General features: G+C 66.5%; 37 protein-coding genes (1 of these 37 running past the window's edge). 18 read left to right on the top strand and 19 right to left on the bottom strand.

The window, feature by feature from the left end; translation table 11 throughout:
• Positions 1-79 precede the first annotated feature (79 nt).
• The 6 genes from tnpC to ACY34H_RS24240 all read right to left on the bottom strand — a co-directional run bounded on the left by tnpC (position 80) and on the right by ACY34H_RS24240 (position 6,122).
• Positions 80-1,660 (bottom strand): IS66 family transposase, encoded by a 1,581-nt coding sequence (tnpC, locus tag ACY34H_RS24265; RefSeq protein ID WP_464976079.1) that lies wholly within the window; start codon positions 1,658-1,660, stop codon positions 80-82.
• A gap of 30 nt (positions 1,661-1,690) precedes the next feature.
• Positions 1,691-2,038 (bottom strand): IS66 family insertion sequence element accessory protein TnpB, encoded by a 348-nt coding sequence (tnpB, locus tag ACY34H_RS24260; RefSeq protein WP_464976078.1) that lies wholly within the window; start codon positions 2,036-2,038, stop codon positions 1,691-1,693.
• Positions 2,035-2,394 carry an IS66-like element accessory protein TnpA gene (tnpA, locus tag ACY34H_RS24255; RefSeq protein ID WP_464976077.1) on the bottom strand — a complete coding sequence of 120 codons (360 nt, stop codon included), beginning with the start codon at positions 2,392-2,394 and terminating at the stop codon, positions 2,035-2,037. Before tnpA ends, tnpB begins: the two co-directional genes overlap by 4 nt.
• 558 nt (positions 2,395-2,952) lie before the next feature.
• A complete protein-coding gene (locus ACY34H_RS24250) occupies positions 2,953-3,891 on the bottom strand; it encodes a PDR/VanB family oxidoreductase (protein ID WP_464980034.1) in 939 nt (312 codons plus the stop codon).
• Positions 3,888-4,949 carry a Rieske 2Fe-2S domain-containing protein gene (locus ACY34H_RS24245; RefSeq protein ID WP_464980033.1) on the bottom strand — a complete coding sequence of 354 codons (1,062 nt, stop codon included), beginning with the start codon at positions 4,947-4,949 and terminating at the stop codon, positions 3,888-3,890. Before ACY34H_RS24245 ends, ACY34H_RS24250 begins: the two co-directional genes overlap by 4 nt.
• A gap of 12 nt (positions 4,950-4,961) precedes the next feature.
• Positions 4,962-6,122, bottom strand: coding sequence for an ABC transporter substrate-binding protein (locus tag ACY34H_RS24240; RefSeq protein WP_464980032.1), 1,161 nt, complete (start codon positions 6,120-6,122; stop codon positions 4,962-4,964).
• A 124-nt stretch (positions 6,123-6,246) separates the two neighbouring features.
• Here ACY34H_RS24240 and ACY34H_RS24235 point away from each other — a divergent pair, with 124 nt between their 5' ends.
• The 8 genes from ACY34H_RS24235 (at position 6,247) to ACY34H_RS24200 (ending at position 13,553) form a co-directional block, all read left to right on the top strand.
• The gene (locus tag ACY34H_RS24235) at positions 6,247-7,149 is read left to right on the top strand and encodes a LysR family transcriptional regulator (protein WP_464980031.1); all 903 of its coding nucleotides are present in this window, start codon (positions 6,247-6,249) and stop codon (positions 7,147-7,149) included.
• A gap of 141 nt (positions 7,150-7,290) precedes the next feature.
• Entirely contained in the window at positions 7,291-8,463 is a 1,173-nt protein-coding gene (locus ACY34H_RS24230; RefSeq protein ID WP_464980030.1) for an alpha/beta hydrolase family protein, read from the top strand.
• Between the two features lie 80 nt (positions 8,464-8,543).
• A complete protein-coding gene (locus ACY34H_RS24225; protein WP_464980029.1) occupies positions 8,544-9,491 on the top strand; it encodes a VOC family protein in 948 nt (315 codons plus the stop codon).
• Positions 9,491-9,850, top strand: coding sequence for a Rieske (2Fe-2S) protein (locus tag ACY34H_RS24220; protein WP_464980028.1), 360 nt, complete (start codon positions 9,491-9,493; stop codon positions 9,848-9,850). Before ACY34H_RS24225 ends, ACY34H_RS24220 begins: the two co-directional genes overlap by 1 nt.
• Positions 9,847-10,977: an FAD-dependent oxidoreductase gene (locus ACY34H_RS24215; RefSeq protein WP_464980027.1), complete on the top strand. Its 1,131-nt coding sequence runs from the start codon at positions 9,847-9,849 to the stop codon at positions 10,975-10,977. Before ACY34H_RS24220 ends, ACY34H_RS24215 begins: the two co-directional genes overlap by 4 nt.
• Positions 10,978-10,985: 8 nt before the next feature.
• A complete protein-coding gene (locus ACY34H_RS24210) occupies positions 10,986-11,579 on the top strand; it encodes a cupin domain-containing protein (protein WP_464980026.1) in 594 nt (197 codons plus the stop codon).
• Complete coding sequence (locus ACY34H_RS24205) at positions 11,576-12,565, top strand: fumarylacetoacetate hydrolase family protein (protein WP_464980025.1); 990 nt, start codon at positions 11,576-11,578, stop codon at positions 12,563-12,565. Before ACY34H_RS24210 ends, ACY34H_RS24205 begins: the two co-directional genes overlap by 4 nt.
• A gap of 10 nt (positions 12,566-12,575) precedes the next feature.
• On the top strand, positions 12,576-13,553 hold the full coding sequence (locus ACY34H_RS24200) for an NAD-dependent epimerase/dehydratase family protein (protein ID WP_464980024.1): 978 nt from the start codon (positions 12,576-12,578) through the stop codon (positions 13,551-13,553).
• Between the two features lie 3 nt (positions 13,554-13,556).
• Here the strand turns inward: ACY34H_RS24200 and ACY34H_RS24195 are convergent, their stop codons facing one another.
• Entirely contained in the window at positions 13,557-13,991 is a 435-nt protein-coding gene (locus ACY34H_RS24195) for a winged helix-turn-helix domain-containing protein (protein ID WP_464980023.1), read from the bottom strand.
• Positions 13,992-14,198: 207 nt separating this feature from the next.
• Here ACY34H_RS24195 and ACY34H_RS24190 point away from each other — a divergent pair, with 207 nt between their 5' ends.
• Positions 14,199-17,198 (top strand): sensor histidine kinase, encoded by a 3,000-nt coding sequence (locus ACY34H_RS24190; RefSeq protein ID WP_464980022.1) that lies wholly within the window; start codon positions 14,199-14,201, stop codon positions 17,196-17,198.
• A 78-nt stretch (positions 17,199-17,276) separates the two neighbouring features.
• Complete coding sequence (locus ACY34H_RS24185; RefSeq protein ID WP_464980021.1) at positions 17,277-17,918, top strand: response regulator transcription factor; 642 nt, start codon at positions 17,277-17,279, stop codon at positions 17,916-17,918.
• Between the two features lie 40 nt (positions 17,919-17,958).
• Here the strand turns inward: ACY34H_RS24185 and ACY34H_RS24180 are convergent, their stop codons facing one another.
• The 4 genes from ACY34H_RS24180 to ACY34H_RS24165 form a co-directional block, all read right to left on the bottom strand.
• Positions 17,959-18,663 (bottom strand): M15 family metallopeptidase, encoded by a 705-nt coding sequence (locus tag ACY34H_RS24180; protein WP_464980020.1) that lies wholly within the window; start codon positions 18,661-18,663, stop codon positions 17,959-17,961.
• Between the two features lie 103 nt (positions 18,664-18,766).
• Positions 18,767-19,786, bottom strand: a complete 1,020-nt coding sequence (locus ACY34H_RS24175; protein WP_464980019.1) for a proline iminopeptidase-family hydrolase — start codon at positions 19,784-19,786, stop codon at positions 18,767-18,769.
• Positions 19,787-19,857: 71 nt separating this feature from the next.
• On the bottom strand, positions 19,858-20,526 hold the full coding sequence (locus ACY34H_RS24170; protein WP_464980018.1) for an isochorismatase family protein: 669 nt from the start codon (positions 20,524-20,526) through the stop codon (positions 19,858-19,860).
• 43 nt (positions 20,527-20,569) lie between these two features.
• A complete protein-coding gene (locus ACY34H_RS24165; protein ID WP_464980017.1) occupies positions 20,570-21,496 on the bottom strand; it encodes an alpha/beta fold hydrolase in 927 nt (308 codons plus the stop codon).
• A 420-nt stretch (positions 21,497-21,916) separates the two neighbouring features.
• On the opposite strand from ACY34H_RS24165, the gene ACY34H_RS24160 reads away from it, so the two are divergent.
• Genes ACY34H_RS24160 through ACY34H_RS24145 form a run of 4 tightly spaced genes read left to right on the top strand, consistent with a single transcriptional unit; the run spans position 21,917 to position 28,463 of the window.
• A complete protein-coding gene (locus ACY34H_RS24160; protein WP_464980016.1) occupies positions 21,917-23,590 on the top strand; it encodes a DUF1302 domain-containing protein in 1,674 nt (557 codons plus the stop codon).
• A 21-nt stretch (positions 23,591-23,611) separates the two neighbouring features.
• The gene (locus tag ACY34H_RS24155) at positions 23,612-24,958 is read left to right on the top strand and encodes a DUF1329 domain-containing protein (RefSeq protein ID WP_464980015.1); all 1,347 of its coding nucleotides are present in this window, start codon (positions 23,612-23,614) and stop codon (positions 24,956-24,958) included.
• Complete coding sequence (locus ACY34H_RS24150) at positions 24,919-26,025, top strand: WD40/YVTN/BNR-like repeat-containing protein (protein WP_464980014.1); 1,107 nt, start codon at positions 24,919-24,921, stop codon at positions 26,023-26,025. Before ACY34H_RS24155 ends, ACY34H_RS24150 begins: the two co-directional genes overlap by 40 nt.
• Positions 26,022-28,463 carry an efflux RND transporter permease subunit gene (locus ACY34H_RS24145; protein ID WP_464980013.1) on the top strand — a complete coding sequence of 814 codons (2,442 nt, stop codon included), beginning with the start codon at positions 26,022-26,024 and terminating at the stop codon, positions 28,461-28,463. Before ACY34H_RS24150 ends, ACY34H_RS24145 begins: the two co-directional genes overlap by 4 nt.
• 7 nt (positions 28,464-28,470) lie before the next feature.
• On the opposite strand, the gene ACY34H_RS24140 is transcribed toward ACY34H_RS24145, so the two are convergent.
• Positions 28,471-29,472, bottom strand: coding sequence for a LysR family transcriptional regulator (locus ACY34H_RS24140; protein WP_464980012.1), 1,002 nt, complete (start codon positions 29,470-29,472; stop codon positions 28,471-28,473).
• 168 nt (positions 29,473-29,640) lie between these two features.
• On the opposite strand from ACY34H_RS24140, the gene ACY34H_RS24135 reads away from it, so the two are divergent.
• Positions 29,641-30,450 carry a cyclase family protein gene (locus ACY34H_RS24135; protein WP_464980011.1) on the top strand — a complete coding sequence of 270 codons (810 nt, stop codon included), beginning with the start codon at positions 29,641-29,643 and terminating at the stop codon, positions 30,448-30,450.
• Between the two features lie 331 nt (positions 30,451-30,781).
• Positions 30,782-33,004, top strand: coding sequence for a family 1 glycosylhydrolase (locus tag ACY34H_RS24130; protein ID WP_464980010.1), 2,223 nt, complete (start codon positions 30,782-30,784; stop codon positions 33,002-33,004).
• 28 nt (positions 33,005-33,032) lie between these two features.
• On the opposite strand, the gene ACY34H_RS24125 is transcribed toward ACY34H_RS24130, so the two are convergent.
• The 4 genes from ACY34H_RS24125 to ACY34H_RS24110 all read right to left on the bottom strand — a co-directional run bounded on the left by ACY34H_RS24125 (position 33,033) and on the right by ACY34H_RS24110 (position 40,973).
• Positions 33,033-34,202: an MBL fold metallo-hydrolase gene (locus ACY34H_RS24125; protein ID WP_464980009.1), complete on the bottom strand. Its 1,170-nt coding sequence runs from the start codon at positions 34,200-34,202 to the stop codon at positions 33,033-33,035.
• The gene (locus ACY34H_RS24120) at positions 34,199-36,223 is read right to left on the bottom strand and encodes a S8 family peptidase (RefSeq protein ID WP_464980008.1); all 2,025 of its coding nucleotides are present in this window, start codon (positions 36,221-36,223) and stop codon (positions 34,199-34,201) included. The genes ACY34H_RS24125 and ACY34H_RS24120 overlap by 4 nt, the downstream gene beginning before the upstream one ends.
• A 203-nt stretch (positions 36,224-36,426) precedes the next feature.
• A complete protein-coding gene (locus tag ACY34H_RS24115) occupies positions 36,427-38,016 on the bottom strand; it encodes a family 43 glycosylhydrolase (protein ID WP_464980007.1) in 1,590 nt (529 codons plus the stop codon).
• A gap of 32 nt (positions 38,017-38,048) precedes the next feature.
• Positions 38,049-40,973 (bottom strand): TonB-dependent receptor, encoded by a 2,925-nt coding sequence (locus ACY34H_RS24110; RefSeq protein WP_464980006.1) that lies wholly within the window; start codon positions 40,971-40,973, stop codon positions 38,049-38,051.
• A gap of 440 nt (positions 40,974-41,413) precedes the next feature.
• Here ACY34H_RS24110 and ACY34H_RS24105 point away from each other — a divergent pair, with 440 nt between their 5' ends.
• Positions 41,414-42,211: an FRG domain-containing protein gene (locus ACY34H_RS24105; RefSeq protein WP_464980005.1), complete on the top strand. Its 798-nt coding sequence runs from the start codon at positions 41,414-41,416 to the stop codon at positions 42,209-42,211.
• A 36-nt stretch (positions 42,212-42,247) separates the two neighbouring features.
• Here the strand turns inward: ACY34H_RS24105 and ACY34H_RS24100 are convergent, their stop codons facing one another.
• On the bottom strand, positions 42,248-42,943 hold the full coding sequence (locus ACY34H_RS24100) for an aquaporin (protein ID WP_464980004.1): 696 nt from the start codon (positions 42,941-42,943) through the stop codon (positions 42,248-42,250).
• A gap of 290 nt (positions 42,944-43,233) precedes the next feature.
• On the opposite strand from ACY34H_RS24100, the gene ACY34H_RS24095 reads away from it, so the two are divergent.
• Positions 43,234-43,788, top strand: coding sequence for a type II secretion system protein (locus ACY34H_RS24095; protein WP_464980003.1), 555 nt, complete (start codon positions 43,234-43,236; stop codon positions 43,786-43,788).
• A 191-nt stretch (positions 43,789-43,979) separates the two neighbouring features.
• Here the strand turns inward: ACY34H_RS24095 and ACY34H_RS24090 are convergent, their stop codons facing one another.
• A complete protein-coding gene (locus tag ACY34H_RS24090) occupies positions 43,980-46,991 on the bottom strand; it encodes a TonB-dependent receptor (protein WP_464980002.1) in 3,012 nt (1,003 codons plus the stop codon).
• Positions 46,992-47,219: 228 nt separating this feature from the next.
• Positions 47,220-47,637 carry the 3' portion of a glycoside hydrolase family 31 protein gene (locus tag ACY34H_RS24085; RefSeq protein ID WP_464980001.1) on the bottom strand. Its footprint extends 1,910 nt past the window's final position, so the window shows 418 of its 2,328 coding nt (coding positions 1,911-2,328); its start codon lies beyond the right edge, outside the window — the gene reads right to left on this strand; it ends in the stop codon at positions 47,220-47,222.

Raw genomic sequence — 47,637 nt, 5'->3', positions numbered from 1 at the left:
GTAAGCGTCTGTTCAGCACCGTCTTGAGCCGTCAGATGGAAAGCGAGATGATGTTTGCCACACCGCTGGGAAGCGGAGTTCAGCCGGCCAGTTTGGCGGCACAGTTCCAGGGCAGGAAGTCGTCGACGCGGTTCACAGGATGATCGGCGATATGCGTCAGCACGTGGCGCAACCAGGCTTCGGGGTCGATGCCGTTCAGCCTGGCCGTTCCGATCAGCCCATACATGGCAGCGGCGCGTTCGCCACCGCTGTCGGCGCCGGCAAATAGGAAGTTGCGCCGGCCCAGCGCGACGCCGCGCAGCGCGCGTTCGGCGGCCGAGTTGTCGATTTCGATGCGGCCATCGTCGGCATAGCGGATCAGTGCCGGCCACAGCTTGAGGGCATACAGGATCGCTGCCGCCGTATCGGATTTACGCGACAGCGTAGCGAGCGTGGCGTGCAGCCAGCGCTCCAGGTCGTCGAGCAGCGGTTTCGCTTGCTGCTGGCGGGTGACACGACGTTCGTCGGGCGGCTTGCCGCGGATGGATTCTTCGATGGCATACAGCTCGCCGATCCGGCGCAGCGCTTCGGTGGTCAGCGGTGTCGGGCGCGCCGCATGCAGGTCGTAAAACTTACGTCGCGCGTGTGCCCAGCATGCTGCTTCGATCACGCGGCCAGTGTCGTAGACCGCATTGAAGCCGGCGTAAGCGTCGGCCTGCAGCACGCCGTTGAAGTTGGCCAGGTGCGCCTGCGGATGTTCGCCTTTGCGGTCGGGTGAGTATGCAAACCATACTGCCGGTGGCGTGTCGTCACCGCCGGCGCGGTCGTCGCGCACGTAAGTCCACAAGCGTGCCGTGCGCGTTTTGCCGTTGCCTGGCGCCAGTACCGGTAGTGGCGTATCGTCGGCATGCAGTTTAGTGCCGGCAAAAACATAGCGGCGCAGGGCATCGATCAGGGGACGCAGCAGCATGCTGGCGGCACCGATCCAGTTGGCCAGTAGACTGCGCTCAAGCTCCACGCCTTCACGGCCGTAGATCACGCTTTGGCGATACAGCGGCAGGTGGTCGGCATACTTCGCTACCAGCACATGGGCCAGCAGTCCAGGACCGGCGATGCCGCGCTCGATCGGCCGGCTTGCTGCCTGTGCTTGCACGATCGTATCGCAGCAGGCACAGGCCAGCTTGGGACGTACGTGGCGGATCACGCGGAAACTGGCCGGCACGTACTCCAGTTGCTCCGAGACGTCTTCACCCAGATACTTCAGGTGGCCGCCGCAGTCCGGGCAGGCATCATTGCCCGGTGAGTGCACATGCTCTTCGCGTGGCAGATGTGGTGGCAGCGGCTTGCGTTCGGCTTTCTTGCGAGGCGCTACCTCTGCAGGCGCCTGGGCCTCGGCGACCGCTTCTTCCGCTTCCAGGTCTTCCAGCTGCAGTTCCAGTTGCTCTATCTGCTGGTCCAGCTTTTCAGAGCTGCGGCCAAACTGCATGCGCTTGAGCTTGGCCAGGACCAGCTTCAGGTGCTCGATCTCGGCGTCCCGCCTCGACAGTTCAGCGGTCAAATGCGCCAAGCGCGCTTCGCTCTGTTCTGCGTATGTTTCAATCCGTGCAGCACGCGCTTCGCTGGCCAGCAGCATGGCCTTCAAGGCAGCGATATCGTCGGGCAGGTCAGCGGCGTTGAGCATGCGACCAAGTTTACGCTGACGATAGCAAGTTTACAAGGCCGACTCCGGTCGCCAAGTCCGTTCTGGCCGGCGCCAGTCGATCCCTTCAAGCAGCATCGAGAGTTGGGCCTGTGTCAGCGTGACGGTACCGCTCGTGGCCTGTGGCCAGATGAAGCGGCCCTTCTCGAGGCGCTTGCACAGCAGGCACAGGCCATCGCCAGTCCACCACAGCACTTTAATGAGATCGCCGCGCCGGCCGCGGAAAACAAACACATGGCCGCTGTACGGATCTTCCTCCAAGGCAGTCTGCACTTTTGAGGCCAAACCGTTGAAGCCGGAACGCATATCGGTCACGCCGGCCGCGAGCCAGATACGTGTTCCTGCGGGCAGGCCGATCATCGGCGTAGCCCTTCCAGGACCACTGCCAGCGTTGCTGGATCGGGCCGACCTTCGATCCGCATCGTCGCATTGCCCAGCCGGATTTCGATCACGCCTTCGCAGCGCTGATCGCTCACACCAAGCCGTGGCGGTATCACTGGCGCCAATGTCACCGCAACCAGCCCCGGTTGATCGAACAGGCCGGCGCGCAATTGGCGCCGCCATTTGAACACCATATTCGAATTCAACTGATGCTGCAGAGCCAGCTGTGCAACCGACACACCGGGTTCGCACGCCTGTTGCGCCAACTTCCGCTTGAACTCCAGTGGGTAGTTCGTACTGCGTCGGCGCCTGCCGGGTTTGACCTCACTCTCCAAGATAGTCTCCACCAAAATTTAGTGGGGACTATCTTGGCAACTGGTGCTATTCAGTGTCTAGACGGTGCAGGCTGTACGCTTACCCTAATTTGGGCTGCAATAGTCTATCTCTGTCTTGTTTCAGCGATGCCGGCCTGAATCTCATCTAAAAGAAAGTCTAATTTGATCCAAGTGCAGGTAACCACGGTCTAAAACAAACTATACCTCCAGTTGGCGGTCCAACCTTTAGACCATTTTAGAAAGGACCGAGTCATGGGTTATGGACGGAGTGGGTGGGTAACTCTTCGCCGTCGGCACTGCGAACGTTCTTCCGTGGCTGCACGAATTCCTCGCGGCCCCGGCCGTCGATGTGCCGAACAACATCGGAACGCACAACTGCTCGCAGACAACCTGCACGGCATGCAGATACCGAATTTGCAACTAACCGAACGTGATCAGGACGGCTCGACCTCGCAGTGCGACGATGGAGCATAGGCCAGGCAGCCAGCCGGTGTCGCTGGCTGCACCGCGCGTCTGGCTATCCACTGAGCGCCCCGGAGCCGGGCGCGGCAGGGCGGCTCAAAGCTCGATCTCCAGTACCGGCGTCACCGCCCGCGACACGCAGGGCAGGAAGCATCCGGCCCGTTCCGCCGTGGTCAGGTAGCTGTCCCGATGATCGGCTTCGCCCCCGCGTACCCGCGTCATGCAGGTGCCGCACACGCCCACTTCGCACGAGGAGTCGATGTCGACGCCGGCTTCCTGCAGGCAGGCGAGGGCGGACCGGCCGGCCGGCACCGGGATCTCGCGGGCGCTTTGCAGCAGCCGCAGCACGAATGGACGGTCTCCGGCGGACGGCCCGGCGGCGCCGAACGATTCGGTATGTACGGCGCCCGGGCCGAACCGCGCCACGGCCCGCGTGGTCACGGCATCCATGAACGCCGCCGGCCCGCAGGCGTAGACGTGCGTGCCGTCCGCCGCCGCAGCGAGCAGCGCGTCGATCCTGAAGCCAGTATCGTCGGGACCCAGCGCGCAATGCACGCTGCAGAATGACCCGAGCGGGGCAGATTCCAGTTCGTCCGCGAACGGCACCAGTTCCGCCGCGCGGGCAAACACGGCCAGCCGGAAGGGCCGCCCGCGGCGCGCCAGCGCATGCGCCATCGACAGCACCGGCGTGATGCCGATGCCACCTGCGAACAGCAGGTGCGCCGCCGCGCCGGGTACCAGCGAGAACGCATTGCGCGGCGCGCCGATCTCGACGTGCGTGCCTTCGGTTGCGGCGTCATGCAGCCACGCCGAACCGCCGCGCGACAGCGGCTCGCGCTTGACGGCGATCCGGTAGCGCTGCGCCGAAGGCGTGGCGCAGCACAGAGAGTACTGCCGCGTGACGCCGTTCGGCAGCGTCACGTCCAGGTGCGCGCCCGGTTCGTACGGCGGCAGGGCACCGCCATCCGCCGCCGCCAGTTCGAGGATCTTCACCTCGGCCGTGGCGTTCACGATACTGCGGATGACGGCTTTCATTGCGCCATGCCTTCGGCATTGCGGTCCTCGAGGAGCGCGATCACCCGCCGCGCGCGGTTGGCGCCCGCGTCCACGTGGATGTCCACCATCGGCGGCTGGCCGAAGCGCTGCATGTTGTTCCACTGCGCTTCGATGATCTCGCGGTCTTCCTCGAAGGTGTCGGCGGTCTGCCTGTGTACCGTGTCCAGGTTGTCCGGCTGGTCGGGGTGGCTGGACGCGGCCATCGTCCAGAAATAATGCGACGTCGTCGCCGTTTCCGGCGTGATGCCATGGAAGCCGCGCATGTGGAAGCCGCCCCGGCCAGGGTTGTCGATGGACTCCGAACCGGCATCGACCGCCCCGGTAAAGATCTGCAGGTGGCTGACGTGGAAGTCGATTTCCTGCCAGCGGTCGATCAGGCCCTTGAACGGCCACGCCGCGGTGTACGTGGCCGGCGGCTGCGAGCTTTTCATCTGGCGCACCACGCGCACGTGTTCGCCGTCGGCGGCCACGTTGGTCGGCGCTTCCATGTGCACGCGCGCATTGCCGCCGATGGTTTTGGTGTGCACATAGCCCACGTGGCTCAGGTCCAGCAAGTTATCGTGGATCAGCTGGTAGGGCGCCTGGTAGTGGAACGCGCCGCCCTTGAAGCGGTAGCGGGGATCGGCATGCGCCGGCACGCGCGGCGGTTCGCAGTCCGGCTGGCCACCGGCTTTTCCGTCCACTTCGCCGGCCATCCAGATCCAGATCACCTGGTCGACCACCCGCACCGGGTAGGGCGCCACCCGCGCCTTGGTCGGGATCTTGCCCTGGCCCGGCACGTCGATGCACTGGCCGTCCGCCGCGAACAGCAGGCCGTGGTAGCCGCAGCGCAGCGCGCCGTCCTCGACGCGGCCGCAGGAAAGCGGCAGGGCACGGTGGCAGCAGCGGTCTTCGAGCGCCGCGATATTGCCCGCCGCGTCGCGGAACAGCACGACCGGGCGGCCGAGGAAGGTGCGGCCGAGCGGCGCATCCTTCACTTCCCTGTCGAAGCCGGCCACGTACCAGCGGTTGAGGGGGAAAGTTGGGGAATCAGTCATGTCGGTCTCCTGTTAGTTCTTGACGGGGTCCTTGACCGCGTCGTAGCGGTCGATTTCACTGGCGACGAAGGCGCCGCCCTGCTTGTCGATGCGGCGGATGTAGATCGTCTGCACGATGTCGTTGGTGACGGCGTCGATGGTCACGGTGCCGCGCGGGCTGGCCGCGCTATAGCCCTTCACGGCTTTCATGAAGGCCGGGCCGTCGGTCTTCCCGCCGGTTTTCGCCAGCGTGGCGGCGATCAGCGCCATCCCGTCGTAGCCGGACGCCGCCAGGAAATTCGGCTCGAACCTGCCGTTCACCGTTTTCGCGAACTCGGCGCGGAAGCGGGCGTTGTCGGCGCCCGGGCGCGAATACGAGTAGAAGCCCGCCGTGTAGATGCCCGCCAGGCCTTCGCCGCCCTGCGCCAGCACGTCCTGGTCGGCCCAGCCTTCGCCGCCCAGGAAGCGGATGCCGGCCTTGTCCAGGCCCTTGTCCTTCCATGCCTTCATGAACGACACCATCGGCTGGCCGTTCGGCAGGAACACGTGCACCGCATCCGGCCTGGCATCCTTGATCCGCTGTATGTAGGCGCTGTAGTCGACGGTCGCGAGGGGCGCGCGCACCGAGCCGACGATCGCGCCGCCCGCTCCCTTGAATGTCCTGTCGAACCATTCCTCGCCATCGAGCCCCGGCGCATAGTCGGCCACGAGCGAGTACACCCTGCGCGAACCGGTCTTGTGCGCCCACTGCGCCAGCGGCACGACCGACTGGGCGATCGTGTAGGAAGTGCGGGTGACATACGGCGAGCGCTTCGTGATGCCCGAGGCGGCCGCGTTCATGACCACCAGCGGGCGCTTGGCCCGGTCGGCCACGCTGGCGGCGGCCATCGCGTTAGGCGTGAAGACGAAGCCGGCGAGGATGTCGGCCTTGTCGCGGCTGACCAGTTCCGTGGCCAGGCGCTTGGCCACGTCGGCCTGGGGGCCGGTGTCGTCGCGGTACAGCACTTCGATTTTCCGGCCGCCGGCGCTGGCGCCGTGCAGCCGCATCCAGGTGTCGATGCCGGCTTTCATCTGGGCGCCGCTGTGCGCCGCCGGGCCGGAGAGGGAAGTGATGACGCCGATGCGGACCGGCTCGGCGGCGATGGATATGAGGGAACAGGACAGCAGCGCGCTGCCGACAACGAGGTTGCGCAAGATCGTCTCCTTTGATGGTCGCGGGCCTTGGCCGGCCCGTCTGCAACGATCATCACGCAATTCCGTGTATCTGAAAATATAATCTATTGCATAATCTGAATTCGAAAATGTAATAGAGGTGAGCGTGAAGGCATTCGACATGAACCTGCTGCCGGTCGCGCTGGCGGTGTTTGAAGAGAAGAGCGTGAGCGGCGCCGCGCGCCGCCTGGGCATGAGCCAGCCGGCCGTCAGCGTGGCCTTGAACAAGCTGCGCACGGCGCTCGGCGACCCGCTGTTCGTGCGCACCACGCAGGGCATGCAGGCGACGCCGCGTGCGCTGGACCTGATCGCGCCCACCCGCGACATCCTGCAGCGGCTGGAGACGGACGTGCTGGCGCGCCGCGATTTCCAGCCGGCTGCCACGCGCAGGCGCTTCACGCTGGCCCTGTCGGACATCGGCGAAATGACCTTTTTACCGAAGCTGCTCGACCGGCTGCAGCGCGACGCGCCCGATGCCTCGATCAGCTCCGTCAGCATGCCGCCGGACGAGCTGGCGCGGGCGCTGGAGAGCGGCGACGTGGACCTGGCGGTCGGCTATTTTCCCGACCTGCACCAGCGTAACCTGTTCCAGCAGCGGCTGTTCTCGCACGATTTCATCTGCCTGCTGCGGCAGGGGCATCCTTACCGCGCGCGGCGGCTCACGCTCGACGCGTTCCTGGACATGGGGCATGCCGTGATCAAGGCGGAAGGCCGCAGCCAGGAAGTGTTCGAACAGTTCCTGGCCCGGCAACGCATCGAGAGGAGGGTGGTGCTGTCGACGCCGCACTTCATGTCGATCCCGTTCCTGATCGCCGCGAGCGACCTGGTGGTGACCGTGCCGCGCGCCGTTGGCGAGTCGTTCGCGAAGCTGGCGGACATCCGCCTGCTCGAACCGCCGCTGGAAATACCGCCGTTCGACCTGAAGCAGCACTGGCACCGCAAATACCACAAGGACGGCGCCAGCATGTGGCTGCGCGGGCTGCTGGTCGAGCTGTTCGGCGCCGGCTGAACCGCCGCGGGGCCAGGTATCGGTCCCGTCGATGGCTGCCATGGAAATTATCCATTTTTCGCCGCCGCTTCCCTTCTCTATATTGCCAGCATGCCCGGCCCGCACCGGCCGGCGAGCAACCCATAGAAGAAGGATCACAGCATGTTCAAGTACTTCCCGACCAACTACGTCTGGAACCTGTCGGTCGACCTGGCCATCGAAATGGGCGCCAAAATCGGCGAGATCGAAGAAATGTGCGCGCCGCTGCAGGAAGCGGCACGCCAGCCCGATGCCGATGGCACCCGCGCCTTCCGCGCCACCTGGTCCACCATGGCCGACAAGCTGTGCGGCCTGGCCGAGGAAGACGAGCGGCGCGGCCGCCTGATCTCGGCCGGCGACAAGTACGGCCGCGCCGCCACCTATTACCTGACCGCGGAGCGGCTGCAGGCGCACGGCGCTCCGGGCCGCGTCGAGCTCTATCGACGCTTCCTCGACGTGTTCGCCCGCGGCATCCGCCTGGCTGGCGAGAACTGCGAGCGCGTGGAAATCCCCTACGGCGACGGCCACATCGCCGGCCTGTTCGTGCGTGCGGAAGGCGAAGGAGAGGCCAATGCGGGTCCGGCGCCGATCCTGGTGCAGGTCAACGGCCTCGATTCCACCAAGGAGATGAAATACCGCGTCGGCCTGCCGCGCTGGCTGGCGCAGCGCGGCGTGTCGTCGCTCGTCATCGACCAGCCGGGCACCGGCGAGGCGCTGCGGCTGCACGGCATGACGGCGGTGTTCGACAGCGAACGGTGGGCGTCGAAAGTGGTGGACTGGCTCGAGACCCGGGCTGACGTCGATGCCAAGCGCATTGGCCTGGAAGGGGTGTCGCTGGGCGGCTACTACTGCCCGCGCGCGGTGGCCTTCGAGCCGCGCTTCGCCTGCGGCGTGGTGTGGGGCGCCAACCACGACTGGCGCGACGTGCAGAAGCGCCGGCTGGCCAAGGAGGGCAGCTTCCCGGTACCCCATTACTGGGAGCACGTGCGCTGGGTGTGGGGTGCGAAGGACATGGACGACTTCCTGCGCATCGCCGAGAACGTGCACCTCGACGGCGTGCTGGACCGCATCAACGTGCCGTTCCTCGTCACGCACGGCGAGAAGGATTCGCAGATCCCGCTGCACTGGGCCCAGCGCACCTACGACCAGCTCGTCAACAGCCCTGGGCGCGAGCTGAAGGTCTTCACGGACCGCGAAGGCGGCGTGCAGCATTCCAGTTTCGACAATTCCGCCAATGCCGGCGCGTACATCGCGGACTGGGTGGCGGAAACGCTCGGCGGACGCACGGCCATCTGAACCGACACCACGGCAGTTCGCGTCACTGGTGTCCGACACCGGGCACCACACCCTACACACCAGATTCTCCAGGAGACAACATGAACATCATCGGACCCGACGCGCTGGTCTTCGGCGTGGACGACTTGGCCGCCTGCGCGCAGTACCTGACCGACTACGGCCTGACGCCCGTCGGCAACGGCCGTTTCGAAGCGCTGGACGGCACCGCCATCGTGCTGGCGCACAAGGACGACGCCACCCTGCCGCCGCCGATGGGCACGGCCAGCATGCTTCGCAAGACCACCTACGGCGTGGCCGACGAGGCGGCGCTGGGCGCCGTCGCGGAAAAGCTTGGCCGCGACCGCGAAGTGAAGCGCCTGCCCGACGGCAGCATCGAAGCCGTCGACGACATGGGCTTCGTGCTTGGTTTCCAGGTCACCGTGCGCCGCCCGCTGGACATGCCGGCCGAGACGATCAACGCGCCCGGCGCGCCGGCGCAGCGCAAGCCGAACGTGGTGGCCGTCGACGAAAACGCGCCGGCGCTGCCGCGCACGCTGTCGCATGTCGTCTACTTCGTGCCGGACGTGGCGCGTGCGGAAGCATTCTATGTCGAGCGCCTGGGCTTCGCGTGTACCGACCGGCTGGTGGGCGCCGGCCCGTTCCTGCGTCCGGCCGGCACGCTGGACCACCATACGCTGTTCCTGATCCAGACGCCGCCGTTCATGAAGGGCATCGAGCACTTCACCTTCCACATGGGCGGTCCGACCGAAGTGATGCAGGCCGGCTCGCGCTTTGTCAACAAGGGCTATCAGTCGTTCTGGGGCCCCGGGCGCCACAAGATGGGCTCGAACTGGTTCTGGTATTTCAACTCGCCGCTGGGCTGCCACGTCGAATACGACGCCGACATGGACCTGCACGACGAGGAATGGACTGCCCGCGCCGCACCGGCGGGAGCCGATGCCTCGCAGCTGTTCCTGTTCGAGAAGCGCGACAACTGGGCGCCGGGCGGCCCGCCCCCCGGCGCTGCGGGAGCCGCGGAACGCCACTGATGGCGGCCGTGCTCCTGTGCCGCCTGGACGACATACCGGACGGCGCGTCGCGCGGATTCGACCCGTTCGGCGAGGGGCGCGATACGGTGCTGGTGGTGCGGCAGGGCGGCACCGTCCACGGCTGGCACGACGCGTGTCCGCATTATGGAACCACGCCGCTGTCCTGGCGCAAGGATGCCTACCTGAACGCCGGCGGCACCAGCATCGTCTGCGCCGCGCACGGCGCCCTGTTCGACATTGCCACCGGCATCTGCACGCTCGGGCCCTGCCTGGGGCAGGGCCTGCAGCGCGTCGAGTTGCTGCTCACACCCGATAACGATATCTACATCGCGCCGCAAGGCGCAAGGAGACCAACATGACGAACACAGTCCAACGCGCGCTGGTCGTCGGCGGCGGCTTTTCCGGCATGGCCGCCGCCATCGAACTGAGAAAGCGCGGCATCGGCGTCGACCTCGTCGAGATCGACGCAGGCTGGCGCTCGTACGGCGCCGGCATCAGCCTGGGCGGCGCCACGCTGCGCGCATTCCGCACGCTGGGGGTGCTGGACGAATTCGTGCGCCGCGGTTCCGCGCACGACAACGTCGACCTGCACACGTCCGGCGGACACCATCTCGCCACCCTGCCCACGCCCCGCCTGGCCGGGCCGGACGTGCCGGGCGGCGGCGCCATCATGCGTCCCGTGCTGGCATCGATCCTGGCCGACGCCACGCGTGCTTCCGGCGCCAATGTGCGCCTGGGCTGCACGTTCGCATCGTTCGCGCAGGATGCCGACGGCGTCGACGTGGCCTTTACCGATGGCAGCAGCGGCCGCTACGACCTCGTGATCGGCGCGGACGGCCTGTATTCGGCGATGCGCGATGCGCTGTTCCCGGGCGTCGCGGCACCGAAGTACACGGGGCAGGGTGTCTGGCGCGCCGTGCTGCCACGGCCGGCGTCCATCGACCACGCGATGATGTGGCTGGGTCCGAAGATCAAGGCCGGCGTCGCACCCGTGTCCGATGACCAGATCTACCTGTACGTGACGGAAGACCGCGCCGAGCGCGCCTATGTCGATCCGGCGCAGTTCCTGCCGATGCTGCGCGACCTGCTGGCGCCGTTCGACGTGCCGGCGCTGCAGGCCATCCGTGCGCGGCTGGCGGAGGATTCGCAGGTGATCTACCGGCCGCTGGAAGGCCTGCTGCTGCCGCGTCCGTGGCACCGCAGCCGCGTCGTGCTGATCGGCGACACGGTGCACGCCACCACGCCGCACATGGCCTCCGGCGCCTGCATCGGCATCGAGGATGCGATCGTGCTGGCCGAGGAACTGGAACGCCGGCCCGGCGTCGATGCCGCATTGGCGGCGTTCGAGGAGCGGCGCTGGGAACGCTGCCGCATGGTGGTCGAGAACTCCGGCCGCCTCGGCGAAATCGAGATCACCGGCGGCGACAAGGCCGAACACGGCCGCATCATGCGCGAGACGCTGGTCGCGCTTGCCCAGGCGATCTGAGGGAATTTATGACAAGCATGAAACCCGTCCGCCGTATCGTCACCGGGCACGACGCCGCCGGCAAGGCGATCGTCATCGAAGCCGGTCCGCTGCCCACCGTGGTGCCGATCGAGAAGATCCCCGGCACCGTGTTCCACGAGATCTGGTCCACGTCGGCCACGCCGGCCCTGGTCGGCAACGGCGCCGACCCGACGGCCGGACCGCTGGTACTGCCGCCGCCCCGGCACGGCTCGCGCATCCGCATCGTCGACATTCCGCCCGATACCGACGAGTTTCTGGCGCAGGGTGCGGCGGGGATGAAGGATGCCTTCACGCAGATCGGCGATGCCGCCGCGTCCACGGTCAAGGCCAATTCGCCGCATCCGCTGATGCACCGGACCGAGTCGGTCGACTACGGCATCGTGCTCGAGGGCGCGATGACGCTGGTGCTCGACGACAGCGAGGTGCCGCTTGCGCAAGGCGATATCGTCATCCAGCGCGGCACCAACCACGCATGGGCGAACCGCTCGGGCGCGATGTGCCGGATGCTGTTCGTGCTGCTCGACGGCGAATATGAACCCGGCCTGCGCGCTGCGCTGGCAACCCGTGAGGAGAAACAATGAAATTCGCTACATTGAAGTCGGACCGGCCGGATGGCCGCCTGGTGCTCGTGTCGCGCGACCTGGTGCGCGCTGTCGATGCGGGTTCCATCGCGGGCAGCCTGCTCGACGCGGTCGAGCGCTGGGACGATGTGCAGGCGCGCCTGCGCGCTCTGTACGACGACCTGAACGCAGGCACGGCCGAAGGCGCGTTCCCGTTCGATCCCGCCGCCTGCGCCGCGCCGCTGCCGCGCACCTGGCAGTGGTGCGATGCCTCCGCCTTCCTGAATCACGGCCGGCTGATGGAGCGGGCCTTCAACACCGAGCCGATCCCGGATTTCGACACGATTCCCGTGATGTACCAGGGCGCCTCCGACGATTTCCTCGGCCCGCGCGACGACGTGCCGCTGCCGGACGAAAGCCTGGGCATCGACTTCGAAGGGGAGTTCGGCGTGATCACCGGCGACGTGCCGATGGGCGCGAGCGCCGCCGCGGCGCTGCAGCGGGTACGGCTGCTGGTGCAGGTCAACGACTGGAGCCTGCGCAAGCTGGGGCCGCGCGAGATGAAGACGGGTTTCGGCTTCTTTCAGTGCAAGCCCTCGACCAGCTTCGCCCCGGTCGCCGTCACGCCGGACGAACTGGGCGATGCCTGGCATGACGGCCGCGTCAGGCTGGACCTGCACGTGCAGTGGAATGGCGCATGGTTTGGCAATCCGAACGGCGCCGAGATGAACTACGGCTTCGGCCAGCTGATCGCCCATGCGGCGCGCACGCGGCGGCTGTCGGCCGGCACGGTGATCGGTTCGGGCACCGTGTCGAACGAAAGCCGCGCCGCGGGTTCGGCCTGCATCGCCGAGCGCCGCGTGATCGAGATCATCGACCAGGGCGAGCCGCGCACGGAGTTCATGCGCTTCGGCGACCGGGTATGGATGGAGGCGCGGGACGGCGCCGGCAATGCGCCGTTCGGCACCATCGACCAGCGCGTGGTCCGTTCTCCCGCCGCCGGGTGAGGGGCGCGCCATGCATATCGTGATCACCGGCGCCGGCGGTTTCGTCGGCGCCGCGCTGGCGCACCGGCTCGCGGCGCACGGGCTGCCGGGGCAGCCGCCGGTCACCCGCCTGACGCTGGTGGACCGCCGCTTCGACGATGCGCCGGACGACGGGCGCGTGCGCCTCATCCACGGCGACTTCGGCGTCGAGAAAGTGCTCGATGTGCTGTTCGACGAGCCGGTCGACGTGCTGTTCCACCTCGCCAGCGTGCCCGGTGCGGAGGCGGAACGCGATTCTGCGCTGGGCTACCGCGTCAACCTGATGTCGCCGCTGGCGCTGTTCGAGCGCGCCGCCTCGCAGGAAGCGGCGCCGCGCATCGTCTACGCCAGCAGCATCGCCGTGTATGGAAGCGATCTGCCCGATACGATCGACGACGCCACGCCCGCCCGGCCGGGCATCAGCTATGGCGCCCACAAGCTGGCGGCCGAAATCGTGCTGGCCGACCTGGCCCGGCGCGCCCTGGTGGACGGCATCTCGTTGCGGCTGCCCGGTATCGTTGCCCGGCCCGGGCTGTCGGCCGGCCATGGCTCGGCGTTCATGAGCGCCATCCTGCGCGCCGCCCAGCATGGAGAGCCGTACACCTGCCCGGTATCGCCGGCGGCGGCTTGCTGGTGGATGTCGCTGCAGGCCTGTATCGACAACCTCGTCCACGCGGCGGTGCTCGACACGGCGCTGATGCCGGAAAGCCGCGCCGTCACGCTGCCCGTGCTGCGGCTGACCGTGGAGGAAGTGGTCGCCGCGCTGGCCAGGCGCTTCGGCACGGAAGCCGTCGCCGGCATCCGCTGGCAGCCGGAACCGCGGATCGAACAGCTGTTCGGCCGCATGCCGCGCCAGGTGGCGGGCATCGCTGCGCGGCTCGGCTTCATCCATGACGGCGACAGCGACGCGCTGATCGAGCGCGCGCTGCGACTTCACAATGCCTGGGAAAACGCTCGGCCGTTGCCTTGAAAATCAATCGGAGCGCGCTAATCGATGCTGGCGTTCCGCAGCAATCCTGTTGGCCTGAATTGGCGCGACAAAGCAGTAACCACGACCGATAATCGTTGCAATGTAATTCGACCCTTGCTCGAATTCGCCAAGCGTACGCCGTAATGCCGACACATGGACTTTCAGGTTGCCGTCCTCGACAACCGAAGTGGGCCAGACTCGGTTGATCAGTTCGCGCTTGCTGACCGGCTCGCTTGGATGCTCGACCAGGATGGCCAGGATGTCGAATGCACGGCTGCCGATACGTTGTGGAATATCTCCACAATGTAATGTGCGGCGTGCGGGAATGAAGCGAAATGGCCCGAACAGATATTCCATGGTTTTCTTCACGTCAGGGACTTCTGCATTTGCTTCATATGCTTCGGCGGCCTCGGACACCTTTGCAATGGATGCTTCCATCGACTCACCTCCGGTTTGATTTGATAGCGCTACATCCAATATGCCGTTTCTCACTCGCCAGATCAGGCCGAGTGATTGTATTTTCCGATCATTCCAGCACGGTCGCATCCCTAGATCTAGGTACATCCGAGGCAATTTTTGCAAGCCACCGGCTGGCGCGCCGATGTTGTCCGATACAATCAAAAGGTCCAAACTGCGCCAATCCCCGTGAGCATTCAGCGTCTCTTTCGTTACATGCTGGTCATTTGCCTGCTCTTGAGCCACGCGACTGCCCGGCCCGCTCCACCGGCGCCTTTGCTCTCGGACTTCACGCATACGGCGTGGGAACGGCTGCAGAACGCACCGGTCGACGTGTTGAAAATCACCCAGACCGCCGATGGCTGGATGTGGGTGGCCACGGCAACAGGCCTGTTTCGTTTCGACGGCCTGCGCTTCGAACGCGTCGACAGCGTGTACGGAGAGCGCCTCGATTCCAGCAATGTGATCGGCCTGGTGGCGGATCCCCGCGAAGGCGTGTGGGTGGGCTATCGGCTCGGCGGCGTGACTCTGCTGCGCCCGGGAGGCAGCCGGAAATTCGGCGAGGCGGAGGGGCTTCCCATCGGAGGCGTCATTCATATCGAGGCGGTTGCCGACGGCTCGGTATGGGTCGGCACGCGCGACGGCGTTGCCTGGCTGGCGCCGGGTGCGAACCGCTTCAAGGTGTTGGGCAACGAAGTGGGTTTGCCGGAAAAGTTCGTCTACCAGATCCTGATCGCTGGAGATGGCACGCAATGGATCGGTTCCTTGCAGGGCCTGTTTTTCCGCAAGCCGGGCCAGCAGCGCTTCACGCAGGCATGGCCAAGAGTCCAGCTGCTGTCGATCGTCGAGGCACCCGACGGCACGATCTGGGCCAGGGATCCGAAGTACCGTTATTTCAGGGTGCGGACGACCGCGCCAGCCGGGGGGCGTACGCTCGCGCCGGAGTTTCCCGGCATGGGCATGCGCTTCGGTACCGACCAGACGATGTGGGTTCTGCATCCGGATGGCGTGGAGCGGCGCTTCGGCAGCGCGGGTATCGGCTATCCGCATCAGCGGCTCACGCAAGCCGTGGGCATGAGCGGCCCGCAGGCGCAGAGCTTCTTCGAGGATCGCGAGGGAAATATCTGGATCGGCACGGCGACCGGGATCGATCGCCTGCGCCGCAACCGGCTCACCCCGGTCGTGTTCGACAAACCGCTGGAAGAGCCCGGGGTCGCATTGGGCCCGCGTGCGTCGGTCCTCATCGGCGATCGTGCCAACGGCGCCGTCTACCGCCAGACCGTCCAGCAGCGGGACAGGATCCGCGCGAAAGGCTCGATCACGGCGAGCTATCGCGCGCCGGACGATACCGCGTTTTTCGGGACCGATCACGGCATCTACGAACTTGGCCGCGAGGGCAGGTTATCGGTCACGCCCGCGCCCGAGGAAACACGGGGGTTCTATCCGCAGGCGATGATCCGTGACGGCCACGGCAGTTTGTGGGTGTCGTATTCGAGTGGCCCGTTGTACCGCCTGGCCGGCGCGCAATGGACGCGTGCCGATGAGGTGGGAAACCATGCGAACGCGTTGACGCTGGCGATCGCCAGCGATCACAAGGGCGCACTCTGGTTTGCGCATCCGAACAATACGGTGACCATTACCGACAGCGGCGGGCGGCCGACGCACCGGCTGGATACGGCGGCAGGACTGGACATCGGCGCCGTATTGCAGATCGTGCCGGACCAGGACGCAATGTGGCTGAGCGGTGAACGGGGCGTGATGCTGCATCGCGAGGGGCGGATTGTCGGGCTGCGCGGACGTGGCAAGGAAAGCTTCAGGGGCGTGTCCGGTCTGGTGCGGACATCGGAGGGCGACCTGTGGATGCATGGCGCCGACGGGATCTATCACATCGTCGCGGCGGAGCTTACCGAGTGGCTGCGCAAACCCGATTACCTGCCATCGTTCGAACGGTTCGATGCGCACGACGGCCTGGTGGGACATGCGATGCAGATGCGTCCCGTTCCATCGCTCGTTCGCGCCGATGACGGCAAGCTCTGGTTCATCACCAGCAGCGCCGCCTTCACGCTCGACCCCGGGAACATTCCACGCAACCGCATCGCGCCGCCGGTGCTGATACGCAGTGTCTCCAGCGGCGGAAGCAAGGTACCCGTGAGCGACGCCGGTGTCGTTCGCCTGCAGAAAGGTGCCACCGACCTGCACATCGAATTTACCGCGCTGAGCCTGAAGATGCCGGAGCGGACGCGCTTTCGCTACCGGCTGACGGGAGTCGATCCCGGATGGCAGGAACCCAACGAGCGAAGAGAAGCGTTCTACACCAACATCAAGCCGGGGACCTACCGTTTCGAGGTCAGCGCGGCAAACGAGGACAATGTCTGGCATCCCGATCTCGCCGCCGTGGAAATCCGCCTGCCGCCGACGTTCGTGCAAACCATCTGGTTCAAGCTGCTGCTCGCGACCTTTGTCATGCTGCTGTTGTATGCAGGGCACGTGCTGCGCATCCGTGTCGTGACGCAGCAGATTCAGGCGCGCCTGGCCGAACGCTCGAGGATCGCCCGCTCACTGCACGACACCTTGCTTCAGAGCGTGCAGGGCCTGATTCTGGCGTTCGGCTCGCATTACCATGCCATGCCCAGGGAGGCCGCCGGCCGCGAGCGTCTCCAGAATGCCTTGAAGCTGGCAGAGCAGTTGCTGGTCGAGGGGCGCAACGAGATCATGGATCTGCGCGTTCCGGCCACAAGCAGCACGCTGTTCGACGTCCTGTCCGAATTCGGCCACACGTTGACTGCGATGGGGTCACACACGTTCGAGCCGCGCCTGACCGGCACGCCACGCCCGTTAAAAGCGGGCATCTATGAGGACATCTACGCGATCGGCCGGGAGGCCCTGTTCAATGCCGCCCGCTACGCCGAGGCGGACCTGATCACCCTGCAGGTCGACTATACCCGCCAGGAGTTCCTTCTGACGGTGACGGACAATGGACGTGGATTCTCCAGGACCGGAGCAGCAGACGATCGGGAAGACGGGCATTGGGGCATACAAGGTATCCTGGAACGTGCAAAGCTCATCGGGGCGGACCTTCATGTCAGCAGCGAGACAGATCGTGGAACGACAATATCCCTGCGGATCAATAAAGTGCTGGCTTACGAGACCCGCACGACGGTCCGCAAGGGCAGGCACAGGTCCGTCTGATTGCCTGGCGCCCGGCCGATGCCCGGGTGCGATGAAGGTAGCCCCGCTTCGAACGCTTCAACTGACAGACGGTCCGCCATGAATGAAAAATCTCCACGTCGAATACGCGTTCTCCTTGCGGACGACCATCACCTCATGCGGGAAGGAATCCGCTACATGCTGGACGGCGCACCGGACATACAACTGGTCGCCAGCGTGGGCGACGGTGCTTCGGCTGTCGAAGCGTTCAAGAAGACAATCCCGGATGTAACCTTGATGGACTTGCGCATGCCCGGCGGCGACGGCTTCTCGGCAATTGCGAGCATCCGGCGCCACTCGCCATCGGCAAGGGTCGTTGTACTCAGCACTTATGACGGCGACGCGCTGATGAAGCAGGCACGCAAGGCGGGTGCATCGGCCTATCTGCTCAAGAGCATGCTGCTGGAAAACATGCTTGGCGTGATCCGCTCGGTGCATGCGGGTCTTCAATTCTGGCCGCCGGAACTCGGAAGCCGCGACGGCACCATCAAGGCCGATCTGACGCCGCGGGAGTGCGAGATCATCCGCCTTGTTGCCTGCGGCAGTTCGAACCGGGAAATCGCCCGGGAGCTGGGGATCGGGGAAGAAACGGTGAAAACGTACATGCGCAACATCTTGCCGAAGCTGGGTGCCAACGATCGGGCGCATGCGGTAGCGATCTGCATGCGGCGCGGATATCTCGATCTTCTGGATCTACCTTGACGCGATGCCGCCTTTCCCTGGCTGGCGACCGCCACATCTTTCAAGCATGGAACGCGTCGACATCCAGCACGTGGTCGTTGAACAGATCCGGCAGCATCTCCAGCACCAGGTCGCGGCCCAGCATGTCGGCTTCGCGCAGAGCCGATGCCAGCAGGTCGACGCCGTAGTCCCGGTAGGTGGCCAGCGCAGCGTCAGCCGAAGGCCCATGGCTCAGGTGCCAGGGTTCTGGATACATGCCGCGCCGGTAAGTACGATATGGCCGGAAAAAATCAAAGCGGGCAATATGCCTGTCGAGCCATGCGTGCAGGCGTTCGTAGACGCCCCCTGGCGCTGCTTCTTGCGGCAAGAGCCTTGTCCGGTAGCCGGGCGGCATCGCCATGCGGTCGAACACATCGATGTCGGTCCCCCAGTGACGCCGGCTGGCCCCCGGCAGGCCGGACCAGCCCAACACTGCATGCACAATCTCGCGCGGAGCCAGGCGCGCCGGGTTGACCGGCAGGCCTTGCTGGTCGTGCAACACCGCCTCGCCGCTGAACTTGCGATTCCAGATATGTAGTTGCTTGTCGAACGGGCGGTATGACGCGATCGGCAGCAAGTCGATGCCGTCGCCACGCGCCGCCGCGCGCAGCGCGAGGAAGGCGGAGGCGACTTCAGGACGCGCCGCGAAACGCGGTTGTGCGTACTGCTGCACATGGGTGCGCGCGCGGCCGGTCAGTTCCAGGGCGTCGAAGTGAAATGCCTTCATGCAGCTCCTTTCGTTAAGATAGCGGATGCGACGTTGGCCGGGGGCGCGATCTTCGGCACGGCATCGAGATGAGCGTCTCCGCTACAGGCCCAGGCCGCTGCGTTCAAACCTTGCGCAGGAATGTCATCAGGTAGGAAAAATAGTCAGCCTGTGCGTCCCACATCGACAGGTGACTTCCCGTTGCGCAGATTTCCGCCTGTCCTTGGGGCAGCAGCGACGCCATCTTGCGGATATCGGCTGGGTCCATTTCGTCGTGGACCGCGCCGAGCGCCAATGTGGGAACCTTGATCTCCGGCAGGCGGTCCCACCGCTCCCAGTCCTTCAGGTTGCCGTTGATAACGAATTCGCTTGCTCCCTGCATCTGATTGTAGATTTTCTTGTTGACCCTGCCAAATGCACGGACCACCGCCTCCGGCCACGGCTGAATCCGGCAGATCACTTGCGGATACAAATAGGTCATCATGATTTCCTCGTAGGCGGGCGTGTCGTATGCGCCGCGCGACTCCAGCTCTTCCAGTTGCGCGCGCACCGTCGTGGGCAACCGCCTCTTGATCGTCTCCAGGTGGCGAAGCACTGACTGGATGCCAGCCGTCATGTTCGAGATCACGAGGCCCCGCAGGTGGCGCTGATGCCGCAGCGCATACTCGATGGCGAGCAGCCCGCCCCAGGAATGACCATACAACACGAACTTGTCCAGGCCCAGGCCCTTGCGGACTTCCTCCAGCTCCGCCATGTATCGGGGCAGCGTCCACAGGGAAGGATCCTCCGGGTGGTCGGAATTGCCGCAGCCCAGCTGGTCGTAGTAGTACATTTCGATGCCTGCCTGTGGCAGGAACGATTCCATCGCCTCCAGATAGTCATGCGAGAATCCAGGCCCGCCATGGAGCAGGAGGACCTTGACGGCGCCGTCGCCGATCTTCTTGGTCCATACCTTGTACTTGCCGCCGACTACCGGCACCATCTTCACGCCGCCGGTGCGGATTCCGGGCGGATTGAGGCCATCCGGTACGGGAGCCGTGATGCCGGCGGTGCGCTCATCACGCGCACCGGCCTGCCCGGGCACCGCCGTGGCGGCCGTTGCAAGGCTGGACGCAAGAAAATCTCTACGATTCATATGTTTCATTTCCGGGTCAAGGCGGAACGATGCGATCTGTTCTAAAGCCGCAACGTTTCCGGTTTCAATCTCGCTGCCGGCTAACGCGTTTCGCGCAGTGCCTGCTGGGCCCGGAAATAACTTTCCGCGACGGCCGCATAGTTGGGGGCGACCAGTCCATACAGCTTGGCCAGCTCGGCTGCTTCCGGGCGCGCCCATGTCCGGTGCAGTTCGGACAGCAGCGCATTCGTCGTCGTGGGGCGCACGCCGCCCTGGACGAATCGCGCCAGCGAAACGCGCGAGGCCATCTCGCTCGGGTCGCCAGACGCATCGATCACGGCATACACCTCATAGCCAGCCGCGCACGCATCGAGCGCGGGGAACATCACGCACACGCTGGTCCACACACCGGCCATCACCAGCGTCCTGCGGCCGGTGGCGCGCACCTGGGCAACGAAATCATCGTTGTCCCAGGCGTTCACTTCGCCCTTGCGCGGCACATAGACGGCGTGGGGCGCCAGTTCGTGGATTTCCGGCATCAGCGGACCATTGGTGCCGGCCGGTTCCGATGCCGTGGTCATCACGGGAATCCCCAGCAGCGTGCACAGCCTGGCGATCGTTTCCACATTGCGTCGCAGGTCGGCCACCGGGATATCCTTGACGGTCTGGAACAGGCCGGACTGATGATCGAGCAGCAGCACGAGCGTGTCGGCAGGATCGAGCAGCATCGCGCCGCCGCCGGAGGCCAGTACGCTGGGTTTGGTTTGCATGGTGGTTTGCATCGACGTTCTCCTTGGCATCCAGCGTTTCGCTCTACAACGTACGGTCGAGGAAGTCCCGGATCAGCGGCGCCATCACGTCGAGCTTGTCTTCGAGCGCGAAGTGCCCGGAATCGAGGATATGCAACTCCGCCGCGGGAAGGTCGCGCAGGTATGGATGGGCGCCCGGCTCCGGGAATATCACGTCGTTCTTGCCCCACACAATCAGGGTCGGCGGCTGATACTGGCGGAAAAACGCCTGAAAATCGGGATAGAGGGGAACGTTCGATCCGTAGTCGCCCAACAGGTCGAGCTGAATCTCGCGATTGCCGGGCCGGTCGAGCAATGCCTGGTCAACCACCCAGTTGTCGGGACTGATCCGGCTGGTATCGCCGACACCGTCCGTGTACTGGAACCTGGTCAGCTCGAGCGTAACGAGATGGGCAAGCGCCTCGCGGTTGGCCAAGGATTTATCGGCCCAGTATGCCTTGATCGGATCCCAGAATGCCGCGAGCCCTTCCGTGTAGGCATTGCCGTTCTGGACGATCAGTGCCTGCACCCGTTCCGGGTGTTTCAGCGCAAGCCGATAACCGATCGGCGCGCCGTAGTCCATCACATACATGCTGTATTTCGTTACCTCCAGAGCAACCGTCAGCTTCTCGATCAGGGTCGCCAGGTTGGCGAACGTGTACGCGAATCCGGACCGGTCGGGTGCATCGCTCTGGCCATAGCCGGGATAATCCGGCGCGATCACATGGTACCGGTCGGCCAGCAGGGGTATGAGATTGCGGAACATATGGGACGACGTGGGAAAGCCGTGCAACAACAGCAGCACCGGGGCGTCGGCAGGGCCTGCCTCGCGGTAGAACACGTCGACGCCGTCGATGTTCACCTTTTTGTAGTGAATGACAGGTACCGCGAGGGCGTGCCGCCCGGATGGGCGCTGGCGATCAATCTGGTCAATCGAATCGGGTCGGTTCACGGTTATCTCCAACAGGTCAGGGGTTATCGGGCACACCGGGACGGTGTCTGATTGGTACTGTATTCCCCGTGACACGCGTTGCCTCGTTAATCGAGGTTAATAGGGGTTAAGCGAGGGGTTAAGCGAGGGGCTAAGCGGAGACGCCGGTCATGTGCCGCCGTGAAGGACAGTATGTAAAGCGACATGATTGATGCCATACCGGGCTCGGCTGCTGCGGCCGCATCGCATTTGCCGATATCTCGCATCGCCATAAACCATTTTTCGGCGCCTCGCGGCCTGGGTATTCTTGACCAACAAGAAAACGCAACCTCCCGCCTTCATTCAAGGCACCGCATCACCTCGCAGCAGCAACAAACCCAAGAAACGCGCACAGACATGCGCGGCGGGCCCGTTCGTCCCGCATAAAACCAAGGAGACACGATGCAACACACCAGAGCACGCATGACGGCGGCCGTGGCTGCGGCGCTTGCCGCCATGGCCGGCGCCCAGGCGGCGGAAATCGCCACCACCATTCCCGACTTGGCGGTCCGCTGGGACAATACGGTCAAGTACAGCGCCGCCTACCGGCTCAAGCACCCGTCGGCCGTGCAGGTCACGCCGGGCGAGAACACGGTCAATACCGACGACGGCGGCCGCAATTTCGGCAAGGGTTTTGTCTCGAACCGCGTCGACCTGCTGTCCGAGCTGGACGTATCCTATCGAAACTTCGGTGTGCGCGTCAGCGGGGCGGCCTGGTACGACGGCATGTACAACCGTTCCACCGACAACCCGTTCCAGCCCACCTACAACGCGGTATCCGTACCGGCGGGCGAGTTTACGGAAGCGACCCGCAAGCTGCATGGCAGGAAGGCCGAGCTGCTCGACGCGTTCGTGTTCGCCAAAGGCACCGTGGGCGAGATGCCGTTCACGGTACGCGCCGGCCGCCATGCGCTGGTGTATGGCGAGACACTGTTCTTCGGCATGAACGGTATTGCCGGCGCCCAGCAGCCGATCGACGTGGTCAAGGGCCTGTCGGTGCCCGGCACGCAGTTCAAGGAACTGCTGCGGCCGGTCGGCCAGGTGTCCGGACAGATCCAGGCCGGCGCCAATGTCAGCGTTGGCGCCTATTACCAGTACCGCTGGGAGAACAGCCGCCTGCCGGGCGCCGGCAGCTATTTTTCGACCGTCGACTTCCTCGACGAGGGTGGCGAGCAGCTCTTCACCGGTGTCGATGCGACGGGCCGCCCGGTGGCGCTGACACGCGCACACGACCGCCTGGCGAAGAACTCGGGGCAGGGCGGCGTCCAGCTGAAATGGAGCCCGGAAGGCCTGGGCGTCGACTTCGGCTTCTATGCCGCGCGCTACCACGACAAGACGCCGCAGGTAGTACTGGCTCCCGGCCTGCACACGTATTCGCTGTACTACCACGAAGGCATCCGCACCTACGGCGCCAGCGCGACGACCACGCTGGGCGAGTTCAACTTCTCCGCCGAGGCTTCCGTGCGCCACAACGCGCCCCTGTCGCATGCCGGCACGGCCGACCTGTTCGGCCTCGTGCCCGCGGCGTTCGGCGGCCCCGTGGCGGCGTCGGACAACAGCGGCAATCCGGTCTACCCGGTGGGCCGCACCGCGCACCTGAACGTGTCGGTGCTGGCTTCGCTCGGTCCCAGCTTCATCGCCCGCGAAGCATCGCTGGTGGGCGAGATCGCCTGGAACCGGGTGACCAGCATCACGAAGAACGCCACGATGATCGATCCGAACGCGCGCCGCGAAGGGACCGCGATCCGGGTCGTGTACGAACCCAGTTACCGCCAGGTGGCGGGCGGGCTCGATCTGTCGGTGCCGATCGGCCTCGGCTACGCGCCGGCCGGACGCTCGCTTGCCCTCGGCAGCAGCTTCGGCGTGCAGCGCGGCGGCGACATCAGCGCCGGCCTGAATGCCGTCTACGAAAGCGCGTGGTTTGTATCGCTGAACTACACCCACTACTACGGCCGCGAGGATACGCCAACGGTGCTGACGCACGCGGCGCGAACGCTGCCGCAAACCGCCTACACCTATGGCCAGGCCATGAAGGACCGCGATTTCATCTCGCTGTCCGTGCGCCGCACCTTTTAAATACCAGAACGGAGACACCCCATGACCCGCATGAAGTACCTGCCTCTCGCCCTCGCAGCCGTCCTGTTTGCCGGTGGCGCCCACGCCGCAACCGCGGAGGAGGCGGCGCAACTGGGCAAGACCCTGACGCCGCTGGGCGCCGAAAAAGCCGGCAACAAGGATGGCACGATTCCCGCCTGGGATGGCGGTCTCGTCAAACCGGCCGCCGGCTTCGGCAATGGCGGGCGGCGCGACCAGGACCCGTTCGCGGGCGAAAAGCCGCTCGTCTCGATCACGGCGAAGAACATGGAACAGCATGCCGACAAGCTGTCCGACGGCAGCAAGGCGATGTTGAAGAAATACCCGTCGTACCGCATCGATGTCTACCCGACCCACCGCACCGCGGCCGCGCCGGACTGGGTGTATGCCAACACGCTGAAAAACGCCACGCGTGCGAAGCTGAGCGACAAACTGGTGCCGGAAGGCGCGTATGCGGGCATTCCGTTCCCGATCCCGAAGACCGGCGCGGAGGTGATGTGGAACCACCTGCTGCGCTGGCGCGGCACCGACTGGCAAAAGCCGTTCCGTTCCTATCTGACCACGGCGGCCGGCAAGCCCGTGATGACGGTGGACGGCACGGCCGACGGCAGCATGCCGTACTACTACAAGGACGCGTCGCCGGAAAAATTCAACGGCACCTACTGGACCATCCGGCTGGTCAATTCCGGCCCGCCGATCCGCGCGGGCGAGGCGATCAACGGCAAGCTCAATCTCGATCCCGAAAAGGACTCCAGCTACGTCTACCTGCCGGGCCAGCGTCGCACGCGCAAGCTGCCGAACGCCTGCTGCGATACGCCGACACCGGCCACGGCGGGCGTGATGAGCTTCGACGAAATCGATATCTTCGGCGGCCGGCTGGACCGCTTCGACTGGAAGATCCTGGGCAAGAAGGAAATGTACATCCCGTACAACAGCAACCGTTCGCTGAAGGGCAAGGATGCCGACGTGCTGGCGGCGAACCACCTGAACCCGGACAGCGTGCGCTGGGAACTGCACCGCGTGTGGGTGGTGGAAGCAAAGCTGAAGGCCGGCCAGCGTCACCTGGCGCCGCGCAGCGTGTACTACATCGACGAGGATTCGTGGACCGGCGCGCTGGCCGACCGCTGGGATGCCAACGGCCAGCTGTGGAAGACGCTGTGGTCGCTGCCGGTCACGATGCCGGACCTGCCGGCCACCACCAGCATCACGTTCGGCTTCTATGACCTGGTGTCGGGCACGTGGTTCGTCAGCGACCTGGTGACGGAAAAGGCGACCCAGTTTAAACAGATGCCACGCTGGCCGGAAGCGACGTGGAGCCAGGAAGCGCTTTCCGGCGCGGGGTTGCGCTGATGGGCCGCTTCATCAATGTCCTGATCGGGGCTTGCCTGGCGCCGGCCGCAGCCATTGCAAATCCCGCACCGGTGGCGGTGGCGGGAGTCAACGCGGTGCTGGACCGCCCGGCCGTGCAGGACCGCCAGGCGCAGCACCGGGTCATGCTGGGCCTCGACCGTCTCGGCGGACGCGCCATCGCCGTCGGCGAGCGCGGGCTGGTGCTGCTGTCGGACGACGGCGGCGGGAAATGGCGCCAGGCGCAGGTGCCGGTCAGCGTCACGCTGACGGCGGTTCGCTTCGTCACGCCGCAGCAGGTATGGGCGATCGGCCACGGCGGCGTGGTGCTGCACAGCGCGGACGGCGGCGCCACGTGGCGCCGGCAACTGGACGGGCGTGGCATCATCCGGCTGCTGGACACCGCCGCGCGCGGCAACGAGGCGCTGGCCGCGACCGCGCGGCAGTTTGCCGCCGACGGTCCGGACAAGCCATTGCTTGACCTGCACTTCTTTGACGCCCGGCGCGGCATCGTGGCCGGCGCCTATGGCCTGGCGCTGCGCACCGAGGACGGCGGCGCCACCTGGGCGGTCCTGAATCACGCGATCGACAATCCGGATGGCCTGCACGTGTACGCGATCGCCGCGCGCGGCGACGAAACCTGGCTGGCCGGCGAGCAGGGCTACCTGGCCCGCTCGCTGGACGGCGGTCGCAATTTCACGCGCGTGCAGGCACCATACCGGGGAACTTGGTTCACGGCCCGGCCGCTGCCCGACGGCGGCATGCTGTTCGCCGGCCTGCGCGGCAACGCGTTCCGCTGGAGCGGGCAGGGATTCGAACAGCTGGCCGGCTACGCGCCGGTATCGCTGAGCGCGTCCGCCACCGGCCCTGGCGGCGTGCTGCTGGCCGACCAGGCCGGCCATGTGTACCGTGCCGGCACGACGGACCGGCCTGCCCGGATGGTGAAGCTGGCCACGCCGCCGGCACCGATCGCGGCGCTGGCAACCACCGCCGACGGCGACGTGCTGGTGGCCGGCGTGCGCGGCGTGTCGCGCATCGCCGCCGCCGCGCTGGAAGGAGGTGCGCCATGAGTTTCGGCGCTTCCGCAGGCGAACAGGCGGTGATCCGCGACCTGTCGCAATTCGATACCCGCTCCGGCAGCGCGCTGGAACGGCTGCTGTTCAACCACCGGCTGCTGGTGGCGCTGGCCTGCCTGCTGGCGACGCTGGCGCTGGGCTGGCAGGCCACGCGCCTGAAGCTCAATGCCAGCTTCGAGGACATGATCCCGGCCAGCCATCCGTACATCGCCAGTTACCTGGAGCATCGCGACCAGCTGAGCGGGCTTGGCAACGCGGTGCGCATCGCCGTCGCGGCGAAGGGCGGCACCGTGTACGACGCGCAGTATCTCGCCACGCTGCAGAAGATCAGCGACGAGCTGTTCCTGGTCCCGGGCGTCGACCGCACCTACATGAAATCGCTGTGGACGCCGTCCACGCGCTGGGTCGGCGTGACGGAGGAGGGTATGGAAGGCGGCCCGGTGATTCCGAACGACTACGACGGCTCGCCGCGCAGCGTCGCCCAGGTGCGCGAGAACGTGGCGCGTTCCGGCGAGATCGGCCAGCTGGTGGCGGTCGACGGCCGTTCCAGCATCCTGTACGTACCGCTGCTGGACCGCGGCGCCGACGGCAAGCCGCTGGACTATGCGGTGCTGGGTGAACAGCTCGAACAGCTGCGCGCCAAGTACGCCGGCGGGAATGTCGAGCTGCACATCGTGGGTTTCGCGAAAGTGGCGGGCGACCTGATCGAGGGTTTGCGGCAGGTGCTGCTGTTCTTCGCCGCGTCGACGGTGATCGCGGCGGCGATGCTGTACTGGTACACCCGCTGCGCGCGCAGCACGCTGCTGGTGGTGGCCTGTTCGCTGGTGGCGGTGGTGTGGCAACTGGGCCTGCTGCCGCTGCTCGGCTATGGGCTCGATCCGTACTCGATGCTGGTGCCGTTCCTCGTGTTCGCGATCGGAATGAGCCACGGCGCGCAGAAGATGAACGGCATCATGCAGGACATCGGCCGCGGCACCCATAAACTGGTCGCGGCGCGCTACACGTTCCGGCGCCTGTTCCTGGCCGGCCTGGCGGCGCTGCTGTGCGACGCGGTGGGCTTTGCCGTGCTGGCGATCATCGACATCAAGGTGATCAAGGATCTCGCGGCGGTGGCCAGCATCGGCGTCGCGGCGCTGATCCTGACGAACCTGATCCTGCTGCCGATCCTGTTGTCCTGGCTGGGCGTGGATGCCGAAGCGGCGCGGCGCAGCCTGCGCGCCGAGGCCGCCGAGACGTCCGAATCAGCCCACGGCGGCGGCAAGCGCGGCTGGACGCTGCTCGAACGGTTCACCGAACGGCGCACCGCGGCGGCCACCATCGCCATCGCGGCCCTGCTGGGCGCCGGCGGCTACTACACCAGCCTGCACGTGAAGATCGGCGACCTCGATCCGGGCGCGCCGGAACTTCGGCCGGACTCGCGTTACAACCGCGACAACGCCTACGTGGTCAGCCATTACGCGGCGAGCAGCGACGTGTTTGCCGTGATGGTGAAGACGCCCGACAACGCCTGCGCCAGCTACGACACGCTGATGCGCGTGGATGCGCTGGAATACCGGCTGTCGCAGCTGCCGGCGGTGGAAACCACCAATTCGCTGGCGCTGCTGAACCGGCGCGTGCTGACCGGCATGAACGAAGGCAGCCTGAAATGGTACGAGCTGGTGCATAACCAGGGCGCGCTGAACATGGTCACGGCGGGGGCGCCGCGCGGCCTGTACAACGACACCTGCAACCTGCTCACCGTGTATGCCTACCTGACCGACCACAAGGCCGACACGCTGGCCGGCGTGGTGAAGGTCGTCGAGGAGTTCGCCCGCGACAACGACACGCAGGACGTCAAATTCCTGCTCGCGGCCGGTAACGCGGGGATCGAGGCAGCCACCAACATCGTCGTCCACGAAGCCAGCCGCGAAATGCTGTACTGGGTGTATGCGGCGGTCATCGTGCTGTGCCTGGTGACGTTCCGTTCCTGGCGCGCGGTGGTCTGCGCGGTGGTACCGCTGGTGCTGACTTCCGTGCTGTGCGAGGCGCTGATGGTGTGGCTCGGCATCGGCATCAAGGTGGCCACGCTGCCGGTGATCGCGCTGGGCGTGGGCATCGGCATCGACTATGCGCTGTACGTGATGAGCATCCTTCTGGCGCGCCAGCAGGCCGGCGATTCGCTGCGCGAAGCCTACCGCCACGCGCTGCGCTTCACCGGCAAGGTTGTGCTGCTGACCGGCGTGACGCTGGCGATCGCCGTGGCCACCTGGGCCCTGTCGCCGATCAAGTTCCAGGCCGACATGGGCATCCTGCTGGCGTTCATGTTCCTGTGGAATATGATGGGAGCCCTGGTGCTGCTGCCGGCCCTGGCCTGCTTCGTGATGCCGACGGCGCGGCGGCGGGCGGAGGCGGCGCCGGCCGGCCTGGCGGCGCGGCCGGCGATGGTGGAATAGGGGAGGTTCAGGAGCAGGCGGCCAGCGTGGGCGCCTGTTCCTGCGGCATGCAATGGTTTGGAATGCTGGATGCATCTCCGGATGCATCGCAGGATGCATCGCCAAAGGGGTCGGCACGCGCGATGTCGGCCAGCACGGAGCGCAGCCAGATGTGCGAGGGATCGCGGTCGAGGAAGTGGTTCCATTGCATGCACATTTCCAGCGCCGGGATGTCCAGTGGCGGCGGCAGCAGGCGGATCGGGTAGTAGCGCGCCAGCGTGCGCGCCAGCCGCGTATGCATCGTGGCGATGCGGTTCGTGCCGATCACGAAGTGGGGAATGCTGGTGAAGTTGGTCGTCGTGACTTCGATGCGGCGGTCGTAGCCGCTCACCTTCAGGAACCACTCTTCGAAGCTCGTCACCGCGGCGCCGAAGCGGGACGACACGTGGCCCAGGGCCATGTACTGGTCCAGCGTCAGCGCATCGCCGACCTGGGTATTGCCGGTCCAGGCGATGCATGTGTAGGTTTCCTCGAACAGCACGTGCACCGGGTGCGTCTCGGCGATGAACTTGCGGGGCAGGACGATCAGGTCCACCTCGGCACGCTCGAGCAGGTCGATCGGGTTCGACGTCGTCGGCAGCACGTCGAGCGTGATGTGCGGCGCGGTGGCGGCGAAGCGCTGGCCCAGGTCGCCCAGCAGCACCGTCGAGATGTAGTCGGAGGCGAGGATGCGGAAGGCGCGGCTGGCCGTCGCGGGATCGAATTCGGGGCGGATGTCGATCGTGGCCTGGATCTGCAGCAGTACCTTGCGCACCGGGTCGCTCAGGCTGGTGGCCAGCGGCGTCAGGATCAGCGTGCGGCCGACGGGGACCAGCAGCTCGTCCTTGAAGTACTCGCGCAGGCGCGCCAGCACGCCGCTGGTGGCCGACTGGCTCAGGTTCAGGCGGCCGGCCGCGCGGGTGATGCTTTTTTCGCTCAGCAGCGCGTCGAGCGCGACCAGCAGGTTGAGGTCGAGGCGGTTGAAACGCATGGGTGTCTCCGGATATTTTTTATGCGGAAGATGATGCCACATCCGCCGCGCGGGGAAGGCGGGCCGGCCATCGGTTTTGTCGATACCTGTGATCGATACAATCCATTTTGCGGTTGCCGGCGCGGGCAGTACGCTTCACGCGACATCTGACAACAAGCCGGAGACCCCATGACACGCCGCTTCATCGATCTTTCCATCTTCCTCGAGAACGAAGTGCTGTCCGACCCGCCGCCGCTGGCGCCGAAGATCACGTACCAGAAACACACGGACACGCTGCATGAATTCATGGCGATGATCCCCGGCACCACCGAGGCCGATTATCCGGACGGCGAAGCCGCCGCCGCCGAGTGGGTGACGATGACGACCCACAGCGGCACCCACCTCGATGCGCCTTACCATTTCCACTCGACGATGGATGCCGCCACCGGCGAAAAGAAGGCCTCGATCACGATCGACGAAGTGCCGCTCGAATGGTGCTTCCAGCCGGGCGTGAAACTGGACTTCCGCCATTTCCCGGACGGCTACGTGGCTACCGCCGCCGACGTGGCCGCTGAACTGGAGCGTATCGGCCACGAACTGCGTCCGCTCGACATCGTCGTCGTCAACACCCGCGCGGGCAGCCGCTATGGCCACAACGACTACGTTTCCGCCGGCTGCGGCATGGGCTATGAAGCAACGATGTACTTGCTGGAGCGCGGCGTGCGGCTGACCGGCACGGACGCGTGGAGCTGGGACGCGCCGTTCTCGTACACCGCGAAGAAAATCGCCGAGACGGGCAACAAGGCGCTGATCTGGGAAGGCCACAAGGCCGGCCGGGATATCGGCTACTGCCACCTGGAGAAACTGCACGCGCTGGAATCGCTGCCTTCCCATGGCTTCTACATCAGCTGCTTCCCCCACAAGGTACGGCGCGGCTCCGCCGGCTGGACACGCGCCGTCGCCATCTTCGACGACGCACTGCTCGCCCTGCCGCGCTGAAAGTTGCCTGGAAAACAGGGTCTGTCCCCATATTTGTCTGGCCTGTTTCCATACGTTCTCCGCTGCGTACGGGATCTTGCGTTCGTCGTGGGATCTCGCCGGATTGCCATGGTGGCTGTTGCGTTGCTCCGCCCCGGGCTGCGTCTGGCGCGCGCCAAGGCATGAACAAGAAGGCGCGCGTTTCATGTAAATGACGGTAGTTGTCAACACTTATAGGACTCTTCCGCGCCGCACCACGGCGTTTTGTCCGACAGGGCTGTTGCCCCTCCGCCCACGCCGGCCTGTACGGTGCGGTTTTAAGCTGGTGGCGGGTCAACACTGGAGAGTCAACATGAGCAACGATGTAAACGGTTCCGCGCCCCTCGAACTGTGGGGCGGCCTCGAATGCACGATCAACCGCGTGTCGGACCGGTACTTCAGCCAGATGGAACGCAACGGCCACCTCGACCGGCTCGACGACATCGATCGTTTCGCCTCGCTGGGGATCCGTGCCGTGCGCTATCCGGTCCTGTGGGAACACACCGCGCCGGACGGCGTCGAGAACGCCGACTGGTCTTGGTCCGACGCACGCCTGCCGCGCCTGCGCGACCTGGGCGTGGAACCGATCGCCGGCCTGGTGCACCACGGCAGCGGACCAAGGCATACCAGCCTGGTATCGCCATGTTTTCCCGAGAAACTGGCCGAGTTTGCCGGCGCCGTGGCGCGCCGCTATCCGTGGCTGACGTATTACACGCCGGTCAACGAGCCGCTGACGACGGCGCGCTTCTCGGCGCTGTCCGGCGTCTGGTATCCCCATGCCCGCTCGGAGCAGGCATTCGTCCGGGCACTTCTGAACCAGTGCCGCGCCACGGTGCTGGCGATGCGGGCGATCCGCGAAGTCAATCCCGACGCGAAACTGGTGCAGACCGACGACCTGTCGCGCACCTATGGCACGCCCGAGATGGCCGAACTGGTCGACTTCTTCAACGAGCGCCGCTGGCTGTCGTGGGACTTGCTGTGCGGCATGGTCGGGCCGGAACACGCGCTGTACGGTTTCATGCTGAAATCGGGCGCCGCGCCGGAAGAACTGCAATGGTTCCGCGATAACCCGTGCCCGCCGGACATCGTCGGCGTCAACTATTACATCACCAGCGAGCGCTGGCTCGACCATCGCGTCGAGCGCTTCCCGGACAGCCACGTGCACGAATACAAGGGGGTGCGCCACGCGGACATGGAAACGGCGCGCGTGCTGGCCAACCCCACGCGCGGCATCGGCCCGTTGCTGGGCGAGGTATGGGAGCGCTACAGGCTGCCGGTGGCGATCACCGAGGCGCACATCGATGCGCATCGCGAGGACCAGCTGCGCTGGCTGCGCGAAACGTGGCAGGCCGCCCAGGCGCAGCGCGATGCGGGCGCCGACATCCGCGCCGTCACCGTGTGGGCGCTGCTGGGCTCCTACGACTGGAACTGCCTGGTGACGGCCTGCCATGGCTATTACGAACCGGGGCCCTTCGACGTGCGCGGCGCCGAACCGCGGCCGACCGCCGTCGCCGACCTGATGCGGCGGCTGTCGAGCGGCCGCAAGCTCGATCATCCGGTATTGCACGGCAGCGGCTGGTGGCACCGGCCGGGCCGCTTCCTGTGCCGCCCGGTTGCCGCGCCTGCCGTGACGGTCTCGCTGACCGAACGCCAGCAGGCGCGGGCGCCGATGCCGCCGATCCTGGTGGCGGGGGCCAGCGGCGCGCTGGCCCGCGCCTTCGCCGCCCGCTGCAAGGCGCGCAACCTGCCATGCGTGCTGGCGGGGCGCGACACGATGGATGCCACCGACCCGGAAGCGGTCGAGCGCATGATCCGCCGGCACCGGCCGTGGGCGATCGTCAATGCGGCCGGCAGCCGGCCGCCGGCGCCGGGCATGACGGAAGTGGGGCGGATGGAAGAGCAGTACCGCGCCCACGTGGCCGGCGCCGTCGTGCTGGCGCTGGCCGCCGGACGGCATGGCCTGCCGTACCAGATGTTTTCCAGCGCCGCCGTGCTGGCCGGCGTCGAGGGAGTGCGCGACGAGTCCGCAACGCCGGTGCCGCTCGATGCGTTCGGCCGCTGCCAGGCCGAAGCCGAACGCCGCGTGCTGGGCGCCAACCCGCGCGCGCTGGTGGTACGCAGCGGCCAGTTTTTCAGCGCCGATGGAGACGTCGGCCTGCTGGGCCAGGCGCTGGCATCGCTGCGCGACGGCCAGCTGGTGGCGTTGCCGCAGGACCTGGTGCTGGCGCCCACCTACCTGCCGGACCTGGTCGATGCATGCCTGGACCTGGCCGTCGACGGCGAACACGGCACCTGGCACCTGTTCAACGACGGTGGCGTGGCGGCCGTCAGCCTGGTCGCGCGTGCCGCCGCGCAGCTGGGGCTGGGCGCGATGCTGGTCCAGCACGACGTCGACGACGAAGCGGTGGCGCCGCTGCTGGCCACCCGGCGCGGGGCACTGCTGCCGTCGCTGGACTACGCGCTGGCACGCTTCGGTGCCGCCAGCCAGGCCGCCGCCGTGGAGCGGCGCGGTGCGCCCCGCGCGGGCCGCGGGTGAGCCGGTAGTCCACCGTCCAGGTTCGCTCTCAGTACGTTACCGGGGCCAGCAGGTCGACCATGATGCCCGGCGCGTCCGCCTTGCGGGTGCGCAGGTGCGCCTTCAGCTTCGGCGCCGCCTTCAGCGCGGCGGCGATGTTGGCGGCCAGCGCCGGCCGCAGCGGGTTGCTGCGGTTGGTCAGCCACACGCACCAGCCCCGCTTGCGGGCGCCGGCCGCGATCCACACCAGCGTTTCCGCCGACGGATTGTCGTGCCGGCCATCGGCCGAGATCACGTAGTGGCGGGCCTGCACCCGCTCGAAGAACGCGGGGGCCAGGTTGCGGTTGCTGCCGTGGTGCGGCACCTTCAGCACGTCGAAGTAGACCCGGCCATCCGCATCCAGCAGGCCTGCTTCCTCCAGTGCCGCCAGCACGTGATCGCCGCGCGCGTCGCCCGTCAGCAGCATCCGCACGCGCCGGCCCTGCGCACCGCGCGCCGTGACGACTAGAACCAGGCTGGACAGGTTGAATACCGACGAATCCACGTAATCGGCGGTGGCCGCGCCGTCCTTGACGGCCTTGCGCTCCCACTCGATGGACAGCCTGCGCAGGTGCGCGATGTTCGGGCAGACCAGCCGTACGTCCAGCACGCCGAGGTCGAGCGGCAGCATGGCGGGCCCGCCGTCCGCCACCAGCGAGGTGGCGCCGCCGTTGACCACCGTGCGCAGCCGTTCCATCTGCTGCAGCAGCGCCTGTCCCTGCCGCACGCTGGCCTCGGCGGCCCGCAGGCTGGCGGGACGGCCCTGGCCATCCAGGCCGGCCGGCGCGGGGCCATCGAGCGCCGCCATCGCGGCGCGCGCCGGCTGGGGCAGGTGCGCCAGCAGCGCCTCATCGAAAGTGTTCAGCCAGAAGCGGTCGCACTGGGCCGGGCAGTCTTCGGCGCCCAGGCTTTCGGCCAGCGCGAGCACGCCGCCGACATGGTCGCCGTCGAGGTGCGTGACGAGGATGTGGCGGATTTCCAGCGGCATCCGGCCGAGCCGCCCGGCGATCTGCGCGAGGCGTGGGCGCAGCGTGCGCTGCCAGGTGGCGCGCGGGCCGCCGTCGATCAGCAGGTGGCGGGGCGCGCTGCTGTCGCCGTAGTGCAGGATCAATGCGTCGCCCTCGGCGGCATCGAGCGCTTCCAGCGAGAAGATGGCTGCGCCCCGGGCCGCCATCGTCATACCGCCTGCAGCGCGCGCAGCGCATCGACCAGGCCGCAGCCCTGGAACGCCGGTTCGCGGCCCAGGTCCGTGGCCGAACGCCGCAGCACGTCCTTCACGCGGTCCGGGTGGCCCATCAGTTCGGGATGGCGCGCCAGCAGCAGCGCGGCCACGCCGGAGACGTGCGGCGCCGCCATGCTGGTGCCGTCCATCGTGGCGGTCTGCGCGCCGGGTGCCGTCGAGGTGATCTTTTCTCCCGGTGCCACGAGGTCGGGCTTGGCGCGGCCGTCGCCCGTCGGGCCGCGGCTGGAGAAATACGATACGCCGTACAGGTGCGGGTCGCTGCGGTGCGTGGCGCCCACCGTGATCGCGGCCTGCGCGTTGCCGGGATCGGTCAGGCTCTGGCCGCGGTAGGCGCCGCCCATGCTGGTGCGGGCATAGGCCTCGTCGAAGCCGCAGTTGCCTGCTGCCGCCACGACCACCACGCCGCTGCCGGCCAGGCGGTTACATTCCAGGCATACCGGCGTGCTGCCGCAGCCCCAGCTGCGTACCGAATGGTGCAGCGACAGGCTGATGTTCACGCCATGCACATATTGCCGGTCGCGGCTGCCGTTCAGGTAGCGCACGTACTGCAGCGCGGCGAGGATCGTGAACTCGTCGGCAAGTCCGTCGGCGTCGAACACGCGCAGGTCGAGCAGTTCGATCGCCGGGCAGATGCCCAGCAGGTCGGTATGGTCCGCCAGTTCGGCCGGCAGGGGCAGCCGGCGTTCCAGGTAGCGCCGGCCGTACCAGCCGGCGCCGAGGATGCCGGCGACGTGGGTGCCGTGGCTGTCGGCCGGCGCGACGTAGCCGTCCGGCGCATGGGGCACCGCCAGCAGCGGTTCGAGCAGCGACCAGTCCAGCATGCGGCCGCCGGCCAGGTCGCGGCCGAGGCGGGCGGCACGGTCGAGCAGGGCGGCGCCGCCGGGCTGGCCGGCGAGGCCGGCCATGACGGTTTCCGGCAGGGTGCCGTCGGTGAGACCGGCCAGGCGCGTGAAGTCCAGCGTCTGCACGATGCGCGACTGGCGCGGGTCGCAGGAGTCAACGCTGGAATCTCCGCCGCCGTCACCGCCGCCGTCGCCGCCGCGGGCACCGTCGCCCGCGAAGGCCGGATGGCCGGCGTCGATGCCGGAATCGACGATGGCCCAGCGCACGCCGCTCCCGCCGGTGTCGAACACGCGGCCGGCCGCATCGGCCTTCACCGTGCGCCGGCTGGTGAAGACCGCGTGCCGCGCGGGCCGGTTGCGGGCGATGTGCCACAGCGGCGGCACCGCGGCACCGCTGCCTGCATCGCCGCGGTGCCGCTCGCCGCAGTACCGGTCGCAGCAGTCGGCCAGCACGTCCAGTACTGCGCGGACGGCGCCGTGGATACGGGCCTGCAGTGCCGCTTCACCGATGCTGTCGCGCGTCACGCCGAGCAGGCCCAGGCCCACGTACAGCGCCGCCACGTTGACGAGACGCACCAGCGCGCCCTGTTCTCCGGCGCTGCGCGCACCAGGGACTGCATCGACCACGATGCGGCCCACGTCCTTGAAGCGCCCGATCGTCGCCACCGAGCGCAGGTGCTCCAGCACCTGCCGGCCCAGTTCCTGCGCGGTGCGCTCGCCGCGCAGCGCGGCGGCTACCGCATCGGGATTGTCCACCGGCGCAATGTGGCGCCGCCACCAGGCCGTGAGCGGCAGCAGGTGGAGCACGCCGAAGAAGTCGAGCCGCGCCAGCAGGTGGGACTCGTTGGTGGCGATGGCGGGTGCCGCGCGGCGCGCAGCCCGGTCCGCGTGGCAGGCGGCGACCGCCTGGCGCAGCGTGGCCGGATCGACGTCGCAGTGAGGGGTCAGCAGCAGCGACGCTTCGCCGGCGAAGCGCAGGTCGGCCGCGAAATGCAGCCACACGTCGCCGGCGATGGGAAGATCGCTGGTGAAGCGGCCGGGCTCGGGCTCGCAGCCGGCATAGACCAGCATGTACGCAAGATCACGCGCGAGCGGCGTCAGCGGATCGTCGTGCATGGACACCTCCACGGTGCGGAAGGGTTATTTCAGGCGGGGGATAGCAATATTGTAGTCAGGGTGGGCCACACAGGGAAGAAGAAGCGGAAGGAAAAGCAACAGCCGGGTTCGTGTCACCGTACCTGCACGGCGATACGAACCCGGCTGTTGTCCGGCTGTTATGCGGCTGTTATCCGGCTGCTATCCGGCCGGCGCCGCGCGCGTCAGCCGAACGCGCGGTAGCGGAAGTTGCGGAAGCGGGCTTCGCCGGCGCCGGCCGCGTACAGCGCCGGTTTCAGCGACATGAAGCCGCCGCGCACGTTGTGGTGGTAGCCCGAGACCTCGTAGCCCCGCGGCCCGCGCGTCCAGGTCTTGCCGTCGCCGGACAGGTGGATGCTGACCACGTGCTTGCGGTTGCGGATGCGCAGGAACACGCGCCGGCCGTACGGGTTGGCCGGCTGGCCGTGTTCGGTGCCGTAGCGGTGCAGCACCAGGTTCTTCTCCTCGAAACCCATGCCGCAGTACAGCTTGTGGTCGTAGAACAGCAGCAGGCCGGCGCGCGTGCCGGGATCGACCTCGATCTCGCATTCCACTTCGTAGTCCTGGTCCGGCACCACGAACACCAGCGGCGACGAGTCGGATGGCATCTTGCCGCTGGCCTTCAGGTGCAGCGTGCCGCCGCGCCGGGCCAGCCGCTTCGACTCGTCCGGCGCCGGGTTGAAGAAGTTCCACTGGATGCCATACTTGTCGGCGGAAAAATCGTCGGACAACGGCATGCCGTGGCTGCCTGCAACGCCCTTGGCCGGCTTGCGGATCGGCTGCGACAGATCGCCGCCGCCGAAGTCCGGCCAGCCGTCGGCCGACCACGTGACCGGTGCCAGCAGGCATTGCCGGCCCAGCGTCCAGAAGCCGTTCTCGTAGCCGTGGTAGACGCTCCACCAGTCGCCGGCCGGGCCCTGCACCAGCGTGGCATGGCCGCGCGACCACCATTTCTCGGCCACGTCGACCGTGCGCACCAGCGGATTGCGGGGGTGGTGTTCCCACGGCCCGTCGATGGACTTCGAGCGGGCGGCGATCACCATGTGGCCGGTCGGCGGGCCGGAGGTGCCGCCGACGGCCAGGATCAGGTAGTAATAGCCGTTGTGGCGCAGTACCTTCGGGCCTTCCGGCGAGAACGCTTCCACTTCCCAGTCGTCCGGGTAGCGCCACGGTTCGTACACCTTTTCCGGCTTGCCGACCGTCGACAGGCCGTCGTCGGCCAGCCGCACGCGGTCCACGCCGGACAGGAACAGCCAGCGCGAGCCGTCTTCGCCCACGGCGTGGCCGGGGTCGATGTGGCGCGGCAGGTCCAGGTCGATCGGGTCGGACCACGGCCCTTCGATCCTGTCCGCCCAGATCACCCACGATGTCGTCTTCGACCCGGGCACCGCGGTTTTCTTGGTCGGGATGTACAGGTAGTAGCGGCCCTTGTGCTTGCACAGTTCCGGCGCCCACACGGAGCCGATATTGCGGTGCAGCGTGGCTGTCACCGGCCGCCAGTTCACCAGGTCCTTCGAATGCCAGATCACCAGTCCCGGATAGGCATCGAAGGTGGAGAACGTCATGTAGTAGTCGTCGCCGTCCTTCAGGATCGAGGGATCGGGGCGGTCGCCCGCCACGATCGGGTTGAGGAAGGTGCCGTTGCCCAGGTCGGGCTTGCGCTGGCCTTCGAAGCCGGTGCCCCAGGCGGGAGCGCCGGCACAGGCAGCGGCCGCCGCCGCGGAAGCCGGCGCGCCGGCCCCCAGCAGCAGCGAGCCGAGGCCCGCCGATTTCATTGCATCGCGTCGTGAAACCATCGTGGCCCCGTTCAGAACTTGTAGCGCACGCCGAGCAGGTACTCGCGGCCGGTCACGTTCAACACGTTCACGCTGTTGCGCGTGCTGCCCACATACTGGTCGCTCGACTCGTTGGTGAGGTTGACGCCTTCGAAGGTGAACTCCACCTTGTCGTTGAGCTTGTAGGACAGCGACAGGTCGACGTTGGTGGTCTCGTTCTTGCCCGCCACGTCGTTGTTGTTCTGCGCCGGCACGGTCTGCAGGTAGGCCGAACGGTAGGCGCCGGTCAGGCGGGCGCTGAACCGGCCGTCATCGTAGTACAGCGTGGTGTTCCACGATTTCGGCGACAGGTTCACCAGCTCGTTGCGCACGGTGCCGCTGTTGGCGGTGGTGGCCGAGATGATGTAGTCGATCTTCGACGACACCTTCGTGTAGTTGGCGATCAGGCCGAAGTTGCGGCCCCACGCCGGCAGGAAGGTGAACGGCTGCTGGTAGTTCAGTTCGAAGCCGCGCAGCTTGCCGCCCGGCGTGTTGCGGAAGCTGGTCACGTCGAACGACTCGGTGCCGGTGAAGTTCGCCGGCAGCAGCGACAGCGGCAGGCCGGTCTGGTTGTACGGCATCGATTCGCGCACGCCCTGCACGTAGCTGGCGATGTTCTTCTGGAACAGGCCCAGGCCCACGAAGGCCTTGCTCGGGAAGTAGTACTCGAACGAGGCATCGAAGGTCTTGGCGCGGAACGGTTCGAGCAGCGGGTTGCCGGACGAGATGCCCAGCGCGCCGACGGTGCTGACGGTGCCGCCCGGGTTCAGGTTGCCCAGCGGCGGACGCGACATGACCTTGGCCGCGGCCAGGCGCACCAGGAATTCCGGCGTCACGTTGGTGGCGACGTTGAAGGACGGCAGGAAGTCGTTGTACTCGTTTTCCACGGTGACCGGGGTGCCACCGCCGGAGGCGACATAGCCGGTGGCGGTCAGCTTGGTCTTCACGTAGCGGCCGCCGATATTGCCGCGCACGCCGTAGCCCCACAGTTCCGTATCGAAGTCGCCCTGCAGGTACACGCCGTTATCGCGCTCGGTGATGGCGCGGTTGTTGCCGCGTGCGCTGGTATTGGACAGCGAGGTCAGCGTGAAGTCGCCCGGGCCGCCGGCCGGGCCGGATTTCAGGCAGTTGCAGTAGGCGTCGTACGCCGCCGTGATGGCCTGGATGTTCGGCATGACCCAGCCGGTAGCGTTGCCAGCCGGCATGTCCTGGCCGGAGCCGAAGCCCGACAGCAGCGTCGTCAGGCCGGCGAGGTCGGTGCCTGCCGGCAGGCTGTAGATGGATTCGGCCGTGTTGGCGCGGCGGAATTCCCACGTGTTGAACTTGTAGCGCTTCAGGTTGACGCCGCCCTTGAACGTCCACGTGTCGGAGGCACGCCAGGCCAGGTCGGAGCTGAACACGTCGTTGGTGTTGTCCGTGCCCGCCGGGCGGATGCGGATCTCGCTCGGGAGAGCATTGGCCGCCGTGGTGGCGCCGTTCGCCACGCCGTAGATGCCCAGCACGCCGGGCTTGGTGACGTCGAACGGGTAGCTGATGACCGGCAGGCGGCCGTTGCGGAAGTCGACCGTATAGCCGTTGACGTTCGGCGCATCGAGCGTGACGGTGGTCTGGATCGGGTTCTCGAACTTCGATTTCGCGTGGCCCAGCGCAGCGGTCAGGCGCCAGTCCTCGTTGATCTGGTGCGACAGGTTCAGCGTCGGCTGGAAGAACTTGGTCTGCATCTCGTCGTAGCGCGACTCGGAGCGGATATCCACGCCGTTGAACACGCCATACGTCATGCGGCCCAGCGCATCGTATTCCACGTCGACGACCGAGGTCTGCGGCTTGCCGCCCGAGCTCAGGTTGCGCGAGAACGAGAAGCCTTCGATATAGTTTTCTTCACGGGTGGCATCGAGGTCGGCGTACAGCATGTCCAGCGACAGCCGGGTGCCGCGCTGCGGCTTCCATTCGAACGAGCCGGTGATGCCCAGGCGTTCCTGCTCGTGCACCATGCGGCCATAGCGGGGGAAGCGCGGATGGTAGTTGGCGGCGCTGCTGGCGGCATTGTAGGCGGCGATGTTTTCCGGCGTGCCGGGCAGGCGCTGCGACGTGGGGAAGCCCGGTGCGGTGGTGCCGCACGTGGTCGAGGTCGACGGACCGACGCCCATTGGCGCGCACCAGCCGCCCACCGACGGGCCGTTGTCCCAGCGGCCGGTGGAGAAGCCATCCTCATACAGGTTGCGCTTGCCCCAGGCTACCGAGACCAGGTAGCCCATCGTGTTGTTGTTGAAGGTATCCGAGAACATGAACGCGCCGCGCGGATCGGACTTCTCGGACAGGTCGTTGTAGCGGCCCTTCAGCATCGCGGTGGCGTTGAAGCCGCGCTTGGCCAGGTCGAACGGGCGCATCGTCTGCAGGTCGACCGTGGCGCCCAGCGAGCCTTCTTCCACTTCGGCGGAGGAGCTCTTGCGCACCGTCAGCGAGGAGAACAGCTCGGATGCGAAGACGTTGAAGTCGAAGCCGCGGCCACGGTTGGTGCCGCCGCTGTTGTCGCTGCCGCCGGTGGTGGCCAGCGCCTCGATGCCGTTGATGCGCACGCGGGTGAAGTCCTGGCCCAGGCCGCGCACGGTGATGCTGCGGCCTTCGCCGGCATCGCGGTCGATCGCCACGCCGGGCACGCGCTGCAGCGACTCGGCCAGGTTGGTATCGGGGAACTTGCCGATGTCCTCGGCCTTCACCACGTCGACAATGCTGTTTTCCGTGCGCTTGGCGTTGAGCGCGCTTTCCAGCGACGCGCGCAGGCCGGTCACGACGACGGTCTGCGTTTCAGCCTGTGCGGCGGCGCTGTCCTGTGCCTGTGCATTGGCCGTGGCATGGCTCATTGCCATGACAGCGGCGGCGATGGCGGTCAGTTTCAATGCGGTTCTGCTGCTGTGCATCCAAGTCTCCTGTTCAAATTTTTCTTTCGGGTCTCTACGCCTGATTCTTTGCATGCTGCGTGCACCCGCGAAGGATGCGTGCGGGACAATCATCGAGGAGCTTGTTCGCTTATACAAATAATTAAAACGTATGAGGAACTGGGAAAACGATAACCTTCACAGCAATTGCTGCTAACTTCGCGCATTATGGTGGTAAATATTGCAACGGTTCGTCGGCAAAATTTGTCGGTAGCGAATATTTGGTCGGGCCAGCTTCGATTCTGTCAGACCAGTGACGTGTTTTTGCAACGAGTGGTCAGGCCAGCTTGGCTTGCTTGCAATGTGAAAGCTGCATTTCTTGATCGATCGGTGAGCGTTTCCGGCCTTTCGATCACCGTCTGTCCGCGGCGCGAAAGGAGGCTGCGATACACTCGCCGCTACCTGTCATTTCCCGCATCGCCATGGAAGAAATTACCGTCGCCACCTGGAATGAATTCGTTGCACTCGGCACACGCCTGGACGGCTGGGCTTTCCGCGGCCAGCAGGACGCACGCTGGCCATTGCTGACGTCGCTGTCGCGCTACCTGCATGCCTACGTGCCGGACCAGTCGAGCTGGCGGCTGCGCGAGGAGAGGGCGATCCGCATCTTCCGCCGCAAGGCCCATAACTATCTCGACAATCCGGCAGTGCTGGACAACGCGCTGCGCTGCCTGGCGCTGATGCAGCACCATGGCGCGCCAACGCGCCTGCTCGATTTCACCAAGTCGCCGTTCGTGGCCGTGTTCTTCGCCCTGGAACGCGCCACGGTGGATGCGGCGATCTATGCGCTGAACACGCCGCGGCTGTGGAGCGCGGCGCCGCGCCGCCAGCCGGCGATGGACCGCAATGCCATCGATCCGCGGCTGTCCGGCAATTTCGCCCGGCTGTTCCTCCCCAATACCAATGCCATCATCTGGACCGGCGAGCCGACCGAGATGGACCGCCGCCTGGTGGCGCAGTCGGGCACGCTGGTGGTGCCGGGCATGCTCGACAAGCCGCTCGACGAGATCCTGCACCACTATGCGGACAACGCCACGCTGCTGAAGAAGATCATGCTGCCGATCGGCATGCGCGAGGAAGCGATGAAGGCGCTGTACCGGATGAACATCACCAATGCCACGCTGTTCCCCGACCTCGATGGCCTGGCGCGATCGATCGGCATGGAACTGGAGATGGAGTGGCCGGGCGTGACCGGCAGCGGCGTCCACGGCGACATCTGACGGCACAACACCTGTCATCGGTTTCGCCTTGCGCTTTCATCGCTGGCTTCCGCGCCTTCCGACGACGTTTGCGCCGCGCGCCGCGCCGTGGAGCCAGGTGAAGATGGCCGTGGCGGCGCCGGCGCCGGCCAGCTGCGCCAGCACGAAGGCCGGTGCGTCGGCCAGGCGCAGCGCGCCGGCTTCGCCGATTGCCCTGGCCAGCGTCAGCGCGGGGTTCATGAAGGCCGAGGACGAGCTGAACCAGGAGGCCGCCATCACGTAGGCGGACACGGCGAACGGCGCCGCGACCGGGCGGGCCCGGCCGCAGCCGATGAACACGCACAGCAGGCCGAAGGTGGCGACGAACTCGCCAAGCCACCGGCCCGTGCCGCCGCCGCCCGCGGCCCGGGGAAGCGCCGTCAGGTCCAGCCCGTACATGCCGTGCACGGCGGCCACGCCGGCCAGGGCGCCGGCCGCCTGCGCCACGATGTAGGGCGCCACGTGGTCGCGCCGCAAGTTGCCGCGCCACGCTTCCGACAGTGTCAGTACCGGATTGAACAGGCCGCCGGAGATGGCGCCGAATGCGAGGATCAGCACCGCCAGCCCGGTGGCGCCGACCAGCGCGCTGACCAGCAGCGCCATCGCGGCGTCGCCCGCCGCCAGCCGCCGGGCGGCAATGGCGGCGCCGCCGCCGATTGCCAGCAGCAGTGCGGTGCCGATGAATTCGGCCGCCAGACGCTTTGCGATAGCCATGACCAGACGTTGCCGAAGCAGACATTGAAAGTGCGTACTCTAGGGCACAGCCTGGTGCGGTGCTATGAGCGCCGGGGTATATACAGTATCTGGCTACGGTATTTGCTACGGCGTCTGGCCGCGGCGCGGAAACGCCACTGTCGCGAACGACCGCAAGTGTTTCTTAAATGTTGAATGTCGGAAAAAAAACTGCCGGAGGAGATACCGTTCGGGTGGATGAGCGATTAAAATCTACAGTATTGCCTCAAGCCAACACCAGGTCTTCCCTGCAAATGAACGACCGATAAGCAATGCCGCGAGAACGCGCCTTCGGCCGCATCGCCGAACGGGCAGTCGCATGGACTATCACCTGTTATTTCCCGGAAATCATCATGCATCTTTCGCAGTTCCGTACCGCGCGGAGCCAGGGCGGCTTCACCCTGATCGAGCTGATCGTCGTCATCGTTATCCTGGGCATCCTTTCCGCAACGGCGCTACCCAAGTTCGTCAGCATGGGCAGCGATGCCCGCCGGGCGACCGTCAACGCGGCGCGCGGCTCGCTGGCGGCGGTCAGTGCGATGGCCCATGGCCAGTCCCTGCTCAGGAGTTCACCGACTGCTCCCGTCAGCATGGAAGGGGTCAGCGTTGCCATGGTTCTAGGCTACCCCTCGTCCGCCGCAACCACCGCGACCGCGGCCGGCCTCGGTGCCGACGAATGGACCGTCACGGTCAACGGCCGGGACCTGATCGTTTCGCCGAAGAGCGCCACCACCGTGGCGACGTGCAAGGTCACATATTCCGAAGCCGTTGCTGACGGCACGGTGATTACCCCTGCCAAGCTGGTGGTCGTGGATAGCGGCTGCTGATCGCCGGCGGCATGCTGATGCCGCGCGGCGACGTTGCCTCGCGCGCAGGCCGCCCGATTTCATGCGCTGGCAAAAACCGGGGTCGGTCCCCTTGAAATGCCGGCGACTGCGGCGGGAGTCATTACTTACCGGGGACAGACCCCTGTGACGCCGCCGCCATCTGCGACCTCTGTTGGCTGCCGTGCCCCGGGTCAGAACTTGTAGTTCGCCCCCAGCACGAACGAGCGGCCCGAATGCACGTACAGCAGCGTATCGTTGCGCACCGAGTCGCGGCCGTAGCGCAGCGCTTCGTCCGTCAGGTTCTGGCCTTCGATGGACAGGCGCAGGTTCGGCGTCACGTTGTACGACAGGCTGAAGTCGATGTTCGTCATGCCGTTGACGCGCGTGTAGTCGTGGCCGTTGATGTCGCCCAGCACCGCCTGGATGTAGCTGGAGCGGTGCGCGGCCGATACGCGGGCGCTGAACTTCGGATCGTCGTAGTACAGCGTGATGTTGTGGGCGCGCGGCGACAGGCCGGTGAAGTCGGCGGTGTCGCCGATGAATTCACTGGCCGCCGTGGCGGGATTGTCTGGCCGCACGATGTAGTTGATCTTCGACTTCACGCGCGTGTAGTTCGCCAGCAGGCCGAAATTCTTGCCGATGCCGGGCAGGAAATTGAACGGCGCCTGCAGGTTGAATTCCAGGCCGTTCAGCGGGCCGCCCGGGGTGTTGAACTTGCGGTTCACCACCACCGTGGTATCGGGCAGTACGCCGCAGGCGGGCAGGCCGCCGGTGATCGAGCAGCCGCCCTCGGTCAGCAGTTCGTTCGGCAGGCCGAGCGACGAATACACTTCACGCTGCTGCACGTTCTGGATGAAGGACTTGATCTCCTTGCGGAAGAAGCCCAGCGAGATCATGGCGTTCTTGTCGTAGTACCACTCGGCCTGCAGGTCGTACGTGCGGGCGCGGATCGGATCGAGCTGCGCATTGCCCACGGTGACGGTCTGGAACTGGTGGTTGACGCTGGCCGTCGGGCGCAGGTCGCCGTATTCCGGGCGCGCCAGCGTCTTGCCCGCCGAGAAGCGCAGGAACACGTCTTTCGGCAGCTGCGCCGTCAGGTTCAGCGCCGGCAGCCAGTCGCGGTATTTCTTCACCACCGTGATCGGCTGCAGCTGGCCGCCGATCGTCTGCAGCGTCATCGAGGTGGACTTCGTGTCCACGCCGCGCACGCCGGCATTGCCGCGCCAGCCGATGCCCCACAGGTCGTAGTTGAAGTCCAGCATGCCGTAGGCGGCATCGATGTCCTCGGTAATGCGTGTCACGCCAGGCGTGGCGGTGTTGAACAGCGAGCCCGGCACTTCGGCGCAGTGGCACTCGATATTGTGCACGGCCAGCAGCTTGTTCAGGTCCACCGCCGCCCACGACGCCGGCACGCCGCTGCCGCCCAGGCCGCGGCCGAAGCCGCCGATCTGGCGCGAGATGTCGCCCATGCCCACGCCGGCCGGCAGGGCCAGGCCGCCATCCGAGCCGTTGCCCACTTCGTACAGGCCGTAGGCGTTCTTGCGGGCGGACAGGCCGGTGCGCAGCGTCAGCCGGTCGTTCGCTTCCCATGCCAGGTTGACGGCCGTGGTCTTGAGCTTGTTGTCGGACTGCAGGTAGCGGCCGAAGAACTGGCCGTGCCAGGTGCCGTTCGGCTCCGTGCGGGCAAAGGTGAAGCTGTTCGGATCGGCCACGTCGATGCCGTAGTTCAGGGTCGGCACGTTGCGGTTCTGGCGGAAGTCGAACGAGAAGCCGTTGACGTTCGGCGCGTCGAACATCACGGTCGCGCGCATCGGGTTGTCCAGGTTCGTGTTCGACATGCCGTGCAGGAAGTCGACCTTCAGCGTGTCGCTGATGCGGTGGCTGGCCGACAGCACGTTCTGGCGGAACTTGGTTTCGTACACGTCCATCAGCCCTTCGGTGCGCACGTCCACGCCGTTGAAGCGGCCGTAGGTCCAGCTGCCCTTGTCGTCGAACTCCGCTTCCAGGATCGAGGTCTGCGGCTTGCCGTTCGCCGCCGCCAGGCTGCGCCCGAACGAGATCGCGCCGATGTAGTTGTCGTAGCGCGTGTTGCTGAACTTGCCGTACATCAGGTCCAGGTTGACGTCGGTGCCCGGCGCCGGGCGCCACTGGAAGGAACTGGTGATGCCGGTGCGCTCGTAGTCGGTCTGCGAGCGGCGGTAGCGCGGGATGCGCGGCGCGAAGGCGCCCGAGCCGGCCAGCGGGGCGGCGACCGTGCCGCCGAAATTGTCGGTCTTGCCCATCACCTCGGCATATTCGGCCGGGTTGCTGGTGCGCGGTACACCGGCGCCGCAGTTGGCCGCGTCCACGCCCTTGACGGCATCGTTGCCGGGCACCTGCGGCGCCACGCCGGCCGGCGAGCAGAAGCCGCCGTCGAAGCTGGCCGGGTACAGGTCCACCGCCTCGTAGCCTTCCTCGACCGCGCGGCGCTTCGAGTGCGCCGCCGAGATCAGCGCGCCGACCTTGCCGAAGCGGGTGTCCCAGCGGTCCGACACCAGGCCGGTAAGGCGCGGCTGGGTCTTGCGCGACACCGAGTTCCACGATTCCTGCACGCCGAAGCTGATGGTGCGGCCCTTGAAGTCGAACGGGCGGCCGGTGCGCAGGTCGACGGTGGCGCCCAGCGAACCTTCCTCGACCGCCGCTTCGGAAGTTTTACGGACTTCCAGGCTGTTGAACAGTTCCGAAGCGAACACGGAAAAGTCGAAGCCGCGGCCGCGGTTGGAATTGCCGTTGATGTCCGAGGCGCCCGTCATCGACATGCCTTCGATGCCGTTGATGCGTACCCGCGTAAAACCGGCATTCAGGCCGCGCACGGTGATCTGCCGGCCTTCGCCGCCTTCGCCGCGCGCCAGCGACACGCCGGGCACGCGCTGCAGCGACTCGGCCAGGTTCGCATCGGGGAACTTGGCGATATCCTCGGCCTTGATCACGTCCAGGATGCCGTCGGAATTCTTCTTGGCGTTCAGCGCGCTGTCCAGGCTGGCGCGGAAGCCGGTCACGGTCACCACGGTCGGCGCTTCGGTGTTTGCGCTTGCGGCCGCGGGCGCCTGCTGGGCGGCGGCGGACGATGCCAGCGCGGCGGCGGCCAGCGCCAGCGCGGTCAGCCGGATCTCGCGGCGCTTGCCGGTCGATGTACCGGTCGATGTATCGGTCGATGTTTTCATGCCTCTCCTGTTATATGTTGTCGCTGCTTGTTGCGGGCAGGGGGCATCATATGAAAGCAGGGCAGGCAATCAGTTAGCAGATAAGCAAATAATCACATTGTTGAATGGTGGGGCGCCGCGAGGGTGTCAAAAAGCCACGTTATGCCAAACCGGTATTGATCGGGCAAGAAATGGAATACCTGCACGGCCGCCCCGGCTGTTAGTCTTGGCGGTCTTTCGCCAGCGCGGTCAGCGGCAGCGCGGCATCTTCACGCTGATGGCGGTTCGCTCCGCCACTACCTTGACGCCCTTGTCGCTGCCGTCCGGCCCGCACCGCACGACGAACGCCTGCCGCACGTCCAGTCCGGGGAAGGCGCCCCGCCACGGCGCGATCGTCAGCTGTCCGCCAGCCTGGTCCCAGGTGAAGCGGCGCACGGCCGATTCGCCGCGCGTATAGCCGTCGCCGTCGCCGGCATCGTCATACAGCTCGTAACCGGCATCCTGCCCGGGATAGATGCGCAACTCGATTGGTTCATCGCTCTTCTGGCCGGCATGCTGCACCACGGGGCCGAGCGGGAGGATGCTGCCGGCGCGCACGAACAGCGGGATCGTGTCGATGCCGGCCTTCGCCGCGATGATCTTGCCGGCCTCGTGCCGCTGGCCGCTC

This window comes from Pseudoduganella sp. jia 9 (genome assembly GCF_055502615.1).
The sequence above is the reverse complement of the archived record's forward strand: the minus strand, read 5'-3'. Positions and strand labels throughout refer to the sequence as shown.

Coding starts and splice junctions, on each gene's coding strand:
- tnpC (WP_464976079.1), bottom strand. CDS start 1,660: ATGCTCAACGCCGCTGACCTGCCCGACGATATCGCTGCCTTGAAGGCC.
- tnpB (WP_464976078.1), bottom strand. CDS start 2,038: ATGATCGGCCTGCCCGCAGGAACACGTATCTGGCTCGCGGCCGGCGTG.
- ACY34H_RS24250 (WP_464980034.1), bottom strand. CDS start 3,891: ATGAAAGCCGTCATCCGCAGTATCGTGAACGCCACGGCCGAGGTGAAG.
- ACY34H_RS24245 (WP_464980033.1), bottom strand. CDS start 4,949: ATGACTGATTCCCCAACTTTCCCCCTCAACCGCTGGTACGTGGCCGGC.
- ACY34H_RS24230 (WP_464980030.1), top strand. CDS start 7,291: ATGTTCAAGTACTTCCCGACCAACTACGTCTGGAACCTGTCGGTCGAC.
- ACY34H_RS24225 (WP_464980029.1), top strand. CDS start 8,544: ATGAACATCATCGGACCCGACGCGCTGGTCTTCGGCGTGGACGACTTG.
- ACY34H_RS24220 (WP_464980028.1), top strand. CDS start 9,491: ATGGCGGCCGTGCTCCTGTGCCGCCTGGACGACATACCGGACGGCGCG.
- ACY34H_RS24215 (WP_464980027.1), top strand. CDS start 9,847: ATGACGAACACAGTCCAACGCGCGCTGGTCGTCGGCGGCGGCTTTTCC.
- ACY34H_RS24210 (WP_464980026.1), top strand. CDS start 10,986: ATGACAAGCATGAAACCCGTCCGCCGTATCGTCACCGGGCACGACGCC.
- ACY34H_RS24205 (WP_464980025.1), top strand. CDS start 11,576: ATGAAATTCGCTACATTGAAGTCGGACCGGCCGGATGGCCGCCTGGTG.
- ACY34H_RS24200 (WP_464980024.1), top strand. CDS start 12,576: ATGCATATCGTGATCACCGGCGCCGGCGGTTTCGTCGGCGCCGCGCTG.
- ACY34H_RS24195 (WP_464980023.1), bottom strand. CDS start 13,991: ATGGAAGCATCCATTGCAAAGGTGTCCGAGGCCGCCGAAGCATATGAA.
- ACY34H_RS24185 (WP_464980021.1), top strand. CDS start 17,277: ATGAATGAAAAATCTCCACGTCGAATACGCGTTCTCCTTGCGGACGAC.
- ACY34H_RS24180 (WP_464980020.1), bottom strand. CDS start 18,663: ATGAAGGCATTTCACTTCGACGCCCTGGAACTGACCGGCCGCGCGCGC.
- ACY34H_RS24175 (WP_464980019.1), bottom strand. CDS start 19,786: ATGAAACATATGAATCGTAGAGATTTTCTTGCGTCCAGCCTTGCAACG.
- ACY34H_RS24170 (WP_464980018.1), bottom strand. CDS start 20,526: ATGCAAACCAAACCCAGCGTACTGGCCTCCGGCGGCGGCGCGATGCTG.
- ACY34H_RS24160 (WP_464980016.1), top strand. CDS start 21,917: ATGCAACACACCAGAGCACGCATGACGGCGGCCGTGGCTGCGGCGCTT.
- ACY34H_RS24155 (WP_464980015.1), top strand. CDS start 23,612: ATGACCCGCATGAAGTACCTGCCTCTCGCCCTCGCAGCCGTCCTGTTT.
- ACY34H_RS24145 (WP_464980013.1), top strand. CDS start 26,022: ATGAGTTTCGGCGCTTCCGCAGGCGAACAGGCGGTGATCCGCGACCTG.
- ACY34H_RS24140 (WP_464980012.1), bottom strand. CDS start 29,472: ATGCGTTTCAACCGCCTCGACCTCAACCTGCTGGTCGCGCTCGACGCG.
- ACY34H_RS24135 (WP_464980011.1), top strand. CDS start 29,641: ATGACACGCCGCTTCATCGATCTTTCCATCTTCCTCGAGAACGAAGTG.
- ACY34H_RS24130 (WP_464980010.1), top strand. CDS start 30,782: ATGAGCAACGATGTAAACGGTTCCGCGCCCCTCGAACTGTGGGGCGGC.
- ACY34H_RS24125 (WP_464980009.1), bottom strand. CDS start 34,202: ATGACGATGGCGGCCCGGGGCGCAGCCATCTTCTCGCTGGAAGCGCTC.
- ACY34H_RS24120 (WP_464980008.1), bottom strand. CDS start 36,223: ATGCACGACGATCCGCTGACGCCGCTCGCGCGTGATCTTGCGTACATG.
- ACY34H_RS24115 (WP_464980007.1), bottom strand. CDS start 38,016: ATGAAATCGGCGGGCCTCGGCTCGCTGCTGCTGGGGGCCGGCGCGCCG.
- ACY34H_RS24110 (WP_464980006.1), bottom strand. CDS start 40,973: ATGCACAGCAGCAGAACCGCATTGAAACTGACCGCCATCGCCGCCGCT.
- ACY34H_RS24105 (WP_464980005.1), top strand. CDS start 41,414: ATGGAAGAAATTACCGTCGCCACCTGGAATGAATTCGTTGCACTCGGC.
- ACY34H_RS24100 (WP_464980004.1), bottom strand. CDS start 42,943: ATGGCTATCGCAAAGCGTCTGGCGGCCGAATTCATCGGCACCGCACTG.
- ACY34H_RS24095 (WP_464980003.1), top strand. CDS start 43,234: ATGCCGCGAGAACGCGCCTTCGGCCGCATCGCCGAACGGGCAGTCGCA.
- ACY34H_RS24090 (WP_464980002.1), bottom strand. CDS start 46,991: ATGAAAACATCGACCGATACATCGACCGGTACATCGACCGGCAAGCGC.